A 55,718-nucleotide genomic window follows, 5' to 3' on the forward strand; every position below is an offset into this window, starting at 1 on the left:
TTCGCTTCATCGCCTCAGTCATTGAATAAGACCTGTTGTATGCCAACTGTTGTTCCGGCCGCACGGCCACCACGCAGCCTCCGCTTCATCGCCGCGCCTTCCCGCGGCACGGTGACGGCGGCCGGGTGAGCGCGTGAACTCCGCCGCACTGGGCGCCGACACGGCCCTGCCCAAAGCACCGCCATGGCTGGCGCAGCTGCGCGCCAACCCGCGCCTGCCGCTGATGCTGGGCGCGTCCGCCGCGGTGGCCGCCGTCGCCGCGCTGTGGCTGTGGAGCCGCGCGCCCGACTACGGCGTGCTCTACAGCAACCTGTCCGACCGCGACGGCGGCGCCATCATCGCGTCGCTGCAGCAGATGAACATCCCCTACAAGTTCACCGAGGGCGGCGGCGCGCTGCTGGTGGCGGCCAACAAGGTGCCCGAGGCACGCCTGCGCCTGGCCGCCCAGGGCCTGCCCAAGGGCGGCACCGTCGGCTTTGAACTGATGGACGCGCAGAAATTCGGCACCAGCCAGTTCGCCGAGCAGGTCAACTACCAGCGCGCCCTGGAAGGCGAGCTTGCGCGCTCCATCAATTCCATTTCCGCCGTCGAGTCGGCGCGCGTGCACCTGGCGCTGCCCAAGCCCTCGCTGTTCGTGCGCGACCAGAAAAAACCCAGCGCCTCCGTGGTGCTGAGCCTGCACCGCGGCCGCAGCATCGACGAAGGCCAGGTCAGCGCCATCGTGCACCTGATCTCCAGCAGCGTGCCCGAGCTCTCGGCCAAAAGCATCACCGTGGTCGACCAGGCCGGCAACCTGCTCTCGGCGGCCAACGCCGGCACGCGCGGCCTGGACGTGAGCCAGCTCAAGTACACCCAGGAAATCGAGCAGGGCTACATCCGCCGCATCGAAGCCATCCTGCAGCCCATCCTGGGCGCGGGCAATGTGCATGCGCAGGTGGCCGCCGACATCGACTTTTCAGTCGTCGAGAACACCGACGAAAAATTCCGCCCCAACCAGGAACCCGGCACCGCCGCCATACGCAGCCAGCAGTCCAGCGAGTCCGGCCAGGGGGGCGGCGGCCCGGCCACGGGCGTGCCCGGTGCATTGACCAACCAGCCGCCGCCGGACCCGGTCGCACCCATCACCGCGCCTTCGCAGATCAAGCCGGGCACACCCGCCGGCACACCACCCGGTACGGCCCCCGGGGCCCAGCTCAAGATGAGCGCCGAACTCGGCTCGGCCGGCGCGGCGCCGCGCGCCGCGGGCACGGGCGGCAACTCGCGCAGGGACGTCACCACCAATTACGAGGTGGACCGCTCCATACGCCACACGCAGCAGGGCGCGGGCGGCATCAAGCGCCTGTCGGTCGCGGTGGTGGTCAATGACCGCCGAAGCACGGGCGCCGGAAAGCGCGCGGCGCTGACGGCGGCCGAACTCGAGCAGATCCGCAACCTGGCGCGCCAGGCCATGGGTTTCAGCGCCGAGCGCGGCGACTCGCTCAACGTCGTCAACAGCCCCTTTGCCGCCGACACCGAAGCCCCCGAGCTGCCGCTGTGGCGCCAGCCCGAGACCATCGAGCTTGCCAAGTCCTCGGGCAAATACCTGCTGCTGGGCTTGCTGGCGCTTTATCTGTGGCTGGCCGTGCTGCGGCCGCTGCTGCGCAAACACCTGCAGCCCGCGCCGGCGGCAGCGTTCGCTGCGGACGCGGACATTGATGCCAAGCCGGGTGAAGCGGCCAGCGCGCAGGCGCAGGCCCTGGAGAAGGAACAGCGCGAACGCCGCGAGCAGCGGCACCAGGCCAACCTCCAGTATGCGCAGGACATGGCGGCCAAGGAGCCGGCCATGGTGGCCATGCTGATCAAACACTGGACGGAAAAAAATGGCGGATGAAGGCATGCGCAAAAGCGCCATCCTGTTGATGTCGCTGGGTGAGGCCGGCGCCGGCAGCGTGCTGCAGCACCTGCCCCAGCATGTGGTGCAAACCCTGGGCAAGGCCATGGCCGGCCTGGCCCAGGTCAGGCGCGACGAGGTCAGCGAGGTGCTGCGCGAGTTCCGCGAGGAAACCGAGCAGTACTCGGCCACGCATGTGGACGCCGGCAGCTACCTGCGCGCCGTGCTCAACAAGGCCCTGGGCAACACCCGCGCGGCCGACCTGCTCGAAAGCATTTCCCAACCCGACAGCGCGACCAGCGGCATAGAGCGCCTGAACCAGTTGGAGGCGACCGAGGTCGTCGAGCTGATACGCGACGAACACCCGCAGATCATCGCCACCCTGCTGGTGCACCTGGACCGCGACAAGGCCGCCGACGTGCTCGAGCAGCTGCCCGAGCGCGTGCGCCACGACGCCGTGCTGCGCGTGGCCACCTTCGGCGGCGTGCAGCCGGCCGCCCTCAAGGAGCTGACCGACGTGCTCACCGACATGCTGTCCGGCGAAGGCGTCAAGCGCAGCCGCCTGGGCGGCATACGCGCGGCCGCCGAGATCGTCAACATGATGAGCAGCGCCCAGGAGGAAAGCGTGATCAAGCATGTGCGCGAGCACGACGAGGCGCTGGCGCAGAAGATGATCGACGAGATGTTCCTGTTCGAGAACCTGCTCGAGCTCGAGGACCGCAGCGTGCAGCTGCTGCTCAAGGAGGTCGAGTCGGAGTCGCTGATCATCGCGCTCAAGGGCGCGCCGCTGGAGCTGCGCGACAAATTCCTCAAGAACATGTCGCAGCGCGCCGCCGAGATGCTGCGCGAGGACATCGAGATGCGCGGCCCGGTGCGCGTCTCGCAGGTCGAGGCCGAACAAAAGGGCATCCTGCAGATCGTGCGCCGCCTGGCCGATGCCGGCGAGATCGTGCTCGGCGGCCAGGGCAACGACTCCTATGTATAACAAGCCCGCCAACACACCGCGCGCCGGGCCGCCCTTCGCGCGCCGCGCCAACGGCGCCAAGGAAGCGCTCACCGCCTGGGAGCGCTGGGAAATGACGGCCATCGCGCAAGACCCCGCGCCCGACCTTCCCCCCGAGCCCAAACCGGTGCCGGTGGTCGCGCCGCTCAAGCCCGAGGTGCTGATCAACGACGTCGAGCTGGCCCAGCTGCGCCTGCAGGCCCTGCGCAGCGGCGAGGCCGAAGGCTTTCGCCAGGGCTTCGCCCAGGGCCAGGCGCAGGGCCGCGAGCAGGCCATCGCCGAAGTCCAGGCCGAGGCGCGGCAGCTGCGCGCGCTGGCGCAGACATTACCCGACGCGCTGCGCGGCGCCCAGGCCGAAATCGCCGACAACCTGCTGGCGCTGGCGCTGGACATCGCGCGCCAGGTGCTGGGCCAGGCCCTGGCACTCGACAGCGGCGCCATCCTGCCGGTGGTGCGCGAACTGCTGCAGGCCGAACCGGCGCTCAGCGGCTCGCCACAGCTGGTGCTGCACCCCGACGACGCGGCCCTGGTGCAGCAGCACCTGGCCGAAGATTTACAGGCCGCCGGCTGGCGCATCCGTAGCGACGTGAACTGCCAGCGCGGCGGCTGCCGCGTGCTGGCGGCCAGCGGCGAGCAGGACGCCAGCCTGCCGGGCCGCTGGGAGCGCGTCACCGCGGCCCTGGTCAGAACCGCCATGCACAGCCCGGCCGTGGTCCATGCCTGAACAAGCCGCCCCTGCCGATACTCCTGCCGCCAGCCCGCTGCGCGCCTGGCACGGTGCGCTGGATGAGGCGCGCAGCGCGGTCGCGCAAAGCGTGCCGGTACGCAGCTACGGCCGGCTCACGCGCGCCGTCGGGCTGGTGCTCGAAGCTGTCGGCCTGCGCCTGCCGGTCGGCAGCGACTGCCTGATCGAGCTGCCGCCCGGCTACCCGCAAAAGACCGCCGAGGCCGAGGTGGTGGGTTTTGCCGGCGACCGGATTTTCCTGATGCCGCAAAGCGAGGTCGACGGCCTGCTGCCCGGCGCGCGCGTCTACGCGCTGGATTCGCCCACCGGCCACGCCGGCGGACTCGGCCCGCGCACCAAACGGCTGCCGGTGGGCGCCGGCATGCTGGGCCGCGTGGTCGATGCCGCCGGCCGGCCGCTGGACGGGCGCGGCCCGCTGGATTTTTCGCGCGAGGTGCCGCTGGCCGCCAAGCCCATCAACCCGCTGACCCGCGCGCCCATCGACAGCGTGCTCGACGTCGGCGTGCGCGCCATCAACGCGCTGCTGACCGTGGGGCGCGGCCAGCGCATGGGCCTGTTCGCCGGCTCCGGCGTCGGCAAAAGCGTGCTGCTGGGCATGATGGCGCGCTACACCAGTGCCGACGTCATCGTCGTCGGCCTGATCGGCGAGCGCGGCCGCGAGGTCAAGGACTTCATCGAAAACACCCTGGGCGAGGAAGGCATGGCGCGCGCCGTGCTGGTCGCGGCGCCGGCCGACACCTCGCCGCTGCTGCGCCTGCAGGGCGCGGCCTATGCCACCTGCCTGGCCGAATATTTCCGCGACGAGGGCCAAAACGTGCTGCTCATCATGGACTCGCTGACGCGTTACGCGATGGCGCAGCGCGAGATCGCGCTGGCCGTGGGCGAACCGCCGGCCACCAAGGGCTACCCGCCCTCGGTCTTCGCCAAGCTGCCCGCGCTGGTGGAGCGCGCCGGCAACGGCGCGCGCGACGCCGAGGGCCGCGGCGGATCGATCACCGCCTTCTACACCGTGCTGGCCGAGGGCGACGACCAGCAGGACCCGATTGCCGACTCGGCGCGCGCCATCCTCGACGGCCATGTGGTGCTCTCGCGCAGCCTGGCCGAATCGGGCCACTACCCGGCGATAGACATCGAAGCTTCCATCAGCCGCGCCATGACGGCGCTGATCACGCCCACGCAGTTCCAGGCCGTGCGCAGCTTCAAGCAGGCCCTCTCGCGCTACCAGCGCAACCGCGACCTGATCAGCGTGGGCGCTTACGCTCCCGGCCACGACGCGCAGCTGGACCAGGCCATCGCGCTGTATCCGCGCATGGAAGCTTTTTTGCAGCAGACCATGGAAGAGCGCGTGGGCCACGACGAGGCCACCGACCAGCTCAACGCCATCTTCCAGGCTTGACCCCCTCTTCCCGCTCCCTCGTCTTTCTCCAGAACCCCAACCCCAGGAATCTCCCCATGGCCACCAGACTGCCGCTCGCCACGCTGATTGAACTGGCGCAGAACAAAACCGACGAAGCCACGCGCCGCCTCGGCCAGCTGCAGGCCGCGCGCACCAGCGCCGCCGAAAAACTCGAGATGCTGCAGCGCTACCGCCAGGAATACCTGGACCAGCTGCAGGCGCGCATGGGCGAGGGCGTGCCGGCGGCGCAAATGCGCAATTTCAACCACTTCATCAGCACGCTGGACAGCGCCATCGAGCAGCAGCGCGCCATCACCGCGCAGGCCGACACCCGGCTCGCGACCGGGCGCGGCGACTGGCAAAACAGCCAGCGCCGCCTCAACTCCTTCGACACCCTGGCCGGCCGCGTGCGCCTGCAGGAAATCGCCGTGCAGCACAAACGCGAGCAGCGCGACAGCGACGAACGCAGCGCGCGCCAGTTTTTCCACCTGCGCGCCGGCCTGCAGGGCCACTAGATTCAAGACTGGAAACCGCTATGTCCCTGCTAGCTCCTTCCCTCTCCAGCCCGGCGCCGGCGCCCAGCAACGGCGTTTCTTCCACGGCCTCCGCGCGCGTCGATGACAGCCCCCAGGGCGATAGCGAAAGTTTTGGCGAGGTGCTGTCGCGCTCGCTCGCGGCCTCGGGCGAAGCGCCCGCCAAACCCGGCGGCAAACCGGCAACGGCTATTCCCGCCAAACGCCTCGCCGAGGACAAAACCGAAGCGGCTGACATCGCCAGCACCGCGGCCCTGCTTTTTGTGCCGCTGGAAACGCGTATTGCCAAAGCGGCCGGTGCCGACAGCGCTACCGCCGCCCCCACAGCTTCGGCCCTTGGCGCCGTGCCTTCGACGCAACTGCCCGCGAACCCCGGTGCATCCACCGCGGTAGCGGCCACGGCCGCCAGCGCCGGCGATGAACCAACACCCACGCCGCAAACCCTGATCGCCTCCGGTGTGCCCGCCGCGCCCGCTATGCCCGCCGGACCCGCAAAAAGCCGGGAAGCCTCCGAACCCGCCGCGCCCCCGGCCGCAGGCGACAAGGCAGCCCTTGCCCTGCCCGCCGGGGCAATGACCATTCCGGCCGGTGCGACTCACGAGAACCCGTCGCAAACATCTTCAGGGCAAGGACAACGGCCCGGCGATGAAGCGCGCGAAGTCCTGGGCACGGACACGCGCGATGAACAAAAAACCGTAGCCGCCAAAGCGCCCGCCACCACAGCGGCCAAGGACGCTGCCGCTGAAGTCACCGGCAGCGCGACCCAGGCTTTAGCCCCCGGCGCAAGCCAGCCCGAAACCGGTACGCAGGCCGCCAGCCCCGGCATCAGCCTCAGCACCACAGCCCCCACGGCCCACACCCATGCCGTACCCACCAGCCCCGCCGCAGCGGCCGCCCCAAGCCAGGCAGTGCTCACACCCGAAGTCGGCAGCGGCGAATGGGGCCAGGCCCTGGGCCGGCAGATGCTGCACATGGGCAAGGCCGGCGAGCAGGTGGCCGAGCTGCAGCTCAACCCGCCCGGCCTGGGCCCGCTCAAGGTCACGCTCAGCATGAACGACAACCAGGTCCAGGCGTTTTTTGTGTCGGCGCATTCCTCGGTGCGCGCCGCCGTCGAAGCCGCCCTGCCGCAGCTGCGCAGCACACTGGCCGACAGCGGTATCAGTCTGGGCAATACCTCGGTGGATTCCGGCGGCCAGCAGCAGCCGGCCTTTGCGCAGGGCCACCAGGGCCAGGGCGGCCAACCCGGGCCGTCGGGCCAGCAAGGCCGGCCGGCTTACCCGGCCGCCGATGCGCAGGCCCAGTCCCCCGCAGCCACGGCGCCCACGCCCCGCCGCGGCAAGGTGGACACCTACGCCTGAGCGCGCGCAAGGCAGGCGGACGCGCCCGGCAAATGCCGAAGTTGAAGCGTTTTCCCCCTGCTGCTCCAGCGATGCCCTGCAGGCCTTTTCCCCAACAATCCATTGACCCATCCACTCCCCTACAGCCATGGCTACCAGCACACTCCCTGCGAAGACATTGAGCACGCGCCAGCCCTCACCCTCACCCCGGCTTATCGCCCTGTTGATCGCCCTGTCGGTCGTGGCCGCCGCCGCGGCCGCGGGCGCCACCTATTACCTGAGCAACCGCCGCAGTGCCGAAGCCGCGCCCGCCGCCAACCCCTTGCCGGCCGCCCCGCTGTTTGTGGCGCTGGAGCCCATGACCGTCAACCTGCAGCCCGGCGGCCGCAGCCGTTTTTTGCACGCGGCCGTCACGCTGAAAGTGCCTGACGCCAAATCCCAGGCCCTGGTCACCCAGTACCTGCCTGAAGTGCGCAGCCGGCTGCTCACGGTGCTGTCCAACCGTGCCTCCGACGCGCTGATCACGCCCGAGGAAAAAGCCAAGCTCGCCGCCGAAATCATGGCGGCGCTGAACCAGCCCCTGGTAGCCAACCTGCCCTCGCTGAAGATCTCCAGCGTGATGTTCACCACCTTCATGCTGCAGTAAAGCGGCCGATGCAACCCGAATCCGCCCATGGCTTATGAAGCACAGCTCTCGCAGGACGAGGTCGATGCGCTGCTGCAGGGCGTCACCGGCGACGCCGGCGCGGCGGCCCCGCGGCCGGCCGCGCCCGCCGGCCCGCCGACCTACAAGCTCGGCACGGACGAGCGCATCGTGCGCGGCCGCATGCACACGCTGGAGGTCATCAACGAGCGTTTCGCGCGCCATTTGCGCGGCGCGCTGCTGACCTTCATGCGGCGCAGCGCCGACATCTCGGTCGGCTCGGTGCAGATCCAGAAATACGGCGACTTCATACGCCACCTGCCGGTGCCGGCCAACATCAACCTGATGCACATGAAGCCGCTGCGCGGCACGGCCCTGTTCGTGTTCGACCCCAAGCTGGTCTTCCTGGTCGTGGACAACCTGTTCGGCAGCGACGGCCGCTACCACGTGCGCATCGAGGGGCGCGACTTCACGCAGACCGAGCAGCGCATCATCAAGCGCCTGCTCAACCTCACGCTGGAGAGCTACGGCGGCGCCTGGCAGCCGGTCTACCCGCTGGAGTTCGAATACGTGCGCGCCGAGATGCATGCCAAGCTGGCCAACATCGTCGCGCCCAACGAAGTGGTGGTCAACACCACCTTCCAGATCGAGTTCGGCCCCCTGGGCGGGGCGCTCAACGTCTGCATTCCCTATTCCATGATAGAGCCGATACGCGACCTGCTGGCCAACCCGCTGCAGGACGCGATCGAGATCGACAAGCGCTGGGTCAAGCAGCTGTCGCAGCAGGTGCAGAGCGCCGAGGTCGAGCTGCGCGCCCACTTCCTGACCCTGCAGTCCAGCATAGGCCAGCTGCTCAAGCTGCAGGCCGGCGACGTGCTGCCCGTCGAGATCCCGGACACCATCATCGGCAAGGTCAACGGCGTGCCCGTCATGGAATGCGGCTACGGCACCTCCAACAACCACTATGCCCTGCGCGTGGAAAAAATGATCCACCACCAGGACAGCGACTCCAGCAAGGGAAAAGACCATGAGTGAAGACAGCAAAGCGCAGCCCGCGGCCGAGCTCGACGACTGGGGCAGCGCGCTCGCCGAGCAGGCGCAGTCCAGCGCGCCGGCCGCCGCGCCGGCCCCGGCACCCGCGCCCGCGGCCCCCTCCACCGCGGCCGGCGACCGCGTGTTCCAGCCGCTGCAGGGCAACACCGGCTTCGAGATCGCGCGCGGCGACATAGACCGCGTGCTCGACGTGCCGGTGCAGCTGACCACCGAGCTGGGCCGCACCCGCATCACCATCAAAAGCCTGCTGCAGCTGTCCCAGGGCTCGGTCGTCGAACTCGACGGCCTGGCCGGCCAGCCCATGGACGTATTCATCAACGGCTATTTGATCGCGCAGGGCGAGGTGGTGGTCGTCAACGACAAGTTCGGCATACGCCTGACCGACATCATCACGCCCTCCGAACGCATGCAGAAGCTGAACCGATGAAGCGTGCCTTGTTTCGCGGGCTCACCGCCCTGCTGCTGGCCGGTATCTGCCTGTCGGCCGCCGCGGTGCTGCCCACCGTGCCCACGGCCACCGCCGAGCCGGTGCGCTCCTCTTTCGGCGCCGCCGGCCTGCTGCAGGCCGGCCTGGGCCTGGCTTTTGTCGTCGCGATGATTTTTGGCTGCGCCTGGCTGGCGCGGCGCTTCGGCCTGCAGCAAACCGGCAGCGGCCGCCTGCTGAAAGTCGTCTCCAGTGCCATGGTCGGCCAGCGCGAGCGTGTGGTCGTCGTCGAGGTCGGCGGCCAATGGCTGGTGCTGGGCGTGGCGGCCGGGCAGGTCCGCGCGCTGCACAACATGCCCGCGCAAACAATTCCCGAGGCCGATGCGGCGCCCACCCTGCCAGGCTTTGCCGGCGCCGGTGCATTTTCAAACAAGCTGCTCGAATCCCTGAACAAGCTCAAGAAGCGCGATTGATGAAGCCGAATTTTCCCGGCCTGCGCCGCCGCGCGGGCGCCCTGCTGCCGGCCCTGCTTGTGCTGGCCATCATGCTGCTGCCCGCGCTGGCCTCGGCCCAGGGCCTGCCCGGCATCACCAGCACCAAGGGCCCGGGCGGCAGCCAGACCTGGTCGCTCAGCGTGCAAACACTGGTGCTGCTGACCTCGCTGTCATTCTTGCCGGCGCTGCTGCTGTCCATGACCAGCTTCACCCGCATCCTCATCGTGCTGGGCCTGCTGCGCACGGCCATAGGCACACAGTCCTCGCCGCCCAACCAGGTGCTGGTCGGGCTTTCGCTGTTCCTGACCTTTTTTGTCATGTCGCCGGTCTTCGACAAGGTGCACAGCACCGCCTACAAACCTTTTTCTGAAAACAAGATCAGCGCCGAGCAGGCCCTGGAGCGCGGCGTCGAACCCTTCAAGCAGTTCATGCTCAAGCAGACCCGCGAAGCCGACCTGGCCCTGTTCGCCAGGCTGGCCCATATCGAAAAACTCGAAGGCCCCGAGCAGGTGACGCTGCGCATCCTGCTGCCGGCCTTTGTGATCAGCGAACTCAAGACCGCCTTCCAGATCGGCTTCACCATCTTTATCCCCTTCCTCATCGTCGACCTGGTCGTCGCGAGTGTGCTGATGTCCATGGGCATGATGATGGTGCCGCCGGCCACCATCTCGCTGCCCTTCAAGCTCATGCTGTTTGTGCTGGTCGACGGCTGGCAGCTGCTGATAGGCGCGCTGGCGCAAAGCTTCTACCTTTAGGGGGCACCGATGACACCCGAATCCGTCATGGCGCTGGGCTATGAGGCCATGAAGCTCTCCCTGCTGCTGGGCGCGCCGCTGCTGCTGGTGGCCCTGGTCACCGGCCTGCTGATCAGCCTGTTCCAGGCGGCCACCCAGATCAATGAAATGACGCTGTCCTTTATCCCCAAGCTGCTGGCCGTCTTTGCCACTCTGGTGATCGCCGGGCCCTGGATGCTGGGCCTGGTGCTGGATTACATGCGCAACCTGTTCTCCTCCATCCCGCAGCTGGTGGGCTGAGGCCGACACGCGTCGGACAAGAAGAGAACATGCAGCCGGTTTTTTCGGCCACCTCGGGCCAGCTCAATCTCTGGCTGGTGTTTTTTTTATGGCCTTTTGTGCGCATGCTGGCCCTGGTCAGCACCGCCCCCATCTTCAGCGAACACGCCGTACCGCGCCGCGCCAAGGTCGCCCTGGCCGCGCTGCTGGCCGTCGTCGTCGCGCCCACGCTGGACGCCATGCCGGCCGTGCCCCTGGTCTCCGCGGCCGGCTTCTGGATTTTGGTCCAGCAAATCCTGATAGGCGCGGCCATGGGTTTTTCCATGCGCATGGTCTTCGCGGCCGTGCAGGCCGCCGGTGAATACGCGGGCCTGCAAATGGGTTTGTCCTTCGCGTCCTTCTTCGACCCCACCAGCGGCGGCAACACCATGGTCGTCGCGCGCCTGCTCAACGTCATGGCCATGCTGATCTTTCTCGCGGTCGACGGCCATTTGATGCTGGTCATGGTGCTGGCCGAAAGCTTCCAGGCCTTGCCGATTTCCGACGCACCGCTGGCGGCCGGCGGCTGGTTTCTGCTGGCCAATGCCGGCGGCGAGATCTTCGCCGGTGGCCTGATGCTGGCCCTGCCGCTCATCGCCACCCTGCTGACCCTCAACCTCGCCATGGGCATCCTGAACCGTGTCTCACCGCAGTTCAGCATTTTTGCGGTCGGCTTCCCCATCACCCTGCTGGCCGGCATCGCCATGCTGCAGCTGCTGATGCAATACCTCGCGCCTTTCCTGGAGCCGCGCTTTGCGGCGGCGTTTGCGGGGACGCTGGGGGTTTTGCAGGGGTTGCGGCAGTAGGGCCATTACCGGCCCTCTCTTGCTGTCTTCCGTTTTTTTTCGAGAGACTTCCTTCTGGCCACGAGCCGTGTGAACCTCCTTTATGCTGAGAACCTGTGGAAACGCGGGAACGACACAGCCAAGGGGCTTACAGCATGAGTTTTCGAAACAAGATTTTTCTTACCAACGCCATCACTGCACTCCTGTTGCTTTCGCATGTCGAATCATCGATAGCGAAGCCAGCAACGGCAGACGCTACAGCCAAATCGGCTTGTGTTTTTTCAGACGATGCTCAGCAAAAAGCGCGAAGGCTTGTGGAGCGCACCGACGAGTACAGGACCGTTCAACGCGAGGCAAAGCAGGCAGATCCGGTGGGCCGCGTCGCCTACATCGACGGCATGGATCAACCGGTGTTATGGAAAGGCAGATGCCATCAGAGCGTGACGGTCTATGTCGACAGGCTGAACCGTTTTGAACGCCGATTCACCATGTTGGTAGACCTGGGAGCAGGCAAGCTGTTCCTGGAAGATATCAATGGCGAGTACCAGGCGCTGAAGAAGCCAGTGCCTGGCCGGGCCAAACCGGTTGCCCGCCCTACAGGTAGTTAAACAAGGCAATCTGCTGGATCCGCACAAAGGTCTGCTGGCTGGCCTGGAGCGCAGTCTGGCGCTGGTAGAACTCGGCGATCGCGCTGGCGTAGTCCAGGTCCTGCAGGTCTGACAAATAACTTTTGTCGTAGAGGGCGCGGCTGTCGCCGGTATCGCCCAGGGCGTCGAGTTCCTGCAGGCGGGTGCCGACAGAGGCGCGCACCGTGAGCACGTTGTCGTGGGCGTTGGTGATTTTGCGGTTGGCGGTGCTCAGGGCGTTGAGCAGCTTGGACTGCGCGGCCGGGCCGGCGCCGTTGACCGGGGCGCGCAGCGCGGTGATGGCGTCGCTGATGGCGGCGAAGACGTCGGTGCCGGCATTTTTGGCGGTGGCCACATGGAAGCTGTCGCCGGCCGCGGGCGCGCCGGTGATGCTGAGCTGCAGGCCGCCGAACTGGATGGGGCTGCCGGGCGTGAAGGTGGTGGAAGGCACGATGGCGACCGGCGGCAGCGTGTTGGTGTCGACCTGGTAGGTGGTCGGCGTGGTGAAGGTGATGACGAAGTCTTTTCCGTAGTTGGGGTCGGCGATATTGGTCACCGAGGTCGCGCCGAACACGCCGCTGCCGGTGTTGCCGGCCTGGGCCTGGGTGACATAACCCGCGCCGCCCTGCACGCTCTGGAAAATGCTGCGGCCGTCGTCACTGCCGGCCATCTGGCGCGACACGTCGACCTGCATCAGGCGCTGGCCCTGGTCGCCGGCATAAAGAATGCTGCCGTCGGGCTGTTTCACAAAAGGCGGGCTGCCCGTCTTGAAGCCGGCAAACAAGAACTGGCCGTTGCCGTCGTCGGTGTTGGCCAGGCCCTGCAACTGGTCAAACGCGCTTTGCAAGGTGGTGGCCAGGGTGGCGCGGTCGGCGTCGGTCATGGTGCCGTTGCCGGCCTCGACCAGCAGGCTTTTGACGTTCTGCAGCACGGTGGTCACGCTTTGCAGGGAGTTTTCTTCGAGCGAGAGCATCTGCCCGGCCTGCTTGCGGCTGGTGGCGTACTGCGAGTTCAGCGCGATGGACTGCGAGACCGCCAGCGCGCGCGTGGCGCCCAGCGGGTCGTCCGAGGGCGCGAGGATTTTGGTCATGGCGCCGATCTGCTGCTGCACGCGCAGCAGGCTGCTTTGCTGCGAGCCCATGGCGCTCTGGCTCTGTTCATAAAAAGACTGGGTGCTGATACGCATCATGGGCTCCTTAGTTGATCCCGAGGACCGCGTCAAACATGGTCGATGCCGTCTGTATGACCTTGGCATTGGCCTGGTACATCTGCTGGAACATCAGCAGGTTGGCGGTTTCCTCGTCCTGGTTGACGCCCGAGACCGACTGCTGGGCCGAGCGTATCTGCGTGGCCAGGCTGGTCTGCGCCGTGCCGGCGATCTGGATCTGCCTGGCCTTGTTGCCGACGCTGCTGACCAGCTGCGCGTAGGAATCGTTAAAGCTGGCCGTGCCGCCGCCCATGGTTTTTTTGTTCTGCAGCGCGCCCAGCAGCAGCGCGTTGCTGCCGTCGGAGATGCCGCCGGTGTTTTTGTCCACGGTAAAGCTGTCGCCGTTGGCCGGCGTGCCGCTGATCGTGACGCTGATGCCGTTAAAACTCAGGGTCGCGCCCGGTGTGTAGCTGACGGAGGCGCCGGGCGCATAGGGGCTGGCCGGGTCGGGCGTACCGTCGGCGCGCGTCACGGTCACGGCCGCGCCGGCCGGGAAGCCCGACAGCTGGTTGGTGGCCGCGTCGTAAGTGAGCGTCACCTTCGCGGCCAGCGGCGTGGCGGGGTAGGCCGCATCCACCTTGCCGGCGCTGATCTTGCCGCTGCCCTGGTTGGCGGCCGTGTTGCCGGTCACGATGGGCGAAGCCGCCGCGATCTTGGCCGGGTCGCTGACCAGCACCGTGAGGTCGCGCGCGCCGGTGCGCGTGGGCTGGATCAAAAACGAATCGCCGGGCGCGCCGGCGCCGCTGGCCAAGGTCAGCGTGACGCCGTCAAAGCTCGTGGTGTTGGCGGGCGCGGCGCCCGGGAAACCCGCGGTCATCGGTATCACCTGGTTGTCCGACAGGCGGGTCAGCGTGTAGCTGGGGCCGGCGCCCACGTCCAGGCGGTAGTCGCTGGTGCTCAGCTGGCTGGTGTTGGAAAACGAGGGCGTGAGCACCAGGTTGCCGGTGTTGCGGCTGTTGGCCAGCAGGCCGGGACTGGCCTGCGAGAAGAAGTCGCCGCCCAGCGCGCCGTTCAGGTCTATGCCCAGTTTGTGCTGGGCATTGAAGGCGTCCGACAGCGCGATCGCGATACGGCCCAGCGCGTTCTGCGCGGGGGCCAGGGTTTCGTTGCGGAACTGCATCAACCCACCCAGGGCGCCGCCGCTGAGCATGCTGTCCGGCATCTGCACCGCCATGCCGGCCGCATTGACCACCGCGACGGCCGTGCGGCTGGGGTCGGCCGCCGAGCGTACCGCCGCAAGCTTGTTGGCGCTGTCGCCCAGCACCAGGGACTGGCCGTTGCCAATGGTGATGTTGTACTGGCCGCCGTCCTGCACCACCAGCTTGGTGCCCACCAGCAGCCCGAGCTGGTTGACGAGCTGGTCGCGCTGGTCCAGCAGGTCGTTGGGGGCCTGGCCGCCCGAAGCATTGCTGAGCAGGGCCACCTGTTTGTTGAGGCTGGCGATCTGCTCGGCATAGCTGTTGATCTGGTCGACGGTGCCCGAGATCTGGTCGTTGGTCGTCTTGTTCAGGCCGCTCAGGTACTGGTCCATGGAGCGGAACTGGTTGGCCGCGGCCTGGGCGGAGCTGATCAGCTGCTGGCGCGCGGCCGGGTCGGCCGGCGTGTTGGCCACCGCCTGGATGTTGGTGAACAACGACTGCAGCTGGGGCGCCAGGCCGGCTTTCTGGTTGGCCAGCAGGTTGTCGATCTGGCTGATCTGCGTGTAGTAGGTCGTGAGCGACTGGTTCAGCGACTGCGCCTGGTTGAGCTGCGAGGCCAGGTAGGCGTCGTAGCTGCGGGTCACGTCGACCACCTTGGCGCCGCTGCCGAAGAAGCCGACGCTGGCACGGTACACGCCGCCGGCGGTTGCGACCTGCGCGGACTGGCGGCTGTAGCCGGGCGTGTTGACGTTGGCGGTGTTGTGGCCGGTGGTCACCAGCGCGGCCTGGGCAGCGTTAAGGCCGCTCAGCCCGGTGTAAAACATGCTATTGGACATAAATCGGGTCTTTCACGGGGCGCTCCCCTGGGGAGTGCCGGCACACACTAGATATATAGAGAGATAACGGCCTGGGCCTGGGGAACTTGAGAGTGAGCTCAAGCACATCCCGGTTTTCTGCGGGTACGGCCCGCGAACCGACTGTTCAGAGCTGTTCACAAAACCCAGCGAAGCGGTCCTGGCTAGGCGCGCCGCCGCAGACAGTGCACCAGCACGGCAAGGCGGCGCAACAACGCCAGGAGGGTTTTTGAACGGCTCCGGCTCAAGCCGTCAGCGAGCGCTGCCAGCGTTTCGCGCGTTCCTCAAACCGCTGCCGGCGCTCTTCCTCGGCCTGGCCGGCCTTGTAGACGGAGTCGCCAATCAGGCCCTTGATTTCCCGGACCGCCGCCGCGCTGCGCTGGGCCAGGCTTTTGACTTCGGCGGCCATCAAGGCAAAACCCCGGGCCTGCTCGCCGGCATGGGCCGCTTCGGCCGCGGCGTGGGCCAGGGAGCGGGTGCGCAGCGCGATGCCGTCGATCATGCCTATGATGTCGGCGACTTTTTCGGCCGGCAGCGGGCCGGCGGCCAGGCCCGGGCAGTCCAGGGTGGAGGCCGGCGATTTTTCTTCAATCGTCGATACAGGATGGCTGGTGGTCGTGTGCATGCGCACTCCTTGAAAATCAATGGTGTCGGCTTGCAAGGCCATGCCCGCGGCACGCCTCGCCCCTGCTTATCGGCCGGCTGCGGCAAAACTTGAGCAATTTGCCACGCCGCGCCGGCTCTTTTTCTTAGAAAGTCTCCCAGCTGCCGCCACCCGCGCCGGCCGCCAGCGGCGGCGCGATGGCCTGGCGGGCCTGGGGCGGCTGTTTCGGTGTCGCCACCGATCGAACCGGGCTGGCCGGGCGGCGCGGCGTGGGCTGCTGCTGTGGCATATCGCCCCCTTGCAGCTTGAACACGCTGACCGCGTCCGACAGGCCGCCGGCCTGCTCCTGCAGCGACGAAGCCGCGGCGGCCGCCTGCTCAACGAGGGCCGCATTCTGCTGCGTGACCTGGTCCATCTGGGTAATGGCCTGGTTGATCTGTTCGATGCCGGAGGTCTGCTCCTGGCTGGCCGCCGTGATCTCGGCCATGATGTCGGTCACCCTCTTCACGCTGTCAACGATCTCGTCCATGGTCTTGCCGGCCTCGGCCACCTGGCTGCTGCCCTCCTCGACCTTGCTCACCGAATCATCGATCAGGGTCTTGATTTCCTTGGCCGCTGCCGCGCTGCGCTGGGCCAGGTTGCGCACTTCGGCGGCCACGACCGCAAAGCCCCGGCCCTGCTCGCCGGCACGCGCCGCTTCCACCGCCGCGTTCAAGGCCAAGATATTGGTCTGGAAGGCGATGCCGTCGATCACACCGATGATGTCAACAATCTTGCGCGAAGAGGCATTGATCGCACCCATGGTGCCCACCACCTCGGCGACCACGCTGCCGCCCTTGACCGCGACGCTGGACGCGGAGACCGCCAGCTGGTTGGCCTGGCGCGCGTTGTCGGCATTCTGTTTGACGGTGCCCGTGAGCTCCTCCATCGAGGCCGCCGTCTCTTCGAGCGAGCTCGCCTGCTGTTCGGTGCGTGATGACAAATCATGGTTGCCGGCCGCGATCTCGCTGCTGGCCGTCGCGATGGTGCCGCTGGCCTGGCGGATCTGGCTGATCACACGCGCCAGCTCCTGCTGCATCTTGTGGATGGCATACAGCAGGCTGCGGCTGTCGCCCTTGCGCAGCGCCACATGCACCGTCAGGTCGCCCTGGGCCACGCGGTCCACAACGGTCGCGGCATAAGCCGGCTCGCCGCCTATCTGCTGGCCCAGCATGCGCGCCATCACCACGCCCAGGCCCACGCTGGCCGCGATGCCGCCCAGCACCAGCACCACCATGGCCAGGCGCGAGTTGCGGTAGGTGGCGGCCACATGCTCCATGCTGGCCTTGGCCTGCCCATCGCTGTAGGCCACCATCTGCTGCAGGATGTCCTCAACCACACGTGATTCCTTGAGCAGCACGGCGCTGTCCTCGGCCACCTTGCCGTCGTACTGCGAGGAGTCCAGCGACTGCTTCATCAGCAGGACCACAAAGTCGTTCATCCGCTGCTTGAGCTGCGGCATTTTGGCGGCGTACTGCTGGTACAGCGCCAGGCCCTTGGCTTCGTCTTCGAGCAGCGGCTTGACCTCGGCCATGCGGTCCTCAATGCCTTGCAGGGCCGCCCCTATGTCTTTTTTGCCGGTGTTGCGCTCGCCCATGGACGAGGCCGACAGCAAACCCAGCTGCGCCCGGCTGGCGTAGACCAGGTGGATATTCGCCTCCTGCACGCCCTTGAGCGCGAGCACCTCCTGGTTGTAGAGGTTCTCGGTGGCGGCGCTGATGCGGCCCATGTGGAAAATGCCCAGCCCGCCGATGATGGCGCCTATGGCCGCCACGATCAGAAAGCTGCCGACCAGTTTGGTCATGACACGAAGTTGATGAAACCATTGCATATTTTTATTCCTTGTAGGGTCGCGGATGCCCGCGCCGGATTAACTCAACTCAAAACTAAAGCGTCTCCCAGTCATCGCCTGCCAGGGCGATCTCCTTTTTCGTTGCGGGCTTGCGGCCGGGCGAGGCGATGGCCTGCCGGGCCGGGGGTGGTTGTCTGTGCGCCGCGGCCGGCCCCATGGCCTGGGCGGGCCGCTGCACGGCATAGTCGTCTTCAAGCTTGAACACGCTGACCGCGTCCGACAGGACATGGGCCTGCTCCTGTAGCGAAGAGGCCGCTGCGGCCGCCTGCTCAACGAGTGCCGCGTTCTGCTGCGTGACCTGGTCCATCTGCGTGATGGCCTGGTTGATCTGTTCTATGCCCGAGGTCTGTTCCTGGCTGGCCGCGGCGATCTCGGCCATGATGTCGGTCACCCTCTTCACGCTGTCAACGATCTCGTCCATGGTCTTGCCGGCTTCGGCCACCTGTTTGCTGCCTTCCTCGACCTTGTCGACCGAGTCGCCTATCAGCACCTTGATCTCCTTGGCGGCGCCGGCGCTGCGTTGCGCCAGGCTTCTGACCTCGGCCGCGACCACCGCAAAACCCCGGCCCTGTTCACCGGCACGCGCCGCTTCCACGGCAGCATTCAAGGCCAGGATATTGGTCTGGAAGGCGATCCCATCAATCACACCAATGATGTCGACAATCTTGCGCGAGGATGCATTGATCGCGCCCATGGTGTCCACCACCTCGGCCACCACGCTGCCGCCCTTGACGGCGACGCTGGAAGCCGACACGGCCAGCTGGTTGGCCTGGCGCGCGTTGTCGGCATTCTGTTTGACGGTGGAAGTCAGCTCTTCCATGGACGCTGCCGTCTCTTCGAGCGAACTCGCCTGCTGCTCGGTGCGTGATGAGAGGTCATGGTTGCCGGATGCGATCTGGCTGCTGGCCGTTGCAATCGTGTCCGTGCCGCTGCGCACATTGCCGACAATGCCCACCAGGCTGTCGTTCATGTTCTTGAGGGCCCGCATCAGCTGGCCGGTCTCGTCGCTGCTGTTCACCACGATGCGGCTGGTCAGGTCCCCGGCCGCCACGGTTTCGGCCACCTTGAGGGCCCGGCTCAAAGGCCGGGTGATGCCCAGCGTGAGCCACCAGGACAGCAGGCCGCCCAGCGCCAGGGCAACGGCGGCCATGGCGGCCAGGCTGAGCCGGCTGGAACGGTACAGCAGGTCTATGCCGCTGACGGTGCTGTCGATGTTGGCCTTCTGGAAAGACAGCATGGCGCGTATGCTCGCGTCGTAAGCGTCCAGCGCCGGCACCAGCTGCTTGTCGACCAGTTCCAGCGCCTGCTCCGCCCGGCCTTCGTCTTTCAGGTTGAGCGCCTGCGCGCGCAGGCCGACGTAGGCCGCGCGTTTGGCCAGGCTGTCTTCGTAAATCTTTTTTTCCTCTGGCGTGTCCAGCATGGCCAGCAGCTTTCCCGAGGTCTCGGTGATGGTGAGGCTGGTCCTGGCGATGGCCTTCTGGAAATATTGCTGGTCCTGCGCATCGGTGGTCTTGACCAACGCGAAAGTGCGCACGCTGTTGGTGCTGGTGGCCACCAGCCAGTCGGCCGCGAGCCGCTCCTTGACGAGGGCGCGCTCGGCCATGTCGCTGGTCGCATGGCCCACGCTTTGCAGCCGCCAGATGCCCAAGGCAGCGATGGCGGTCAGGAACAGCAGCACGAGCGCGAAGCCCAGGCCTAGGCGCGTGCCGATTTTGAAATTACGGATCATCATGAAAAAACTCTTGGATGTGGGGTGCTTGTTTTGATCGGCGGCCTGGTGCTGCTCAGGCGCTCATCTGCCGCATGATGCGCACCAGTTTTCCGCCGTACTCGGGATCGGTTGCGTAACCGGCGCGCTGCAGGCCGTGCGCGGCCTCGGCCGGGTCGCGTGCGGCCAGCACGCCGGAGTAGCGTGGGTTGTTCGCGAGGAATTTCGCGTAGTCGGCGAAGGCCTCGTCGTAAGAGCCATAGGCACGGAAGGCGGCCCGGGTTTTCTGCGGCACGCCGTTGAGGTATTCGGTGGTGGCGCTTTCGGCCACGGCGCCCTTCCAGCTTCGGTCGGCCTTGATGCCGAAGACGTTGAAGCTGCTGCTGCCGTCTTCCTTGCGGATTTCGCGTTTGCCCCAGCCGGACTCCAGCGCCGCCTGCGCCAGGATCAGCTGCGCGGGCACGCCGCTGGCTTCGCTGGCGCGCTGCGCGGCCGGCAGCAGGCGTGAGACAAAAGCCTCGACATGGGCCTGCGGCAATGCGCTTCGGCTCAGGGTTGCCTGCGCCGTGGCTTCTTCATACAACGACAGGTCGGGCGCGCGGCCCAGGGGAACAGCCGGCGTTGGAAGCGGCAGCGGAACAGCTTTGGGCTCCGCCACGGCGGCCTCGCCGCCCGCCATGCGGCTGAGCTGCGCATACATGGCATCGGCCAGGCCCAGGCCGCGGCCCGACAGGTTTTGCGCGAGCTGCTGGTCCAGCATGGAGGTGTACATTTTTTCGGACTGGCTGCCGAACAGGCCCTCCGAGGGTGTGGCTTCGCGCATGCTCTTGAGCACCATGCTCATGAACATCACTTCAAACTGTTTCGAGGCCTGCCGCATGCCTTCCTGCGGCGAACTGCGCGCCGTGCGGCGCAGCTCGTCCACGCCCTGCACGTCCAGCGACAGGCGCTGGTCGAGCACGCCGGCGGCCGGGGTGTTGAAACCGCTGGTACCGGAGACCGAGGTATTGCTCATGTGGCCTAGATGATTTCAAGTTCGGCGCGCAGCGCGCCCACAGCCTTCATGGCCTGCAGGATGGAGACCAGGTCCTGCGGATTCGCGCCCAGGGCATTGAGGCCCTTGATCACCTCGGCCAGCGAAGCCCCGCCCTTGACGACCTGCAGCGCGCCGCCGCCCTGGCTCAGCTCGATCTGCGAGCGCTGGGTGGCCACCGTGTTGCCGCCGGAGAACGCGCCGGGCTGGCTGATCACCGGGTCGGTATTGATCACCACCGACAGGCTGCCATGCGCCACCGCGCAGTCGTTGATGCGCACCGCCTGGTTCATCACCACCGAGCCGGTGCGCGCATTGATGACCACCCTGGCCACGGCCTGCGAGGGATTCACGTCGATGTCCTCGATGCGGGCCAGGAAACCGACACGCTCCTCGGGCCGGGCCGGCGCGTTGACCTGGATCACACGCGCGTCCAGCGCCTGCGCCGTGCCGGGGCCGAAGCTGCGGTTGATCGCATCCACGGCTTTTTGCGCGGTGCCGAAATCGGTCTTGTTGAGTTCAATCGTCAGCGTGCCGTCGCCGCCCAGCGGGGACTCCACCGCGCGCTCAACAATCGCGCCGGCCGGGATGCGGCCCGAACTGAGCTGGTTGACCTTGACCTGGGTGCCGCTGGCCGAGGCACCCGCGCCGCCCACCACCATATTGCCCTGCGCGAGCGCGTAGACCTGGCCGTCGGCGCCCTTGAGCGGCGTCATCAGCAAGGTGCCGCCGCGCAGGCTTTTGGCATTGCCCAGCGACGAGACCGTGACATCTATGGCCTGGCCGGGCCGCGCAAACGGCGGCAGCACGGCGGTCACCATCACGGCCGCCACGTTCTTGAGCTGCATATTGGTGCCGGGCGGCACCGTCACGCCGAGCTGGCCCAGCATGTTGTTGAGGCTTTGTGTGGTGAAAGGCGTCTGCATGGTCTGGTCGCCGCTGCCGTCCAGGCCCACCATGAGGCCGTAGCCGATCAGCGGGTTGTCGCGCACGCCCTGGATGCTGGCCAGGTCCTTGATGCGCTCGGCTTGCACCGGCAGCACCGGCAAGGCGATCAGGGCCGGCAGCAGCAGGCACAGCCTGAGCGCCCGGGCGCCCGCAAAGGTGAAATGAGGCAGGGAGTGCGGCATGGTCAGAACGGCAAGACGTTGAGGAAGACGCGCTGCAGCCAGCCCATGGTCTGCGCTTCGTCGATATAACCCTTGGCGCTGTATTCGATGCGTGCGTCGGCCACTTGGGTTGAGGGCACGGCGTTGTTGGCGCCCACGGTGCGCGGGTTGACCACGCCGGAAAAGCGTATGTATTCCGTGCCCTGGTTGATCAGCATCTGTTTCTCGCCGCTGACCAGCAGGTTGCCGTTGGCCAGCAGCTCCACCACGGTGACCGTGATCACGCCGTTAAAGGTGTTTTTGGAATTGGCGCCGCCCTTGGCGCTCATGGTGTTCTTGCCGTTCGCGTCGGCGTCCTGGTCGCTGGAGACCAGGCCGCTGAGCAGCTTGGGCACCAGGCCCAGGGCCGAGGTGGCGCTGCTGGTCCGGCTGGCGTCGGCGGCCGAATTTTTGCTGGCGTTGATGTTCTCGTTGATGACGATGGTCAGGATGTCGCCCACCTGGCGCGGCCGCCTGTCCTCGAACAGCGCCTGCGCGCCAAAACTGGTGCGGTAGATCGAGCCATAGGCCGGCACGGCTGGCCGCGGCTGCGCGTCGTAGCGCGCCGTCATGGGCTGGTGCACGATGGGCTCGCGCGGCAGCTGGGCGCAGCCGCCCAGCAATAGCCCGGCGGCGGCCGCCATCCAGCCGCCGGCACGGTGGGCGCACGCCAGCGGGCCGTTCATCACAGCTGCGCCAGGCGCGCGAGCATCTGGTCGGATGTCTGCACCGCTTTGCTATTGATCTCGTAGGCGCGCTGGGTCTGGATCATGTTGACCAGTTCCTCCACCACGTTCACGTTCGACGACTCGACGTAACCCTGGTTCAGCACGCCCGCGCCGTTCTGGCCGGGCGCGGTCTGGTTGGCGCCGCCCGAGGCGTCGGTTTCCACATAGAGGTTCTCGCCCTTGCTCTCCAGGCCCGCGGGGTTCATAAAGGTCGCGAGCTGGATCTGGCCTATCTGCACGCTGGCGCTGGAGCCGCCCTGGGTGATGGAAACCGTGCCGTCGCGGCCAATGGTCATACCGGTGGTGTCCTGCGGCAGCGTGATGGCCGGCTGCAGCGGGTAACCGTTGGCCGTCACCAGCTGGCCGTTCTGGTCGGGCTGGAAGGAGCCGTCGCGCGTGTAGGCATTGGTGCCGTCGGGCATCAGCACCTGGAAAAACCCGCTGCCGTTGATGGACACGTCGCGCGGGTTGTCGGTCTTGGTCGGATTGCCCTGGGTGTGTATGCGCTCGGTCGCCACCACGCGCGCGCCCGTGCCGATTTGCAGGCCGGACGGCATGCGGGTCTGGTCCGAGGTCTGGCCGCCGCTTTGGCGCAGGTTCTGGTACAGCAGGTCCTCGAACACCGCGCGGCTGCGCTTGAAGCCCGTGGTGCCCACGTTGGCCAGGTTGTTGGAGACCACGTCGAGCTGGGTCTGCTGCGCATCCAGGCCGGTCTTGGCGATCCAGAGGGAACGAATCATGGGAAAACTCCTGCGGGGGAAGTGTCAATAAAGGGTGTCGACAAAAGGCGCCAAGGCGTCAAAGGCCGGCTCAGCTCGACAGCAGCTTGTTGGCCTGCTGCTCGTTGCTCTCGGCGGTCTGCAGGGTCTTCATCTGCATCTCGAAACGCCGCGCATTGGAAATCATCTGCACCATGGCCTCGACCGGGTTGACGTTGCTGCCTTCCAGCGCGCCGGTCTGCAGGCGCACATCCGGGTCGGCCTGCGGCGCGGGCCGGCCGGCCTGCACGCGGAACAGGCCGTCGTCACCGCGCACCAGGTCGGCCGCGGCCGGGTTGACCAGCTTGAGGCGGCCGACTTCAGCCGCGCCCACGGCCGGGTCGCCCGCGCCTATGGCGGTGAGCACACCGTCGCCGCCCACCACCAGCGCGGAGCCCGGCGGCACCACCAGCGGGCCGGCGTCACCCATCAGGGGGCGGCCGCCCTGCGTGCTGACCTGGCCCTCGGCGCCCACCTGCAGGTTGCCCAGGCGCGTGTAGGCTTCGCTGCCGTCGGGCATCTGCACCGTGAGCCAGCCCTCGCCGCGCACCGCGACGTCCAGCGGCCGGCCGGTCTGCATCAAGGGGCCGGCGCTCATGTCGGCGCCCGGCGTGGTCGCCACCACCAGCGCGCGCGTGCCCATTTCCTCGCCGACCACGGGCACGGCGCGAAAGCTGTTGATCTGCGCGCGAAAGCCCGGCGTGGACACATTGGCCATGTTGTGGGCCACCGAAGCCTGCTGCTCCAGCGCCTGCTTGGCACCGCCCAGGCCTATGTAAATCATCCGGTCCATGCTGTTCCTTGCTTCTTACGTCCGATGCATCAATGCGCCGACATCAGCGCATGTTCACCAGGGTCTGCATCACCTGGTCCTGCGTCTTGACGGTCTGCGCATTGGCCTGGTAGGTGCGCTGCGCGATGATCAGGTTGACGAGCTCGCCGGTCAGGTCCACGTTGGAGGCCTCGACCGCGCCCGAGGCCAGCGCGCCCAGCTTGGTGCCGCTGCCCGGCGAGCCGGTCAGGGGCTGGCCCGATTCGGCGGTCTCGGCCCAGACGTTGTCGCCCTTGGGCTGCAGGCCGTTGGGGTTCACAAAGGAAGACAGCACGACCTGGCCCAGGGTCTGGGTCTGCTCGTTGGAGTACTTGCCGGTGATGGTGCCGTCCTCGTTGATCGCGAAGGCCGTGAGCTGGCCCGAGGTGAAGCCGTCCTGCGTGAGCTTTTTCGGGTCGTTGACGTTGCCGAACTGGGTGGAGCTGGTCAGGTCCATGGTGAACGTCATCGCGTTCGCGCCGTTGGCGAAGTTCAGGCCCGCGAAGTTGATCTTGCCGCCCACCAGCGTGGTGGGCGCGCCGGGGATCAGGTTGCCGTTGCCGTCAAAACCCAGGGTGCCGGTGGCCAGCGGCGCGCTGTTGGCGACCACGGGCGGGCCGGCCGGCGTGGGCGCGGCGATCATGCCGCCGGTCGCGTTGAGCGGGTAGCCGTCGGCCGTGGCGTAGACGCTCCAGGCGTTGGGGCCGGTCTTCACGAAGAAGGTGTTGATCTCGTGCGAGTTGCCCAGCGAGTCGTAGACCTTGACCGGGTTGGAATAGCTGTAGGTGGCCGAGTTGTTGGCGTCGAACGGCGTGGCGGCGGGCACCGTGCTGCGCGAATCGAGGTTGTACTGCGAGACGATGCTTTGGGTGGCCTTGGGCGCCATGGCCGCGGTGGGCAGCTGCAGCGGGCCGGGCGTGCCGCCGGCCACCGTGCCGTTGGCCGAGCGCTGGTAGCCGGTCAGGCGCAGGCCGCCCGCATTGACGATAAAACCGTCGGCATCCTGGTCGAACTGGCCGTTGCGCGAATACATGATCTCGCCGCTGGGGCTGGCCATGCGAAAGAAGCCGTCACCGTTGACGATGGCGACGTCCAGCCCGCGCGTGCTGCTTTGCACCGCGCCGGCGCTGAAGTTCTGCACCACGGCCGCAACCCGCGTGCCCAGGCCGACGCGCGAGCCCGCATAGACGTCGGAGAACAGCGTGTTGCCCGACTTGAAGCCCACCGTGCCCGAGTTGGCGATGTTGTTGCCGATGACGTCGAGATTGCTGGCGGAGGCGTTCAGGCCACTCACCCCTTGTGCGAAACCCATGGTGTTTCCTTTTTATTCAGTTGATTGCTTGCGGTTACAGGGAAATGGGGCGGCTGCCCCGGGGCCGTCAGGCCGCGACCTCACAAAAAAATCAGAGCACCTGCCGGACTTCGTCGAGCCCGGCCTTGCGGCCGCCGCCCAGGTCCAGCGAGGCGCCGCCGTAGACCTGCGCCACGCTGGCGACCTTGGCATAGGTCAGCGCCAGGGACTGCACGTCTTCCTTGCCGGCCTTGGCCGTCACGCTGAGGCTGTAGTTGCCGTCGGGCACGGCGGCGCCGGTGTCGCTCTTGCCGTCCCAGTCGACCATCTTCACGCCGGCCGGCAGCGCGCCCAAATCGAAAGTGCGCACCACCTCGCCGGCCGCGTTCTTCACGCTGACCTTCACCGCGTCGGCGGCGCCGGCCAGGTCTATGCCGAATTTGTCCGGCACGCCGTCCTTGACCACCGCCTCCTTGCCCGGCACCAGCACGGTGCGGCCTATCAGCGCGGCCGACTGCAGCACCTGGCTGGCACCGCTCTGGGCCAGCAGCGACTGCACCGCGCCGTTGAGTTTTTCAATACCGCTCACGGTGCTCATCTGCGCGAGCTGCGAGGTCAGCTGCGCGTTGTCCAGCGGGTTCAGCGGGTCCTGGTTGTTCAGCTGCGTGACCAGCAGCTTGAGGAAACGCTGCTCGCTGTCGGCGGCGGAACCCTGCTTCGAGGCCAGGGCGTTCAGCGTGCTCGCGGGATCGGATGCGGCGGGGGCGTTCACGGCCATGAAAATTCTCCTGTGGGGGCAAAGGGATGGCGCGGCGTTTACTGGCCGACGGTCAGGGTCTTGAGCATCAGCGTCTTGGCGGTGTTGAGCACCTCGACGTTGGCCTGGTAGGAGCGCGAGGCCGAGATCATGTTGACCATCTCCTCCACCGGGCTGACGTTGGGCATGGCCACATAACCCTCGGCATTGGCGGCCGGGTTCTTGGGGTCGTGCACCAGGCGAAACGGGGAGGCGTCCTCAACGACACGCGAGACGCGCACCCCGCCTATGGCGTCACCGGGCACGGGTGCGGTTTCAAACACCACCTGGCGCGCGCGGTAGGGCAGGCCGTCGGGGCCGGCCACGCTGTCGGCATTGGCCATATTGCTGGCCGCCACGTTCATGCGCTGGGACTGCGCCGTCAGGGCGGAACCGGCAATCGCGAAGATGCCGCTGGAGCTGTTGAAATCCGGCATGGGTGCAAACCTGGTTTGTGTGGGGTGTAAGGGGATTACTGGGCCGCCGCCAGCAGCGACTTGATCTTGGCGCCCAGCAAGGTCAGGTTGGCTTCGTAGCGCATAGCGTTGTCGGCGAAGTTGACGCGTTCCATGTCCATCTCCACCGTGTTGCCGTCTATGCTGGACTGCGCGGGCGTGCGGTAGAGCAGCTCGTCCGCGCCCGAAGCGCGCGCCTCGCCGGGCAGGTGGCGCGCCGACGTGGTCGACATGGTCATGGACATGGACTGGCGGCCGCGCTCCATCGCTTCGGTGAGCCGGCTGCTGAAGTCGAAGTCGCGCGCCTTGTAGTGCGGCGTGTCCGCGTTCGCGATATTGGCCGACAGCACTTCCTGCCGCCGCGCCCTGAGGCTGAGCGCCTCCTGGTGGAAGCGCAGCGCTGAATCCAGTTTGTCCATCATTGCCTTTTCTCCGTGCTTGGGCACCGCGCCCGCGCAGTGCCGCCTTTGAAAAATTGTAGGAATTGCCTGCTTTTTTAATCAGCGGAACAGACGGTGTTTAGCCGGCCAATTCAGGCCTTGCCGGCGGCGCCGCAGGCTTTGTCGCAGCTACGCATTGCACTACCGGCGGACGTTTTTCAATCGGACGAACAGCAGGCCGATTGCTGCGCACTTCAGGCCTTGGCCGCGCCGGGGGCTGCCTAGAATTCCATTCATCCTCAAGGCCTGCCCATTGAATAAGTACCTCACGATGACCGCGTCCGGAACCCAGCGCTCACGGCTTGCACGCAGCCTCGCGCTGCTGCTCGCCGGCCTGGCCGTTTCCAGCCTGCCGGCGCGTGCCGCGGGACCGCAAGCCGCGCCGCTGGCCGGCAGCGCGCGCCCCGTGATAGAGCGCTTTTTGCAGGAGCAGGCTGCGGGCCTGCCCGGCCAGGTGTTGATCACGATAGACACGCCCCTGTCGGGCGCGCTGCCGCCCTGCGATGCCCTTGAGCCTTTTTTGCCGGGCGGCGCGCGGCTCTGGGGCCGCGTGTCGGTCGGCGTACGCTGCAACTCGGCCCAGCCCTGGACACGTTATGTGCCGGCCTATGTGGCCGTGCGCGGCAACTACTACGTCGCGGCCAGGCCCATCAGCGCCGGGCAAGTGCTCACTGCGGCCGATGCCGCTGTGCGTGAAGGCGACCTCGCGGCCTTGCCGCGCGGCGTGGTCACGGACCCGGCGCAGTTTGACGGCGTGACCGCCCTGAACACCATTGCCTCCGGCGCGCCGCTCAGGCGCGAATCGCTGCGCGCCGCCATCGCGGTGCAGCAGGGCCAGGCCATACGCCTGCGTACCCGCGGCCCGGGTTTTACCGTCAGCACCGAAGGCAAGGCCATGAGCAGCGCCGCGGTGGGCGCCCTGGTCCAGGTCAGGACGGCCGGCGGCCAGCTGCTCAGCGGCATTGCCCTGGCGGACGGCACGGTGGAGCGGGTTCACTGAATTTTTTGGAATGAACCCTAAAGTTTTCATCCAGGCGGCCGTTAGAACGATCAGATCCCCCTGAGGAATACCCCATGAATATCCAGAAAACCTTCACATTCCTCAAGAATGTGGCCGACAGCGTGGCGCCCGCCGCCACCCGCGAGGGCCGGCCCGCATCGGCCGCGCCTGCCCCCACAGCCCTGGCGCGCCCGGTCTCGCCCGCGCCGCTGCTGTCCAGCCAGTCGGACTTCGACGCCGCGCGCGTGGCCCGCATCCGCGAAGAAATCAGCGCCGGCCGCTACCAGGTCAATACCACCAAGATCGCCGACGGCCTGCTGGCCACGGTGCGCGACCTGCTGGGCGAAGAGCCCCAAAAATGAGCAGCGCGCTGGCCGGACTGCTGCACCGCGAACATGCGGCGACAGGCCTGTTCCTGGAACTGCTGGGCCTGGAAGCCCAGGCCATGACCGAGGGGCTGTTCACCGAACTGCCCGGCCTGGCCGAACGCAAGTCCCAGCTGGCCGAACAGATCAGCGCCATCAGCCGCCAGCGCGAGGCGCTGCAGCAAAGCCTGGGTTACGGCCCCGGCCGCAGCGGCGCCGATGCCGCGGCCGCCGCGGGCGACGCCGTGCTCAAGACCGCCTGGCAACAGCTGCTGGCCCGCGCGGCCGAAGCCCAGGCCATGAACCACCGCAACGGCGTGATGGTCCACACCCACCTGGACTTCACACGCCAGACCCTGAATTTCCTCAAGGCCGGCGGCCAGCCGCTCTACGGGCCGGATGGGACGCACCAGTCGGGGGGCAGCGGGAATCGGCTGGGGGTTGGCTGACCCCCTCTCCATCCCCCGCTGAGGGAAGGCCGGGTCTTGCTCCAGCGGGGCGCTCCCCTCTGACTCCTGCTGGCCGGGAGTGGCCCGGCGGCCAGTAACTTTGGCGAAACCCGCAAAGCGGGTTTTCTTTTGTTCGCCAAAAGGCGCGCTGCGCGCGCGGGGTTCGCTCACTTCGCGTAGCGAAGTTACGCGAACACCAAAGTCACCAAAGAAAAGGCGACCCTACTTGCTGCGTCCCTCCGCTTCGCTGCGGGCAACCTGTGGTGCTCGGTCCAGCCGGGGTCTCGCTAAACTCGCTACGCTGCGCTTCGCTCAAACAACGCGATCCCTGATCCGTCTGGCCCTGCGCTCCTCGGCGCATCCAGAAGGGATGGGGACAGGAATACCAAACAGCCGAATACTTGAAGAAACAAGGACTCGCCATGGCGAGTCCTTGTTTGTATTTGTCTTCTTTCCCCGTTCCCGATTGCCCCGTCCTGGCTGGGCCGAGGAGCGCAGAGACAAGCGGATCAGGGCCGGCGTTGTCTGAGCCGAAGGCGAGTTTAGCCGGACCCCGCTTGGCTCGAGCACCGCAGGTTGCCCCGTAGCGCAGCGGAGGGGACCCAGACTGCGGGTCGCCTTTCTTTTGCTTACTTTTCTTTGGCGAAGCAAAGAAAAGTGAGTCGCCGCCGGGCGACCCCGGCCAGCAACTCCATGCAGAGGGCGGGGGCGCGCAAGCCGGCGCAAGACCCGAGCTTAGAACGTTTCCCAGCTGCCGCCGGCCATGGCCAGGTCACCATTTGCCGGTTTGCGAGGCGCGGCAATCGCCTCGCGCACTTGCGGTGGCTGTTTGGGCGTTGCGGACGGCCTGGCCACATGGGCGCGCTGGTGATGCGCAGCCGGCGCATGCCCGCCGCTCACCTTGAACACGCTGACCACCTGCGACAGGCTGCTGGCCTGCTCCTGCAAGGAGGACGCCGCGGCGGCCGCTTGTTCAACGAGTGCCGCGTTCTGCTGCGTGACCTGGTCCATCTGGGTGATCGCCTGGTTGATCTGCTCTATGCCTGAGGTCTGCTCCTGGCTGGCGGCGGTGATCTCGGCCATGATGTCGGTCACCCTCTTCACGCTGTCAACGATCTCGTCCATGGTCTTGCCGGCTTCGGCCACCTGCTTGCTGCCCTCTTCAACCTTGTCGACCGAGTCGCCTATCAGGGCCTTGATCTCCTTGGCGGCGCTGGCGCTGCGTTGCGCGAGGCTTCTGACCTCGGCCGCGACCACGGCAAAGCCCCTGCCCTGCTCGCCGGCACGGGCGGCTTCCACGGCGGCATTGAGCGCCAGGATATTGGTCTGGAAGGCAATACCGTCAATCACACCAATGATGTCGACGATTTTTCTGGACGATGCATTGATCGCGCCCATGGTTCCCACCACTTCGGCCACCACGCTGCCGCCCTTGACGGCCACACTGGACGCGGAGACCGCCAGCTGGTTGGCCTGGCGTGCGTTATCGGCATTCTGTTTGACGGTGGAGGTCAGCTCTTCCATGGACGCCGCCGTCTCTTCGAGCGAGCTGGCCTGCTGTTCGGTGCGTGATGACAAGTCATGGTTGCCGGCCGCGATCTCACTTGATGCGGTGGCAATCGTGTCCGTGCCGCTGCGCACATTACCGACGATGCCGAGCAAGTTGTCCTGCATGGTCTTCAAGGCTTGCAGCAGTTCGGCGGCCTCGTCGCGGCCCGTGCTGTGCACCGGCTGGGTCAGGTCGCCGTCGGCGATAAAACGCGCGCTGCGGGCCGCCTGGCGCAAAGGCCCGGTGATGGAACGGGTCAGCACAACGGCCGACGCAGCCCCCAGCAGCAAGGCCAGCACCGCGCCCACGACCAGGATCAGCCGGCCCTGGGCCGCGTTCTCTTCGGCGCGCACCAGCGCGGCGTCGTACAGCGTTTGCTGCTGCTCCTCGAGTTTGTGGATGCTCTCGCTGTAGGCCTCGGCCAAGGGCTTGAGCTCTCGCTCCAGCACGGCGGTGACGTCTTCCCCGGCCTGGCGCCGCTTGAGCACGGCGGCGCGCGGCGTGCGGTAGGCCTCGCGCGCGGCGTCGATGCTGGCCAGGAGCTTCTTGCCCTCTTCCGTATCGACCAGTTCGACCAGGCGCTTGCGCGAGGCATTCGAGATTTCCGAGGTCTTGTCCATGTCGGCCTGCCACATCGGGATGCGGCTGGTGTCGGCGTCCATGATGGAGGCGCGTGTGCGTATCCAGTTCAGGTCTATGGTCTGGCGCCATTGCACCGCCATCTTGAGCTTTTCGTTGTCGATGGTGCCCAGCTGGTGGGTGGTCTCGGCCAGGCCCTGCAGGCGCCAGACGCCGGTGGCGGAAATCGCCGCCATGATAAAAAGAAGCAGGCCGAAAGCCAGCGCCAGGCGGCTGCCGACCTTGATGTTGTTGAGTGACATGGGTGCGAACTTTCAGGGTTTGAAGGGCTTAAAGCGTGGCGCGCTCTATCAGCGCCATGTCGCTGCTGGACATGAGCTTGTCGATGTCGACCAGGATGAGCATGCGGTCGTCCAGCGTGCCCAGGCCTATCAGGTATTCGGTGTCCAGCAGCGCGCCCATCTCCGGCGCGGGCCTGACCTGGTCGGCGTCCAGCGTGATCACGTCCGAAACGCTGTCCACCACCATGCCCATCACCCGGTTGGCGATGTTCAAAATGATCACCACGGTGAACTGGTCATAGCTGGGCGTTCCCAGATTGAACTTGATGCGCATGTCCACAATCGGCACGATGATGCCGCGCAGGTTGACCACGCCCTTGATGTGCTCGGGCGCATTCGCGATGCGCGTCACCGTGTCGTAGCCGCGCAGCTCCTGCACTTTCTGGATGTCCACGCCGTACTCTTCCTGGCCCAGCCTGAAGGCCAGGAATTCGAGGGCCTTGCCGGCCGCCGCGGAGCTGTTGTTTGTCTCGTGCATACGCACTCCTTTAGAAATCAATGGCTGTCTGTGCTTATCGGCCGGCTGCGATGAAAACTTAAGAGCTACTCACCGGGCCTTGCAGCTTAAAAAGTTTCCCAGCTGCCGCCGCCAGCCACGGCCAGCTCGCCACTGGCGGGCGCGGCCTTGCGCGAGGCCGCAATCGCCTGGCGCGCTTGGGGCGGCTGTTTGGGTGTGGCGGCCGGCCTGCTGGCGACCGGGCGGCGCGCCGGAGTGACGTGCCCGCCCTCGACCTTGAACACGCTGACCGCTTGCGACAGGCCGCTGGCCTGCTCTTGCAAGGAAGACGCCGCGGCGGCCGCCTGCTCGACCAGGGCCGCATTCTGCTGCGTGACCTGGTCCATCTGGGTAATGGCCTGGTTGATCTGTTCAATGCCGGAGGTCTGCTCCTGGCTGGCCGCCGTGATCTCGGCCATGATGTCGGTCACCCTCTTCACGCTGTCAACGATCTCGTCCATGGTCTTGCCGGCCTCGGCCACCTGGCTGCTGCCCTCCTCGACCTTGCTCACCGAATCATCGATCAGGGTCTTGATTTCCTTGGCCGCTGCCGCGCTACGCTGGGCCAGGTTGCGCACTTCGGCGGCCACGACCGCAAAGCCCCGGCCCTGTTCGCCGGCACGGGCCGCTTCCACCGCCGCATTCAAGGCCAAGATATTGGTCTGGAAAGCAATGCCGTCGATCACACCGATGATGTCGACAATCTTGCGCGAAGAGGCATTGATCGCACCCATGGTGCCTACGACCTCAGCGACCACCGTGCCGCCCTTGACGGCAACACTCGAAGCAGAGACCGCCAGCTGGTTGGCCTGGCGCGCGTTGTCGGCATTCTGTTTGACGGTGGAAGTCAGCTCTTCCATCGAAGCCGCCGTCTCTTCGAGCGAACTGGCCTGCTGCTCTGTGCGTGATGACAAATCATGGTTGCCGGCTGCGATCTCGCTGCTGGCCGTCGCAATCGTGTCGGTGCCGCTGCGCACATTGCCGACTATGCCCACCAGGGCATCATTCATGTCCTTGAGCGCCTGCATGAGCTGGCCGGTCTCGTCCTTGCTTTCGACGTCGATCCGGCTGGTCAGGTCGCCGGCGGCCACCGCGCGCGCCACCTGCACCGCATGCGACAGCGGCCGGGTGATGCTGCGCACCAGCAGCCAGGCCAGCAGGGCGCCCAGGCCCAGCGAGACCACGCTGCAGACCACCAGCAGCAGGCTGATCCTGGCGCGCAATGCCTCGCCGCGCTGCGCCGCGTCGTCCAGCAGTTCGCGTTCGGTGTCCACCATCTTCTGCACGCCGGCCAGGTAGTCGCGCGAAGTCGGCTCAAAACGTTCGTTGAAGATGCGGTTCGCGCCTTCCATGTCGCCCGCCTGCTTGGCCTTGCTGACGTCCTCGCGCGCGGCCAGGTAGACCTTGCGCAGCTCGCCGACCTTGTCGAAGAGCTGTTTTTTCTCGGGCGTATCCATTTGCTGCTCGAGGAATTTCTGCAGCTCGTTGGTGTTTTTGATCGAGGTTGCCGATGCCGGCGCGAAATACGCGACCAGGCCGACATCGCTGCTCTTGGCGATGGCCGCGGCGCGCTGTATGCCCGCGGTGGTGTGGCGCAGCCAGTCGGAGCCGGCCCGCTCGGTCTTGATGTTCTTCTCAACCATGGCCTTGATTTCCTCGCCCAGCTGGCTGAGCTTGAGGACGGCGAGCACGCTGCTGGTCACAAACAGCGCAAGAATAAGGCCGACCACGACGGCCAGGCGCTTGCCGATGGAGAGATTGCCTAAAAACATGATGGGAACTCCAAAAACAAAAAGGGGTGGCCGCTCAGGATGCGGCGGCGTTGATCAGCGCCATGTCGCTGCTGGACATGAGCTTGTCGATGTCGACCAGGATCAGCATGCGGTCGTCCAGCGTGCCCAGGCCTATCAGGTATTCGGTGTCCAGCAGCGCGCCCATCTCGGGCGCGGGCCTGACCTGGTCGGCGTCCAGCGTGATCACGTCCGAGACACTGTCCACCACCATGCCCATCACGCGGCTGGCGATGTTCAGGATAATCACCACGGTGAACTGGTCATAGCTGGGCGTTCCCAGATTGAACTTGATGCGCATGTCCACAATCGGCACGATGATGCCGCGCAGGTTGACCACACCCTTGATGTGCTCAGGCGCATTCGCGATGCGCGTCACCGTGTCATAGCCGCGCAGCTCCTGCACCTTCTGGATGTCCACGCCGTACTCTTCATGGCCCAGCCTGAAAGCCAGGAATTCGAGGGCCTTGCCGGCTGATGCGGGGCTGTTGTGTGTCTCGTGCATACGCACTCCTTTGGAATCAATGGACATCTGTCTCTACCGTGTATCTATCGTGTATCTATCGGCCGGCCTGATAAAAACTCAAGAGCTACTCACCAGGCCGCCCTGGCGTTTGGATGAATTCATCTCAGCGGATGGCATGGCCTTCGCGGCCCGGGGCCGTGCGGCCGCGGCCGGCTTGCGCGGCGCCTCTTGCAGGCCCAGCGCTTCGGCCAGGCCGGCGCGCAGCCGGCTGATGGCCTGGCTGTGCAGCTGGCAGACACGCGACTGGGTCACGTCCAGCACCGCGCCAATCTCGCGCAGGTTCAGCTCTTCCTCGTAATAAAGGCTGAGCAGCAACTGCTCGCGCTCGGGCAGCTGGCCTATGGCGGCGATCAGCTGGCGCCGGAAGTCGCCTTGCAGCAGCTGCGTGAGCGGCTCGTCGGCCAGCACCTTGTCACCATGGTCCTGCCGGTCCAGAAAGCTGCTCTCGCCGGCCTCACCGTCGCCGCGCTCAAAATCCTCGTAGTAGACAAGCTGGCAGCCGTGTATCTCATGCAGCAGCTGCTGATAGGCCGCCAGCGGCAGCTCCATGGCCTGGGCGATCTCGCTTTCACTGGGTGCGCGGCCCAGCTTTTGCTCCTGCGCGCGCACCGCCATGGACACGCTGCGCGAGGACCTGCGCAGGCCGCGCGACACCCAGTCGTTGGCGCGCAGCTCGTCGAGCATGGCGCCGCGTATGCGCTGGCTCGCGTAGGTCTCGAACTTCGCGCCCTGGTCGTCCTGGTATTTTTCGGCGGCGTCCAGCAAGCCCATCATGCCGACCTGTATCAGGTCGTCCAGCTCCACGCTGGCCGGCAGCCTGGCGATCAGCTGCAGCGCCAGCCTGCGCACCAGCGGCGCGTGCTGCGCCAGCAGCTCCGACGGGGCGGACTGGGCCATCTTTCCCTGGGGGGTGTACATGGAAGGATTCCTCCTGCTTCTTGAACGGTCGGGATCAGGCAGCGGCCGCGTGCAGGCTGTGCACGCGCGGCGCGCTGTCTGCTTCGGCGGCGGGCTGCACCGGCCAGCGCAGCAGCGCCGAGGCCAGCCGGTAAAAATCCGCCGCGGCCGGGCTGCCCGGAAAGGCCTCGACCACGCTGAGGTTGAGCCCGCTCGCCTCGGCGAGCTGCGGGTCGGCGCTGATGCAGCCGGCCGGCTCCAGCGCCAGGCCCAGGTAGCGGCCCGCGGCGCCGGCCAGGTTGGCCAGGATGCGCTGGGCCTCGGCCTCGTCGGCCGCGTGGTTGACCAGCACACGCACGCGCCGCAGCCCATGGGCCTGCTGCAGCCGCTTGATGCGGGCATAGGCGGTGGTGATGGCTTGGGCCTCCGGCCGCAGCAGCACCACCATCTCGTCGGCCCGGGCCGCGAGCGGCGACAAGGTGCCCTCTTCGCCCAGCACCGCGTCGAGCAGCACCAGCCGGCCGCGGCGCCGCGACGGCCCCGAAGGCGCATCACCGCGCTCATCGACCAGGCGCACGTCCTGACCCAGGCGCGCCAGTGCCGCCGCGAGATTCAGCGTGACGCTGCTCACACCCGCGGCCGGCGCGCCGGCGACAAAGGCCAGCAGCCGGCCCGGGCTGTTCGCCATGAGGCGCCTGAGCCCGTCGGCCTGGTCGCTGCCCGGTGTCTTCACGCGTCCATCCTCAGCCGCGCGCGGCGGGCATGTGTGCCGGCAAGGGCGAGTCCACGCCCTCGGTCTCCAGCGCGTCCAGCAGCACCAGCAGCTTGCCCAGGCCTTCGAGCAGCACGGCGGCCGGCACGGGCCGGCCCGCTTTGGGCGCGCGCCCGGCCAGCTGCGCGAGCGCGGCGCGTGCCGTCTCGGCCCAGCCGTCCTGCAGGCCTTGCAACAAGAACACCGTGGCGCAGGCCTGGCCGGCAATCAGCCGGCGCGCGGGCCCATCGGCCGCGTCGAGCTGGCCAATGCCCTGGCCCAGCAATTTGAAATAGGGTTCAGCGGCGCTGCGCCAGGCCGGCCACTGCGCCATGCGCTGCGCCGGCACCCGCACGGCTTCGCCGGCCAGCACATAGCTGTGGGCCAGCAGCTTGCCGCTTGCGGCATCCACCATGCGCCTGACCACGCAGCGCAGCACCGGCAGGGGCGGCTGCGTGCCCGGCGCCATCTCACCCAGCTCGGGCCGCAGGCTGATGCGCGCCTCGGCCACCGACATCAGCGCCGCCTTCTTGCGGTAGAGCACAGGCTGGGCCGTGCCGAAGTCCAGGCCCGCGGCCAGCTTGCCCAGCGTGCCGCGCGCGCCGGTGTCCGCATCGACCATGCGCATGGCCGAGCTGCCGGCCGCCGCCCAGGCGCGGCCTTCAAGCTGCCACTGGCGGATCAAGCCGGCCTCGGGCACTTGCGCGAACAAATGAACCACCGTCATGCCCAGCGCGGGCTGCAGCGCCCACCCTGCCGGCCGTGCCGGGTCCGCATGGCCTTGCAGCGGCGCCGCAAACACCTGGCCCGTGCGGTCCGACAGCAGCAGCGTGCCGCCCGGCGCTGGGGCCGCATCGCTGCCGCGCGCTTCACCGGCCACGGCCAGCACATGGCCGTCGCACAGCGCGGCGCTGTCTTCCACGGCCCGGGACAGCAGCGCCCTCGACACACGCTGCGCGTCGTCGGCATCCGCAGGAGCGGAAAGCCGGCGCCACAGCGCGCGCGTTTCCTCAAACCCTATGCCGCCCTGCGACAGCGCGGCCGCGTTGGCGGCCAGCTCCTGCGCGTTGTGGGTCAGGGCATTGATCAGTTGCCGGCATTGCGCGCGCAGGCGTTCGCTGGCGGCTTGCGCCTCTTGGCCAGCGGCCGCGGGTTTGTCCTCCAGCCCGGACTCGCCGGGCACAAACAGCGCGCTGCGGCTTTTCGCCTGGAACACGCTGTCGACCAGGGCCCGGCCGTCGGCCGGCGCCAGGTGCTCGGGCACTTGCTGGCCGCTGGAGATGTAATGCACCGGCAGCTGGTGGCGTATCGCCATGTCGATCAGCGCGCCCGGGTGCGTGGCCTCATCGACCTTGGTGAAGATGCAGCCGGCCAGGTCCCATTCGCTGTCGGTGCCGCCGGCCTTCTCGCCATGGCGGTAGGCCTGCACCACTTCATTCAGGGTGTCGCCGTGGCTGGAGGCATTGAGCAGCAGCAGGCGCTTGACCGGCCGGCTCGCGCCGCAGAGCATGGCGATCTGGCCGGCGACGGCGCGGTCGCGCTGGCTCATGCCCACGGTGTCTATCAGCACCATGTGTTTGTCGCGCAGGCCCGCCAGCACCCGGTCCAGGTCGGCCGCGTCCTTCACCGCATGCACCGACACGCCCAGGATCTGGCCGTAAATGCGCAACTGCTCGTAAGCGCCTATGCGGTAGCTGTCGGTGGTGACCAGGGCCAGCTTGTCGGCACCAAAGCGCATCACGCAGCGCGCCGCGAGCTTGGCCGTGGTGGTGGTCTTGCCCACGCCGGTCGGGCCCATCAGCGCATACACGCCGCCCTCGTCCAGCAGCGCGCCTTCGTCTTCGAGCAGCGGCATGCGGCGCGCGAGCTCGGCCTTCGCATAGTCCATGCCCTGCGCATGGCCCTGGCCCGTGGGCAGGTCCTGCAGGATGTCCTTGGCCAGGCGCGCGCTGAAACCCGCGCCCAGCAGGGTGCGCAGCAAATGGCCGCGCACCGGGTCGCGCCGCTGCTGCTCGTTCCAGGCCATGCCGGCGAGCTGCTCTTCAATCATGCCGCGCATGGAATGGATTTCGCGCAGCACGGCATCGCTTTCGGCCGGCGGACTCACGGGAGCGACGGGCACGGCCTCGGGTGCGGGCACCGCAACAAACTCATCGAGCGCCGCGAGCACTTCCACGCCTTCAGCCGTCACGCGATTCGACAGCACCACGGCATCGGGGCCCAGTTTTTCGCGCACCAGGCGCAAGGCCTCGCGGCTCGAAGGCGCGACGACCCGGCAGGTCTCACCGATGTTGATGCTGCGGCTGTTCACGTCGTGGCTCCAATCGTGGCGGTCACCTGGATGGTGCGGGTGTCGGGTATCTCAGCGTGCGACAGCACCTTGAGCTGCGGCAGGCTGCGGCGCAGGAAGCGCGCCAGCAGCACGCGCAGCGGGTGCTGCACCACCAGCACAGGCGCCAGGCCCAGCCCGGCCTGGCGGTCCATGGCCTGCTGGGCTTCGCGCAGCAGCCTGTCGGCCAGGCCCGGCTCCAGGCCGGCGCTGTTGGCCAGGGCCTGCAGCAGCACACGGTCCAGCGCGCTGTCCAGGCCTATGACCTGCAGGGCGTCGTTGCCCGGGAAAATCTGCTGCACGATGGCGCGCGACAGCGCCAGCCGTATCAGCGAGCTCAGCTCGGTGGTGTCGCTCACGGTGGGCGCATGCTCGGCCAGCACGTCGAGGATGGTGCGCATGTCGCGTATCGGCACGTTTTCCTCGAGCAGGTTCTGCAGCACTTTCTGCAGCGTGGTGAGCGACAGCGTCTTGGGCACCAGGTCCTGCACCAGCATGGGCGATTCCTTGCCTATGCGGTCCAGCAGCTGCTGCACTTCCTGGCGGCCCAGCAGCTCGGCCGCATGCGCGTGGATCAAATGGTTGAGGTGCGTGGCCACCACGGTGCTGGCGTCGACCACGGTGTAGCCGTAGATCTGCGCCTGCTCGCGCAGGCCGCTGTCTATCCAGGTCGCGGGCAGGCCGAAGGCCGGGTCCCTGGTCTGCGTGCCCGGCAGGGGGGCGCTGACCTGGCCCGGGTTGATGGCCATCCACTGGCCGGGGAAGGCCTCGCCCTCGCCGATCTGCACGCCCTTGAGCTTGAGCACATAGGCGTTGGGCTTGATTTCCAGGTTGTCGCGGATATGCACCACGGGCACCAGGAAACCGATGTCCTGCGCGAACTTCTTGCGTATGCTTTTGATGCGGCCCAGCAGCTCGCCGTTCTGGCTTTTGTCCACCAGCGAGATCAGCCGGTAGCCGACCTCCAGCCCCAGCGGGTCCACCAGGGCCACATCGTCCCAGCTGGCCTCCTGCGATTCGGCCGGGGCCGGCGGCGGCGGTGCTTCCGCCGCGGCGGCCGCGCCCACGGCGCCGCGCTGCAAAATGCGCCGGCCCAGCCAGACCAGGCCGCCCGCGATGATCAGAAACGCGATGTTGGGCATGCCGGGGATCAAACCCATGAGGCCTATGACGCCGGCCGTCAGGAACAGCACCTGCGGATTCGCAAACAGTTGGCCCGTGAGCTGGCCGCCCACGTCCTCGTCGGTGGTGACGCGCGAGACGATGACACCGGCCGCCGTGGAGATCACCAGCGCCGGGATTTGCGCGACCAGGCCGTCGCCAATGGCCAGCAGGGTGTAGCTCGTGGCCGCCTGCGAAAAATCCAGCCCGTGCTGGGCCATGCCGACGATCAGCCCGCCGATGATGTTGATCACCAGGATCAGCAGGCCGGCCACGGCATCGCCGCGCACAAACTTGCTGGCACCGTCCATGGAGCCGTAGAAGTCGGCCTCCTGCGCCACTTCGGCGCGGCGCTTGCGCGCCACGTCCTCGCCGATCAGGCCGGCGTTGAGGTCGGCGTCGATGGCCATCTGCTTGCCCGGCATCGCGTCCAGCGTGAAGCGCGCGCCCACCTCGGCGATGCGGCCCGCGCCCTTGGTGATGACCATGAAGTTGATCACCACCAGGATGATGAACACCATCACGCCGACCGCGAAGTTGCCGCCCACCAGGAAGTGGCCGAAAGCCTCTATCACCTTGCCGGCCGCGTCGGGCCCGGTGTGGCCTTCCATCAGCACCACGCGCGTGGAGGCGACGTTGAGCGACAGGCGCAGCAGCGTGGTGAACAGCAGCACGGCCGGGAAGGCCGCGAAGTCCAGCGCCTTCATGGTGTACATGCTGACCAGCAGCACCATGATGGACAGCGCGATGTTGAAGGTGAACAGCAGGTCCAGCAAAAACGGCGGCAGCGGCAGCACCATCATGCTGAGGATCAGGATGATGAGCACCGGGCCGGCCAGGCCCTTGCCTTTGCCGCCGGCCATCATCTGGCGCGGCAGGCGCATCAGGTCGTCGACCAGCGTCATGCGGCGGCTCCTGCCGGGGCAAGGGAGGCAAGGGGATCGAGCGACTCAGGCACCGGCAGGTCGCGCGGTGCGCGCGGGGGCGCCACGCCGCCCTCGGCCGCGCGACGCAGCTGGTAGGCCCAGGCCAGCACCTCGGCCACGGCCGAATACAGCGCCGCCGGGACTTCATCGCCGAGCTTGGTGTGGCGGTACAGCGCGCGCGTCAGCGGCGGCGCTTCCAGTACCGGTATCTTGTGCTCCTCGGCCATGGCGCGTATGCGCAGGGCCACCAGGTCGGTGCCCTTGGCGATCACGCGCGGCGCGCGCATGTCCTTGTCGATGTACTTGAGGGCGACGGCGAAGTGCGTGGGGTTGGTGACGATGATGTCGGCCTTGGGCACCTCGGCCATCATGCGGCGCTTGGCCATCTGTTGCTGCTGCCGGCGTATCTGCGCCTTGATGTGCGGGTCGCCCTCGCTTTCCTTGTTCTCCTGGCGCAGGTCTTCGCGCGACATGCGCAGCTTGCGCGCATGGCTCCAGAGCTGGTAGGGCACGTCGATGCCGGCCACCAGCAGCAGCGAGGCGATGATCAGCGCGCAGCTGCCCGCCACCAGGTGCAGGGTGTGCGGCAGCGCGGCATGCGCGGGCTCGCGCATCAAGCCCATGATGGCGCCCAGGTCGTCCGCGATCACCCACCAGGCGACGCCGCCCACCAGCGCCGACTTGAGCAGGGTCTTGACGAGTTCGGCCAGCGACTCGACCGAGAACATGCGGCCTATGCCGGCAACCGGGTTGAGCTTGGAAAAATTCGGCGCCAGCGACTGGGCCGACAGCAGCCAGCCGCCCAGCAGCATGGGCGCGACCAGCGCGGCCACCAGCATCATCAGCAGCACCGGCAGCAGCGCCTGCATGGCGTGCAGCACGGCCGTGCCGGCCTGGTTCATCATGTGCGAGGCATCAAAGGCCGAGGCGCGCTCGAACTGCAGGCCGCCGCGCAGCGCGCTGTTGAAATGCCCGCCCATCATCTCGCCCAGCATCCACAGGCCAGCCACGCCGGTGGCCAGCATGACAAAGGTGACCAGCTCGCGCGACCGCGCCACCTGGCCTTCTTCGCGCGCCTTTTCCAGGCGGCGCGGCGAGGCCGGTTCGGTCTTTTCGAGCTCACTTTCTTCCGCCATCAATACTCCGCAGAGCGAGGCACAGGAGGCACCTCGTCATCAGAATTATTGGAGTGGAGAGCTGAAACCGATCTGCGAAACAGGCCCTGTATCGGGCTGTTCTTCAGGCAATAAGGGGGTGGTGTGTGCGGGGAAAGGCGAGGGTGCTTTGGGGCCGCCGGCCCCCACCCCTGCCCTCCCCCAGCGGGGGAGGGAGCTGTACTTGCTCCTTCCCCCTCTGGGGGAAGGTTGGGATGGGGGCCAGCGCCGCCTGACTAAAACCCCAGGCTGGCGAGCAAGTCATCAACCTGCCCTTGCCCATCCACCGCATCCGCATTGCCGATCTTGATCTGCGGCCCATTGAGCAAACCCTGGCCGGCTTCCTGGCGCTTGTCGGGCGGTGCGTTGTCAATCAAGAGCTGCAGCAGCTGCGTCTCCATGTCCTTGATCACGTCCATCATCTTCTTGATGACCTGGCCGGTCAGGTCCTGGAAGTCCTGGGCCATCATGATTTCCATGAGCTGGGCATTGGTGGCGCCGGCCTGCTGCGGCGCCTCGGCCAGGTAGCTGCGTGTGTCTTTCACCAGCTCGCGCGCATCGGACAGCTCGACCGGGCTGGCGAACCAGCCGTCCCAGCGCTTGCCGAGCTCCACCGCCTGCTTGGCCAGGCTGTCCTGTATGGGCTGGGCCACGTCGATGGCGTTGAGCGCCCTTTCGGCCGCGCGTTCGGTCATCTGGGCCACATAGCTCAGGCGGTCGCGCGCATCGGGAATCGCCTCGGCCGCGCGCGCGATGCTTTTGTCCAGGCCCAGTTCGCGCATGCCCTCGCGCATCTGGCGCGTCAGATGGCCTATGCGGTTGACCAGCTGTTCGGCCGAATCGCCGGCGGCCGCGGGCTGCAGTGCTACGGCTTGGTGTGCGTCCATGTCAGGCACCCTCCTTCTCGATCTTTTCGAAGATCTTGTTGATCTTTTCCTCCAGCGTCACGGCGGTGAAGGGCTTGACCACATAACCGTTGGCGCCGGCCTGCGCGGCCGCGATGATGTTCTCCTTTTTCGCCTCGGCCGTCACCATCAGCACCGGCAGCTTGGCGAACTGCGGGTCGGCGCGTATGGCCTGCAGCATGGCCAGGCCGTCCATGTTCGGCATGTTCCAGTCCGAGACCACAAAGCCGTAGCTGCCGGCCTTGACCTTTTCCAGGCCCGCCGCGCCGTCCTCGGCCTCGTCGACGTTGACGAACTCCAGCTCCTTGAGCAGGTTGCGCACAATCCGGCGCATGGTCGGGAAGTCGTCCACGACCAGGATCTTGATGTTTTTATCAACCACACTTCACTCCAGTTTTTTCATTCAGTTTGATGATTGGTTTACGGCCGGTGTGGCCTTCAGCTTGAGCTCCTACACCCGGTTGGCGCGCTCCCCGAAAGAGCGCAGGTGCGCCAGCACGCGCTGGCTGATCTCGCGCAGCGGCGCCACCTCGGTGACCGCACCCAATGCCACGGCCTCGCGCGGCATGCCGTAGACCACGCAGCTGGCCTCGTCCTGCGCGATGGTGTGGGCGCCGGCCTGGCGCATGCGCTGCAGGCCTTCGGCGCCGTCGCGCCCCATGCCGGTCAGGATCACGCCGATGGCGTTCTTGCCCGCATGGCGCGCGGCCGAGTCGAACAGCACGTCCACCGAGGGCCGATGCCGGTTCACGGGCGGCGCCTGGTCGACCTGGGCCACATAGTTGGCGCCGCTGCGCGTGAGCGACAGATGAAAACCGCCCGGCGCGATATAGGCATGGCCGGGCAGCACACGCTCGCCGTGCACCGCCTCCGAGACCGCGATGCGGCACAGGCCGTTGAGGCGCTGCGCGAAGGAATTGGTAAAACCCGCCGGCATGTGCTGGGCGACCAGGATGGCCGGGCTGTCGGGCGGCAGCGGCTGCAGCACCTCGCGTATGGCCTCGGTGCCGCCCGTGGAGGCGCCGATGATGATGAGTTTTTCGGTGCTCAGCAGCGGGCTGTGCAGCAGGGGCACTTCAGCGCCAGCCGCGCCGCCCGCCGGCGCCACGCGCCGCACCGGCAGCAGCCTGGCGCTGGCCGCGATGCGTATCTTGCCGGCGATCAAATCGGTGTACGACAGCAGGCCGTCGCGTATGCCCAGGCGCGGCTTGGTCACAAAGTCAATCGCGCCCAGTTCGAGTGCACGCAGCGCGGCCTCGGAGCCGCGCTCGGTCAGCGAGGACACCATGAGCACCGGCATGGGCCGCAGGCGCATGAGTTTTTCCAGGAACTCCAGGCCGTCCATGCGCGGCATTTCCACGTCCAGCGTCATCACGTCGGGGTTGTGCTGCTTGACCAGGTCGCGCGCCACCAGCGGGTCCGAAGCCGTGGCCACCACCACCATGTCGGGCTGGCTGTTGATGATCTCGGTCATCAGGCTGCGTATCAGCGCCGAGTCGTCGACGCACAGCACCTTGATCTTGTTCACGCTCACGTTACCGTTCATAGGGCCCACGCATTCCTGGCGGCCGCGCCCGCGGCCTGGCTGTTGCTGAAGATCTCGACAGGGGCTGGCCGCGCCGGCCTGCGCAAGGTGGCGGCCAGCGCCTGCTCCTCGTCGCGCACCAGCGCCACGTCGGCCTGCTGGCGCAGCTTGCGCATGGTGACCCGGCCCGTCACCGGGAAGTAGTTGATGCGCCGCGGGTAGTTGCCGCGCAAATCCTGGGCGGCCACCCGCACCTGCTCCATCTGCAAATAACGCAGCACAAAGTCGGCATTGCGCTCGCCGATGTTGAGCAAGGTCATATTGGCCAGCACCGCGCCGCCGCCAAAGACCTTGGCCTCAAGCCGCTCGCGCCGCGCGCCGGCCTTGAGCAGCTCGTTGAGCAGCATCTCCATCGCATAGGCGCCGTAGCGCATGGAGGCCGCCGCACCGCGCGTGCCCGGCTCGGCGTCCTCGGGCAGCATGAAATGGTTCATGCCGCCTATGCCGGCCACGGTGTCGCGCACACAGGCCGAGACGCAGGAGCCCAGCACCGTGGTGAGCACCATGTCGCTGGAGGTCACAAAATATTCCCCGGGCAGCAGCTTGACCGCCGCGATGCCGAACTCGCGGTCGAAATAATGGTGGGTGGCCAGGGTCTCCCGGTGCGCCGTGGTCATGGGCCGGCCACGAGTTCATACACCGTCTGGCCCTTGAGCCGGAAGGTGTCGCTGGCAAAGGAGAAGTTTTCCGAATGCCCGGCAAACAGCAGGCCGTGCGGCTTCATCAGCGGCGCGAAACGATGCAGGATGCGGCCCTGCGTGGGCTTGTCGAAATAAATCATCACATTGCGGCAGAAGATCGCGTCAAAGGGCTCGCGCAACGCCCATTTCGCGTCCAGCAGGTTGAGCTGCTCGAACTTCACCATGGCCGCGACCTCGGGCCGTATGCGCACCTTGCCGGCCTGCGCGCCCGCGCCCTTGAGGAAAAATCGCTTGAGCCGCGCCGGCGAGAGCTTGCTGACCTGCTCCATCGTGAAGATGCCGGCCTGGGCCTTGGCCAGCACCTGGGTGTCTATGTCGGTGGCCATCACGCTGGCCGCCGCGCCCGCGCGCTCGCCCAGTGCCTCGATCAAGGTCATGGCGATGGAATAGGGCTCCTCGCCCGTGGAGGCGGCCGAGCACCAGACACTCATGGGCTGGGCGCATTTTTTGGCATGCTCGGCCAGCAGCGGGAAATGGTGGGCCTCACGGAAGAAGGCCGTGAGGTTGGTGGTCAGCGCATTGGTGAACTGCTGCCACTCGTCGCCATGCGGGTCGGCTTCGAGGAAGCGCAGATAGCTCGCGAACTCGGTCAGGCGCAGCTCGCGCAGGCGCCGCGCCAGCCGGCTGTAGACCATCTGCCGTTTCTGCGTGCTCAGGGCAATGCCCGCCCGCTGGTGGATCAGCGTGCGTATTTTTGAAAAATCATGGTCCGTCAGGAGGAAATCCGGACCGGCCGACGAGGCCGTGGCGCCATGCAGGGGTGTGTTCATAGGTTTTTTGGCCATCGCGCGCGGGGCACGCGCCTTGTGCACAGTGCAAACGGCGATGCTTCAATGTACAAAGCCTGCGCCGCCCGCCATGGCCTGAAAAGCGCGCGAAAAGCCCCGCTTCTTTGGCGATCGATTCGGGCAAGAGTTCTTGCCCCCTCCCCCGCTGGGGGAGGGAGGGGTGGGGGCCAGCGGCCTTTAAAACACCTCCAGCGACATATCCAACGCCGCGAGCCCCCATCCCAGCCTTCCCCCAGCGGGGGAAGGAGCAAATCCACCAGCGCCATTGCAAGGCGCAAGGAAACCTAAATCGTGACCGTATGCGCCCAGGCCAGCGCCGCCAGGTGCGCCTGGTTGACGCGCGTGGAGGTCACAAACAGCGCGTCGGCCAGCGCCGGCACGCGGCCGTCTCTTTGTTCACAGGCCTCGACCAGCGACAGAAAGGGGCCGTACACGCCCTCGCGGCCCAGCAAGGCCTGCACCACGGGCTCGGGCAGCAGGATCTGGCTCACCACCTTCTCAAGCGGGATGCCCAGCAGCTGGTCCAGCAGCGAGAACATGCCGACAAAAAACAGGTGCTCGGCCTCGCCGCGCGGCAGCAAGTCCTTGCCCAGCAGCTCGGCAAAACGCCCGCGCACAATCGCCGCCTGCAGCAGCGCGTGTGAATACCCGGCCGTGTTGGTGGTGGCCAGCAGCACCGACAGCCAGCGGAACAGCGGGGTGTAACCCAGCATGGTCACCGCATGGCGCAGCGATTCGATCTCGACCTCGATGCCGAAGCCCGGCGAGTTGATATAGCGAAACAGCTTGTACGACAGCGCCGCGTCGCGCTTGAGCACACCCTCGATGTGCCGCACATCGGCGTTTTCCTGCACCATCTGCATCAGCTGCAGGATAAAGATGGCCTGCGGGCTCAGCGCGCCGGCATTGTTGAGCGGGCGCGGCGTGGTGCACAGCTGCCCAAAAAAACCGCCCACGCCATGCGCGGCCGACTTGTCAAACTCCGCCCAGCCCGGGAAATCCTGCACCACCACGGCCAGCGGCGGCTCGGCCTGTTTCGCCAGGTTGCTGAGCGCCGCAAAATCCGGATGGCCCCAAGACAGCTCGATATGCGTGGCCAGCGGCAGCAGGGTCTCGGCATGCGCTTCCATAAACGCGAGGCTGGCACCGCGCAGCGCCAGCTGCAAACCTTGTTCACGCATGGAAGCCATGCCCGCCACACAATCCTCGGCCAGGTCGCCGCAGTCCAGCATCAGCACCGTGTTTTTGGGAACCTCCGCAGCCAGGATGCCGCCAGGCGGCACGCCGCGCTCGGCATCGAGGAACAGCAAACCCAGCTCGGCATCGTGGGCCCGCTCACCCACAAAGTCCAGCAACTGCCGCACATCTTCCCGCGCATCCGTAGGCACCGGACTCTGCCAGGCCAGCCTGTAGCCGACCACCTGTTGTTTGGGGTCCAGCAGAGGGGCTCGTACAAGGAATTTGTTGTCTGGCATGGGATTGATTTAGTTTTTTGGCCTGGCGGCCGGCCGGCGGAGATGGGCTTTTAGCGGACTGTAAGGAAAAAGCTCGCAATTGATTGCAGTGAATAAGAAGGGGTTTATGAGTCTGTTTTCGGATTTGAGTTTTTGAGCAGGTCTTGTCCTGACGGGTGCTCCCTCTGCTGAGGGTGGCTGGCCGGGGTTGCCCGGCGGCAACTCACTTTTCTTTGCTTCGCCAAAGAAAAGTAAGCAAAAGAAAGGCGACCCTGGTGTCTGCGTCCCTCCGCTTCGCTACGGGCAACCTGCGGTGCTCGGTTCAGGCGGGGTCTCGCTAAACTCGCTCCGTTTCACTCCGCTCAAACAACGCGATCCCTTATCCGCCTGAACCTCCGCTCCTCGGCGCATACACAAGGGGGTGGGGAAAAAATACCAATACAGAAAACCACAAGGACACGCCATGGCGTGTCCTTGTTTGCATTTGGGGTTCGGTATTTGGTATTTCGGACTTCCCCGTCCTGGCTGGGCCGAGCAGCGCAGACGGAGGAGGGATAAGGGCTGGCGTTGTTTGAGCGAAGCGCAGCGTAGCGAGTTTAGCCAGACCCCCTCCGTAGTCGAGCAGCGCAGGTTGCCCGTAGCGCAGCGGAGGGACCCAGACTGCGGGTCGCCTTTTCTTTGCTTACGTTCTTTTGGCGAAGCAAAAGAAAGTAAGTCGCCCGCCGGGGCGAGACCCGGCCAGCAGGAGTCAGAGGGAAGCGCCCCGCCGGAGCAAGACCCGGCTTATAAGCCCTCGGGTAGCAAACCCGATAAAGCCTCCCTCATCCATCGAACAATCAACTGCTGCCGAGCGCGAGGCATCCGCTCCATAGTCGACGCCACACTGATGGCCGCAGCAGGCGAGCCATCACGCCCCGCCACGGCCATGCCAACGGCCAGAACGCCTTCAGTCGCGTGGTTGCCAATCACAGCCCACCCCCTCTCGCGCGTGGCCCGCACCAGAATCTCCATCCGCTCCGGCGTCATGCCGCCATACCGCGCCAGGCTGGGTGCGTTGGCGGCAATCACGGCAGCCGCATCTTCCTCGGGCAGCGCGGCCAGCAAAGCCAGGCCGGCTGCCCCCACGCCCAGGGGCTGGCGCGTCCCGACCTGGATCACCAGCATCTGCACCGGGTGCGTCCCCACCTGGCGTGCGATGCAGTGTGAGGCGGCGCCTTCGCGCACGATGGCAAAGGCTGCGTCGCCGCAGGCCTTGCTCACGCGGGCCAGCACCGGTTGCAAACGGGCGGCGAAGTCAGAGGGCGATGGCGCTGGCGTTTGCAGCTGGACCAGGCGCGGCCCGGCCACATACCTGAAGCGGCCGCGCGGCGCGACGTAACCGGACTCCAGCAGCGTGGCCAGCAGGCGATACACCGTGGCGCGTTCCAGGCCGGCTGTGCGGCACAGGTCGACCACGCGCAAACCTTCGCGGCCGCTTTGCAGCACGGCGTCCAGCAGCTGCAGGCCGCGCCTCAGGGTGCGGCTGCCGCCCTCATCCGATTCGATCAGGGGTGCCGGGGGTTTGGAAGCGGAAGAACGCGGGGCCATGGCACTGGACTATAAAACGTCCGCTGGCCGGACGTTTGAATTTGTTGCCCTGCCGGCCCTGGTCAAGAATTTCCCCCTGCCGCCGCTACCGCCACCGGGCCGGCACATGCACCGCATACCGACAACAGAGACAACAGGAGACACTGCTTTATGAGTTTGTTCAAGACCCCATCGCGCCGGGCGGCCCTGGCCACGCTGTTCACCGCCTTCGCCGCTACCACCCTGCCCGCCCAGGCCCAGCCTGCCACCACCTGGCCGACCAAGCCCATCAAGCTGGTGGTCGGTTATGCGGCCGGCGGCGCGACCGATGTGATTGCGCGCATTGTCGCGGTCGAGCTTGGCAAGCAGCTGGGCCAGCCGGTGCTGGTGGACAACCGCGCGGGCGCCAACAGCAATGTGGGCGCCGAGATCGTCGCGCGTGCGCCGGCCGACGGCTACACGCTGTATGTCTACACCATCGCCAACACCATCAATGCCTCGCTCTACGACAAGCTGGGCTACGACCCGCTCAAGGACTTCGAGCCCATGGGCCTGATTGCCAAGGTGCCCAACATCCTGGTGGTGAACCCGCAGCTGCCCGTCAAGACCCTGGCCGACTATGTGGCCTTCGCCAAAACTTCGCCCAACGGCATCACCTTTGCCTCGTCGGGCAGCGGCTCGTCGATTCACCTCTCGGGCGAGATCTTCAAGATCGCGGCCAAGGCGCCCATGTTGCATGTGCCCTACCGCGGCAGCGCGCCGGCCGTGACCGACCTGCTGGGCGGCCAGGTGCAGTCCATGTTTGACAACGCGCCCTCGGTGCTGCCGCATGTGCGCGGCGGCAAGCTGCATGCGGTCGCCATCACCAGTGCCCAGCGCTCGCCGCTGCTGCCCGATGTGCCCACGGTGGCCGAGTCGGGCTTTCCGGGCTTTGACGTGCAGTCCTGGTTCGGCATCGCCGGGCCGGCCGGCACGCCGCAGGCCGTGGTGCAGCGCGTGAACAGCGAGCTCGTCAAGCTGCTGGCCCTGCCCGAGGTGCGCCAGCGCCTGCTCAACCTCGCGGCCACGCCCGAGCCCGGCACGCCCGCGCAGATGCGCAGCTGGACGCTGTCTGAAGCCAAACGCTGGCGCGAGGTGGTGAAACAGTCCGGCGCGCGCGCTGAATAAAAACCGAGAAAAAGAGAGAACCGCCACATGAACCCGATTGATTTTTTCTGGCGCGCCGCCCAGCGCTGGCCCGAGCGCACCGCGATCGACGCGCCCGAAGGCACGCTGCGCTACGACGCGCTGGCCGCATGGGTATCCGCCTTTGCCGCCGCGCTGATGGAGATAGACCCTGAACCGCAAAGCCGCGTCGCGATCTGCGCCGGCAACAGCAGCGAACACATTGCCGCGCTGCTGGCCGTGCTGGCCTGCGGCAAGACCTGGGTGCCGCTCAATCCCAAAAGCACAGCCCCAGAAATCCGCCGCATCATTGACGCGACCGAGCCCAGCATCCTGATCCTGGACGCCGACTGCGCGCCCCTGCTGGCAGGCGCGCCGGGCCGACGTATTTACTGCGGCGTGGCCGGCAATGACGGCGCGCCCAGCATGGCGGCCCTGAGCGCGCGGCACGCGGGCGCGGCACGCCCCAGCTTCACGCTGTCGCCCGAGGCGACGCAGGCCATCAAGTTCACGGGCGGCACCACGGGCCTGCCCAAGGGCGTGATGCAAACCTACCGCGCCTGGATGGCCACCATCAGCAACCAGGTCCAGGCCTGGGGCTTTGACGAGAACGAACGTTATGTGGTGGCCGCGCCCATCACCCACGGCACCTCGACTTACTTGCTGCCCATACTGGCCCAGGGCGGCTGCCATGTGCTGCTGGCCGGCGCGGGCGCCGAGGCCGTGCGCGCGGCCTTCCAGCACAAGGGCGGCACCGTGAGTTTTATGCCGCCCACCCTGGTGTACATGCTGATGGCCTTGCCCGGCGCATCGCGCGCCGACTTCCCCAACTTGCGCCGCCTGATCTACGGCGGCGCCCCCATGCCGCCCGAAAAAATCCGCGAAGTGCGCAGCTTCTTCGGCCCGGTGCTGGGCACCACCTACGGCCAGACCGAAGCGCCGCAAATTTTGACGGTGATGCGGCCCGAAGATTTTGAGGACGAACGCAACTGGGCCTCCGTGGGCCGCACCGCCTGGTTTAGCGACGTGGCCATCATGGCGCCCGGCGGCCAGCTGCTGCCCTCGGGTGAGGTCGGCGAGGTCGTGGCGCGCGGCGATCTGCTGATGTCGGGCTACTGGCGCCTGCCCGGCCTGACGGCTGAAACCATTGTGGACGGCTGGCTGCACACCGGCGACCGCGGCCTCATCGATGAGCGCGGCTACCTCTACCTCAAGGACAGGCTCAAGGACCTGGTCATCACCGGCGGCTTTAACGTCTACCCCGTCGATGTCGAGAACGCCTTGGGCCAGCACCCGGCCGTGCATGAATGCGCGGTCTTCGGCCTGCCCGACGACAAATGGGGCGAAGCCGTGCAGGCGGCCGTGCAGCTGCGCCCCGGCTGGCAGGCCACCCAGGCCGAGCTGATTGCCTTTGTGCGCGAACGCCTGGGCCCGGTGCAAACACCCAAGCTGATCCACTTCCACGACAGCCTGCCGCGCTCACCAGTCGGCAAGGTGTTGAAAAGCGCCGTGCGTGCCCAGGCCCTTGCCGCTGCCGATGCCGCCACAACTTCATGATGATGAAAGACCCCTTCCCATGAGCAGCACCAAACCCCAGGCCAAGCCCGCCACCAGCCTGTGCACCCACACCCTCACCAGCCTGCACTACCGCAATGCCGACCTGGTGCAAGACCTGATGGGTAAAAAGACCTTTACCGAAGTCATGCTCATGCAGATCCTGAACCGCACACCCCGCGGCGTGGACCTGCGCATCACCGACGCGGTACTCATTGTGTTGATGGAACACGGCCTCACGCCCAGCGCCATCTCCACCCGCCTGGTCTATATGAGCGCCCCCGAAAACCTGCAAGGCGCAGTCGCCGCCGGCCTGCTGGCCGTGGGTAGCTCTTTTGTAGGCACCATGGAAAACTGCTCAGGCCTGCTGGACCGCATTGCATCAGCAGCCGACCCCGAAGCCGAAGCCATGGCCATTGCCCAGCATTACAAAACCCTCAAAAGCCCTATCCCCGGCTTCGGCCACCATTTGCACAAGCCAGTAGACCCCCGCGCCTACAAGCTGTTGGACCTGGCCCGCGCCGAACCCGAACTGGCTGGGGACAAGATACGTGCGCTGGAGAAACTCTCAGCGGCCGTCGATGAAGTCGCGGGCCGACCCATCACCATCAACGCCACCGGCGCCGTCGCGGCGCTGCTCGGGGAAATCGGCGTGCCCACCGCCGTGATGCGCGGCTTTGCCGTCATTTCACGCGCGGCCGGGCTGGTGGCACACATTGTCGAAGAGCAGAACAGCCCCTCGGGGCGGTTTATTTGGGAGACTGTGGAGGGGGCTGTGCCGTTTGTGGGGGCAGCCTCAACTTAGGGATCAGGATCGCCTAGTTCTCTCTTCAAAAGATCTTGATACGTTTCACTTAGAAGAGTAGAGCCACGCTCAGCGTAGGCATTGCATATATATTGGGCATCTTCATTGTGTCCTGCGTCTGCAATACTCAGAACACAACGAATAACATCTTCGGCTCGATAGTCTGGCAAAAAACCCGTAAGAGCAGACTTGAAGATTCTTGTTACTTGATCAGGATAGCTCGAAGCCAGTCTGGCAAGGTGCTCCATGAGTATGTAACCGTGATGCCCAACCTGGGCGTATGGCGCAGCCTCAGTCCAAATTTCTTCAATATCCGCTGGCAATCCGTCAATGTATGCTGCTAAGGGATTGAGCGCAGATTGGATTGCTTCATGTTCTCCACCTGACGCTCTAATCGAGAAGGAAATCTTCTTCCAAAAATCGAGTATTCGGAGCACATATTTTGGACTTTTTTTCTGCGTACCGCGCATAGTCCAGAAGAACCAACACAACTGCGAAAGTTCCTTTTCCCTAAACTCTGATACGAGTTCGTGAAGTAGGCCACCTGGTAGCAAGTCTTCCTGTTCCTCGAGATAAGCCAAGCCCAAAAACTGCAACGCCTTTCGCGCAACAGCATCGGGCAATTCGGAGTCGAAGATCATTCGGCGAATATGCCCGCCGGTACTTAAGCGCTCATACAACCACTTGTAATGATGATTGACGTACGCGAATCCTTGAGCAGCACTACGCCATGAAGTCGTATTCTCAATTGTGAATATGCGATTGAAATTTTCCTCTACCCACTTCGAGTTTAAGTAGTGCAGATTCACGCAGTAAATTACTGCGAGTGCAGAGAATTCGACGTTCTCCCCGATCTCTGCCGATAGCAATTCATTGTTCAGGACGGGTTCCAATTTCCTCCAAACACTCCTCGCATTTGAAGTTCTACCATTCTCAATTTTCCGGATTGCTAGAGATACATGGATCAATGCTTCGATAACTCTCCCCTTGTGAGAGTTAATTGCATGGGACACAGCATCGTTTTGAGGATGAAAACTGCGTCCCGGCACTAGAGCAACAATTTTCACAAGCAATTCAAAACTGCCTCGAAGTATCGCGGGGCCTATCGGGAGGGAGTCTCCTGCCGCCGTGACCTTAAGAAGATCAGCTATATCGGTAACCACCCAGAAAATTGTTGGCTCCCAATTCTCTTCATGAGACGCAAGCAAATCTAATTGAAATGACTTAGTACTCACAATTTTTTTGATGAGCGCTAAAACCGCGATCCAGTCGACAGAGTTCTTGTCTATGGCCCAGCGGTCTTTCAATCCACTTAATAGTCCATGCTGGTATGGTCTCTTAGCATCAAGAAATAGCGAAATTCGACTCGAAAACCCATCATCGCTTGAACGAACAGCAGCAGCGATAGTTTCAGCGAAGCCTCGATACGTTGTGCCATTCCATGCATTGCTTTCTGGAACAAAGTCGCGCATGCACACTTCAAACTCCGTATCTGACATGGCAACCACTTGATCGACGGTCACATGGCTTTTCTCACCGATCGATTCAGCACCGCTTGAGTAAGAGTGAAAGTCCGGATATTCACGAACGGCTCCATGCCGCGCGACTAGTTCACTGTAAAGACGATCAACTTCAGCATCCCCTAAACCAACAGCGGGATGCAACACGTCGCGACGCTGCTTTTCATCCCATTCGTCTTTTTTCTTATCGCCCTGCCAGTCGCCTTTGAGTTCGACAACGCTCGCGATAAATTTCCGACGCTCTTCGGGGTTAAAGCGAGCGAAATTCTTCTTCACCAGCCAGAAAAATTCATGCCAATAAGACAACTCATACAACCATCGCCGATTGAAGCACTTCCAAAACGTGTCCCCCAGGATCCCATAATGTTCGGCACATAAAAAGAGCCCCACCCTTACGAGCATGGGATATTGAGATTTCAAGAGGTAACTGGCGGTAGCAGCACCGTCCTCAGTTGTATTTTTGGTGACGGCTAGCGAAGCATCTCGAATGGTTGTTACAAGAACTGACCGAAAATCATCGTGGTGCTCGTCCTGATCATGTTCTTCGACTGCTGACCTCCAGATATAGCAATAGCGATCCTCCTCTGGCGATCCAATGGTCTCTTCATAACGACGGGCGAGTAGCTGGACGGCGGGCAATCCACCTCTCTCACCAAGCCGTCTCGCGGACTTTTTGAATGCTTGTTTCAGCTCATAAGTTCCCAGAATTCCTTCGCGCCCAGTCATTGCGAGGCCTCCTTAGGCTTAAGAGTGAACAAAATGTCCACTAGCTCGAGAGCTTTCCCCCAGTCGACCTGCAATTCACTGTCAAGTAGTCGAGGAAGAAGCTTTGAGCCGAGGTCTGCACCCACTAACCTAGCATCGAAATTGGTTTTTAGCCATGTTCGCGCCAGAGCGATGTCGCTCACATCAATAGCATCTAAAGGCAGTTGAGAAAATATGGTTGATAACGACCACCATGTGCGAAAGTTGTCGATACCTTTTTCCTCAGCGTCCTTAGTGATCTCTCGAATGATTTCGACGATACGCCGTGCGTCATCACCAATAACGTCACTAGAAATAGACTCCAGGAAGCGTAGCGCAGGCCATCCCTCCGCTTGATATAACGTCCGCCCCTGTTCTTCTGCTAGGGTCACCGGGGGATTAAATTTGGAATCAAAAAATCCGGCCTTATCAACATCCGAGAACCAAATCGGATGCTTTATTGAGTTTAGAAAATAGGCCGTTAACTCCGGATGCTGTTGAACCATACGTATAGCCGACTCCCTCTGGGTCGATATATATTCATCTTTGATATAAGCGTCTAGATGCGCATGCAGATCCAGCAAGGTCGGGTCACGTACATCTAATTCTGGTCCCCACGCCTTAAATACCTCAACCAGCTCGGCATATCCATTTTTGTCAATGCAGTATGGAATTAGTTGAACGCCACATTGCTCCTCGAAGAAACGTGACAAGAAAGCGGTCTGAGTTACCTCGCTTGATCTATGCCCATAAAGCAAAAAATGGCTGGGCTTTGATTTACCAGGCGATGTGATTTTTTCGTTCGAACGGATAATGTGATCAAGAACTTCAAGCTCAGCGAGTCCATAGCCTACAAACAGAACGGTATGACTACGAAACATTTCCTTTAAGAAGTTTCGCACTCGATCATCTGCGTAATGGGTTATGTAGTCTTTCAGAGAGACAACCATGGACTTCGCATCCGCATAAGACCCATGAAGATGGATCACAGCACCTCTCTCCACGAATAGGTCTGTTGTTAGATGCTCAGGCAGGTAGTAAGAAGTTCTTTTATCAGGTCTCTTGGCGGGAATCGAATCGTCGGGTGCTTCAGTGTCGACGGGAGAATCCGGCACGTCAGCGTCAAGCCATTTGTCATAGTTGGTTGTTACAAAAACCGGGCGCAGATCTGCCAATAATTTGTACAGCTCAATTCCGATAGCCTTGGATTGTGGGTGCAGGATTTTTTCAAAGTCGATCTGCATTTCCTTTTCTCTAGCCAATGCCATAGCTATTGATAGAGTTCGTCGCGGATCTCCGATTCCTTTGAGCTGCTCGGCCTCAAGGAAATTTAAATGTTTCCCGTCCTCCAATGCAGCGACAACCTGACTCGCGAACCCCTTCCAATCAGGGCTACCGCATAGCATCGATGCACCTGCACCAAGAAATACAACCAACTGACCATGCTTTGCAGCACGTTTGATTGCCTGAGGGAGCTGGTATGTGGGATCGCTCATCTTTTAGTTAAATTGATTCGCCTCTAGCTCCCATCACCAAATCTGGTTTGGGCACCCCTTCACCGAAGTCACGCTAGCCTACTACACGTCAGATTCGCTGGGAACCACGAAGAGGCCGCTGCGTCAACCGCCACACCCCTACGCCCTCTTCTTAAACATCCCAGAAGCCCCACTAGCCGCCCGAATCTCATCAGCCGTCGCCTTCAAGGCTTCAGCCAATTCCTCCATACGCGCCTCCGTCAACCGCACCAGCGGCCCCGCGATCGTGACCACGCCTATCGCGCCCGTGGGTGACAACA

Annotated in this window: 52 protein-coding genes and 1 pseudogene (1 of these 53 running past the window's edge); 20 read left to right on the forward strand and 33 right to left on the reverse strand. The window is 65.5% G+C overall.

The genetic code is table 11. From position 1 onward, the window contains the following. Positions 1 to 133: 133 nt before the first annotated feature. The 14 genes from fliF to ACEN9P_RS06895 all read left to right on the forward strand — a co-directional run bounded on the left by fliF (position 134) and on the right by ACEN9P_RS06895 (position 11,943). On the forward strand, positions 134 to 1,870 hold the full coding sequence (gene fliF / locus ACEN9P_RS06830; RefSeq protein WP_495621471.1) for a flagellar basal-body MS-ring/collar protein FliF: 1,737 nt from the start codon (positions 134 to 136) through the stop codon (positions 1,868 to 1,870). Further along, positions 1,860 to 2,855 carry a flagellar motor switch protein FliG gene (fliG, locus tag ACEN9P_RS06835; RefSeq protein WP_495621472.1) on the forward strand — a complete coding sequence of 332 codons (996 nt, stop codon included), beginning with the start codon at positions 1,860 to 1,862 and terminating at the stop codon, positions 2,853 to 2,855. Before fliF ends, fliG begins: the two co-directional genes overlap by 11 nt. Further along, the gene (locus ACEN9P_RS06840; protein WP_495621473.1) at positions 2,848 to 3,597 is read left to right on the forward strand and encodes a flagellar assembly protein FliH; all 750 of its coding nucleotides are present in this window, start codon (positions 2,848 to 2,850) and stop codon (positions 3,595 to 3,597) included. Before fliG ends, ACEN9P_RS06840 begins: the two co-directional genes overlap by 8 nt. After that, a complete protein-coding gene (fliI, locus tag ACEN9P_RS06845) occupies positions 3,590 to 5,014 on the forward strand; it encodes a flagellar protein export ATPase FliI (protein WP_495621474.1) in 1,425 nt (474 codons plus the stop codon). The genes ACEN9P_RS06840 and fliI overlap by 8 nt, the downstream gene beginning before the upstream one ends. Before the next feature lie 56 nt (positions 5,015 to 5,070). Next, positions 5,071 to 5,529 (forward strand): flagellar export protein FliJ, encoded by a 459-nt coding sequence (gene fliJ, locus ACEN9P_RS06850; RefSeq protein ID WP_495621475.1) that lies wholly within the window; start codon positions 5,071 to 5,073, stop codon positions 5,527 to 5,529. A 20-nt stretch (positions 5,530 to 5,549) separates the two neighbouring features. Beyond that, positions 5,550 to 6,905 (forward strand): flagellar hook-length control protein FliK, encoded by a 1,356-nt coding sequence (locus ACEN9P_RS06855; protein WP_495621476.1) that lies wholly within the window; start codon positions 5,550 to 5,552, stop codon positions 6,903 to 6,905. Between the two features lie 127 nt (positions 6,906 to 7,032). Then, positions 7,033 to 7,530 carry a flagellar basal body-associated protein FliL gene (fliL, locus tag ACEN9P_RS06860; protein WP_495621477.1) on the forward strand — a complete coding sequence of 166 codons (498 nt, stop codon included), beginning with the start codon at positions 7,033 to 7,035 and terminating at the stop codon, positions 7,528 to 7,530. A gap of 27 nt (positions 7,531 to 7,557) precedes the next feature. Then, positions 7,558 to 8,562 carry a flagellar motor switch protein FliM gene (fliM, locus tag ACEN9P_RS06865; RefSeq protein WP_477701129.1) on the forward strand — a complete coding sequence of 335 codons (1,005 nt, stop codon included), beginning with the start codon at positions 7,558 to 7,560 and terminating at the stop codon, positions 8,560 to 8,562. Beyond that, positions 8,555 to 9,007, forward strand: a complete 453-nt coding sequence (gene fliN / locus ACEN9P_RS06870) for a flagellar motor switch protein FliN (RefSeq protein ID WP_477714130.1) — start codon at positions 8,555 to 8,557, stop codon at positions 9,005 to 9,007. Before fliM ends, fliN begins: the two co-directional genes overlap by 8 nt. After that, positions 9,004 to 9,477: a flagellar biosynthetic protein FliO gene (fliO, locus tag ACEN9P_RS06875; RefSeq protein ID WP_495621478.1), complete on the forward strand. Its 474-nt coding sequence runs from the start codon at positions 9,004 to 9,006 to the stop codon at positions 9,475 to 9,477. Before fliN ends, fliO begins: the two co-directional genes overlap by 4 nt. Beyond that, positions 9,477 to 10,253 carry a flagellar type III secretion system pore protein FliP gene (fliP, locus tag ACEN9P_RS06880; RefSeq protein WP_477660929.1) on the forward strand — a complete coding sequence of 259 codons (777 nt, stop codon included), beginning with the start codon at positions 9,477 to 9,479 and terminating at the stop codon, positions 10,251 to 10,253. The genes fliO and fliP overlap by 1 nt, the downstream gene beginning before the upstream one ends. 9 nt (positions 10,254 to 10,262) lie before the next feature. Then, positions 10,263 to 10,532, forward strand: a complete 270-nt coding sequence (fliQ, locus tag ACEN9P_RS06885) for a flagellar biosynthesis protein FliQ (protein ID WP_074577803.1) — start codon at positions 10,263 to 10,265, stop codon at positions 10,530 to 10,532. Positions 10,533 to 10,561: 29 nt separating this feature from the next. Further along, positions 10,562 to 11,356: a flagellar biosynthetic protein FliR gene (fliR, locus tag ACEN9P_RS06890; RefSeq protein WP_495621479.1), complete on the forward strand. Its 795-nt coding sequence runs from the start codon at positions 10,562 to 10,564 to the stop codon at positions 11,354 to 11,356. A gap of 134 nt (positions 11,357 to 11,490) precedes the next feature. Further along, a complete protein-coding gene (locus ACEN9P_RS06895; protein ID WP_495621480.1) occupies positions 11,491 to 11,943 on the forward strand; it encodes a hypothetical protein in 453 nt (150 codons plus the stop codon). Here the strand turns inward: ACEN9P_RS06895 and flgL are convergent. From flgL to flgB, 14 genes and pseudogenes are all read right to left on the reverse strand, one after another. Next, positions 11,930 to 13,147 carry a flagellar hook-associated protein FlgL gene (flgL, locus tag ACEN9P_RS06900; RefSeq protein ID WP_495621481.1) on the reverse strand — a complete coding sequence of 406 codons (1,218 nt, stop codon included), beginning with the start codon at positions 13,145 to 13,147 and terminating at the stop codon, positions 11,930 to 11,932. The two genes, ACEN9P_RS06895 and flgL, sit on opposite strands and share 14 nt — an antisense overlap. A 10-nt stretch (positions 13,148 to 13,157) precedes the next feature. After that, entirely contained in the window at positions 13,158 to 15,143 is a 1,986-nt protein-coding gene (flgK, locus tag ACEN9P_RS06905; RefSeq protein WP_495621482.1) for a flagellar hook-associated protein FlgK, read from the reverse strand. Positions 15,144 to 15,489: 346 nt separating this feature from the next. Then, positions 15,490 to 15,828, reverse strand: a pseudogene (locus ACEN9P_RS06910) (methyl-accepting chemotaxis protein); the annotation flags it as partial. Between the two features lie 82 nt (positions 15,829 to 15,910). Next, complete coding sequence (locus ACEN9P_RS06915; RefSeq protein ID WP_495621483.1) at positions 15,911 to 17,635, reverse strand: methyl-accepting chemotaxis protein; 1,725 nt, start codon at positions 17,633 to 17,635, stop codon at positions 15,911 to 15,913. A gap of 55 nt (positions 17,636 to 17,690) precedes the next feature. Beyond that, positions 17,691 to 19,388, reverse strand: coding sequence for a methyl-accepting chemotaxis protein (locus tag ACEN9P_RS06920; protein ID WP_495621484.1), 1,698 nt, complete (start codon positions 19,386 to 19,388; stop codon positions 17,691 to 17,693). 52 nt (positions 19,389 to 19,440) lie between these two features. Continuing rightward, positions 19,441 to 20,379 carry a flagellar assembly peptidoglycan hydrolase FlgJ gene (gene flgJ, locus ACEN9P_RS06925; protein WP_495621485.1) on the reverse strand — a complete coding sequence of 313 codons (939 nt, stop codon included), beginning with the start codon at positions 20,377 to 20,379 and terminating at the stop codon, positions 19,441 to 19,443. Between the two features lie 5 nt (positions 20,380 to 20,384). Then, positions 20,385 to 21,527, reverse strand: coding sequence for a flagellar basal body P-ring protein FlgI (locus ACEN9P_RS06930; RefSeq protein ID WP_477660920.1), 1,143 nt, complete (start codon positions 21,525 to 21,527; stop codon positions 20,385 to 20,387). 2 nt (positions 21,528 to 21,529) lie between these two features. Further along, on the reverse strand, positions 21,530 to 22,231 hold the full coding sequence (locus tag ACEN9P_RS06935) for a flagellar basal body L-ring protein FlgH (protein WP_495621486.1): 702 nt from the start codon (positions 22,229 to 22,231) through the stop codon (positions 21,530 to 21,532). Further along, positions 22,231 to 23,013: a flagellar basal-body rod protein FlgG gene (flgG, locus tag ACEN9P_RS06940; protein WP_477660918.1), complete on the reverse strand. Its 783-nt coding sequence runs from the start codon at positions 23,011 to 23,013 to the stop codon at positions 22,231 to 22,233. The genes ACEN9P_RS06935 and flgG overlap by 1 nt, the downstream gene beginning before the upstream one ends. Before the next feature lie 70 nt (positions 23,014 to 23,083). Continuing rightward, the gene (locus ACEN9P_RS06945) at positions 23,084 to 23,824 is read right to left on the reverse strand and encodes a flagellar basal body rod protein FlgF (protein WP_495621487.1); all 741 of its coding nucleotides are present in this window, start codon (positions 23,822 to 23,824) and stop codon (positions 23,084 to 23,086) included. Between the two features lie 43 nt (positions 23,825 to 23,867). Continuing rightward, a complete protein-coding gene (gene flgE, locus ACEN9P_RS06950) occupies positions 23,868 to 25,154 on the reverse strand; it encodes a flagellar hook protein FlgE (RefSeq protein WP_477714118.1) in 1,287 nt (428 codons plus the stop codon). Between the two features lie 91 nt (positions 25,155 to 25,245). Further along, entirely contained in the window at positions 25,246 to 25,911 is a 666-nt protein-coding gene (locus ACEN9P_RS06955) for a flagellar hook assembly protein FlgD (protein WP_477660915.1), read from the reverse strand. Between the two features lie 38 nt (positions 25,912 to 25,949). Beyond that, positions 25,950 to 26,366 carry a flagellar basal body rod protein FlgC gene (gene flgC, locus ACEN9P_RS06960; protein WP_495621488.1) on the reverse strand — a complete coding sequence of 139 codons (417 nt, stop codon included), beginning with the start codon at positions 26,364 to 26,366 and terminating at the stop codon, positions 25,950 to 25,952. A 35-nt stretch (positions 26,367 to 26,401) separates the two neighbouring features. Further along, positions 26,402 to 26,806: a flagellar basal body rod protein FlgB gene (gene flgB / locus ACEN9P_RS06965; RefSeq protein ID WP_495621489.1), complete on the reverse strand. Its 405-nt coding sequence runs from the start codon at positions 26,804 to 26,806 to the stop codon at positions 26,402 to 26,404. Positions 26,807 to 27,095: 289 nt separating this feature from the next. Between flgB and flgA the strand changes: the two genes are divergently transcribed. From flgA to ACEN9P_RS06980, 3 genes are all read left to right on the forward strand, one after another. Beyond that, positions 27,096 to 27,824, forward strand: coding sequence for a flagellar basal body P-ring formation chaperone FlgA (gene flgA / locus ACEN9P_RS06970; protein ID WP_495621490.1), 729 nt, complete (start codon positions 27,096 to 27,098; stop codon positions 27,822 to 27,824). A gap of 74 nt (positions 27,825 to 27,898) precedes the next feature. Then, positions 27,899 to 28,186, forward strand: a complete 288-nt coding sequence (gene flgM, locus ACEN9P_RS06975) for a flagellar biosynthesis anti-sigma factor FlgM (RefSeq protein WP_477660911.1) — start codon at positions 27,899 to 27,901, stop codon at positions 28,184 to 28,186. Continuing rightward, entirely contained in the window at positions 28,183 to 28,638 is a 456-nt protein-coding gene (locus ACEN9P_RS06980; protein WP_495621491.1) for a flagella synthesis protein FlgN, read from the forward strand. Before flgM ends, ACEN9P_RS06980 begins: the two co-directional genes overlap by 4 nt. 735 nt (positions 28,639 to 29,373) lie before the next feature. Here ACEN9P_RS06980 and ACEN9P_RS06985 read toward each other — a convergent pair. The 16 genes from ACEN9P_RS06985 to ACEN9P_RS07060 all read right to left on the reverse strand — a co-directional run bounded on the left by ACEN9P_RS06985 (position 29,374) and on the right by ACEN9P_RS07060 (position 48,157). After that, positions 29,374 to 31,068 carry a methyl-accepting chemotaxis protein gene (locus tag ACEN9P_RS06985; protein WP_495621492.1) on the reverse strand — a complete coding sequence of 565 codons (1,695 nt, stop codon included), beginning with the start codon at positions 31,066 to 31,068 and terminating at the stop codon, positions 29,374 to 29,376. 28 nt (positions 31,069 to 31,096) lie between these two features. Next, positions 31,097 to 31,585 (reverse strand): chemotaxis protein CheW, encoded by a 489-nt coding sequence (locus tag ACEN9P_RS06990; RefSeq protein ID WP_495621493.1) that lies wholly within the window; start codon positions 31,583 to 31,585, stop codon positions 31,097 to 31,099. A gap of 86 nt (positions 31,586 to 31,671) precedes the next feature. Beyond that, positions 31,672 to 33,375, reverse strand: a complete 1,704-nt coding sequence (locus tag ACEN9P_RS06995) for a methyl-accepting chemotaxis protein (protein ID WP_495621494.1) — start codon at positions 33,373 to 33,375, stop codon at positions 31,672 to 31,674. Between the two features lie 34 nt (positions 33,376 to 33,409). Beyond that, on the reverse strand, positions 33,410 to 33,898 hold the full coding sequence (locus tag ACEN9P_RS07000; RefSeq protein WP_477701222.1) for a chemotaxis protein CheW: 489 nt from the start codon (positions 33,896 to 33,898) through the stop codon (positions 33,410 to 33,412). 78 nt (positions 33,899 to 33,976) lie between these two features. After that, complete coding sequence (locus ACEN9P_RS07005; protein ID WP_495621495.1) at positions 33,977 to 34,837, reverse strand: RNA polymerase sigma factor FliA; 861 nt, start codon at positions 34,835 to 34,837, stop codon at positions 33,977 to 33,979. Positions 34,838 to 34,871: 34 nt separating this feature from the next. Then, complete coding sequence (locus ACEN9P_RS07010; RefSeq protein WP_495621496.1) at positions 34,872 to 35,549, reverse strand: MinD/ParA family ATP-binding protein; 678 nt, start codon at positions 35,547 to 35,549, stop codon at positions 34,872 to 34,874. Between the two features lie 10 nt (positions 35,550 to 35,559). Continuing rightward, a complete protein-coding gene (gene flhF / locus ACEN9P_RS07015) occupies positions 35,560 to 37,878 on the reverse strand; it encodes a flagellar biosynthesis GTPase FlhF (protein ID WP_495621497.1) in 2,319 nt (772 codons plus the stop codon). Further along, positions 37,875 to 39,941, reverse strand: coding sequence for a flagellar biosynthesis protein FlhA (gene flhA, locus ACEN9P_RS07020; RefSeq protein ID WP_495622148.1), 2,067 nt, complete (start codon positions 39,939 to 39,941; stop codon positions 37,875 to 37,877). Before flhA ends, flhF begins: the two co-directional genes overlap by 4 nt. A gap of 17 nt (positions 39,942 to 39,958) precedes the next feature. Then, positions 39,959 to 41,119: a flagellar biosynthesis protein FlhB gene (gene flhB, locus ACEN9P_RS07025; protein ID WP_495621498.1), complete on the reverse strand. Its 1,161-nt coding sequence runs from the start codon at positions 41,117 to 41,119 to the stop codon at positions 39,959 to 39,961. A gap of 254 nt (positions 41,120 to 41,373) precedes the next feature. Then, complete coding sequence (gene cheZ, locus ACEN9P_RS07030) at positions 41,374 to 42,024, reverse strand: protein phosphatase CheZ (protein WP_495621499.1); 651 nt, start codon at positions 42,022 to 42,024, stop codon at positions 41,374 to 41,376. 1 nt (position 42,025) lies between these two features. Beyond that, positions 42,026 to 42,424: a chemotaxis response regulator CheY gene (gene cheY / locus ACEN9P_RS07035; RefSeq protein WP_477664007.1), complete on the reverse strand. Its 399-nt coding sequence runs from the start codon at positions 42,422 to 42,424 to the stop codon at positions 42,026 to 42,028. A 69-nt stretch (positions 42,425 to 42,493) separates the two neighbouring features. Further along, entirely contained in the window at positions 42,494 to 43,588 is a 1,095-nt protein-coding gene (locus ACEN9P_RS07040; protein WP_495621500.1) for a protein-glutamate methylesterase/protein-glutamine glutaminase, read from the reverse strand. Beyond that, positions 43,585 to 44,244 carry a chemoreceptor glutamine deamidase CheD gene (gene cheD, locus ACEN9P_RS07045; protein ID WP_495621501.1) on the reverse strand — a complete coding sequence of 220 codons (660 nt, stop codon included), beginning with the start codon at positions 44,242 to 44,244 and terminating at the stop codon, positions 43,585 to 43,587. The genes ACEN9P_RS07040 and cheD overlap by 4 nt, the downstream gene beginning before the upstream one ends. Further along, complete coding sequence (locus tag ACEN9P_RS07050; protein WP_495621502.1) at positions 44,241 to 45,098, reverse strand: CheR family methyltransferase; 858 nt, start codon at positions 45,096 to 45,098, stop codon at positions 44,241 to 44,243. The genes cheD and ACEN9P_RS07050 overlap by 4 nt, the downstream gene beginning before the upstream one ends. Before the next feature lie 302 nt (positions 45,099 to 45,400). Continuing rightward, entirely contained in the window at positions 45,401 to 46,591 is a 1,191-nt protein-coding gene (locus ACEN9P_RS07055; protein WP_495621503.1) for an EAL and HDOD domain-containing protein, read from the reverse strand. 762 nt (positions 46,592 to 47,353) lie between these two features. Beyond that, complete coding sequence (locus ACEN9P_RS07060) at positions 47,354 to 48,157, reverse strand: IclR family transcriptional regulator (protein WP_495621504.1); 804 nt, start codon at positions 48,155 to 48,157, stop codon at positions 47,354 to 47,356. A 150-nt stretch (positions 48,158 to 48,307) separates the two neighbouring features. Here ACEN9P_RS07060 and ACEN9P_RS07065 point away from each other — a divergent pair, with 150 nt between their 5' ends. The 3 genes from ACEN9P_RS07065 to ACEN9P_RS07075 are packed head-to-tail and all read left to right on the forward strand — an operon-like array spanning position 48,308 to position 51,659. Beyond that, the gene (locus ACEN9P_RS07065) at positions 48,308 to 49,303 is read left to right on the forward strand and encodes a Bug family tripartite tricarboxylate transporter substrate binding protein (RefSeq protein WP_495621505.1); all 996 of its coding nucleotides are present in this window, start codon (positions 48,308 to 48,310) and stop codon (positions 49,301 to 49,303) included. Between the two features lie 27 nt (positions 49,304 to 49,330). After that, positions 49,331 to 50,857, forward strand: a complete 1,527-nt coding sequence (locus tag ACEN9P_RS07070; protein ID WP_495621506.1) for a class I adenylate-forming enzyme family protein — start codon at positions 49,331 to 49,333, stop codon at positions 50,855 to 50,857. Between the two features lie 19 nt (positions 50,858 to 50,876). Further along, the gene (locus ACEN9P_RS07075) at positions 50,877 to 51,659 is read left to right on the forward strand and encodes a citryl-CoA lyase (RefSeq protein WP_495621507.1); all 783 of its coding nucleotides are present in this window, start codon (positions 50,877 to 50,879) and stop codon (positions 51,657 to 51,659) included. On the opposite strand, the gene ACEN9P_RS07080 is transcribed toward ACEN9P_RS07075, so the two are convergent. The 3 genes from ACEN9P_RS07080 to ACEN9P_RS07090 form a co-directional block, all read right to left on the reverse strand. Further along, positions 51,656 to 53,905, reverse strand: coding sequence for a hypothetical protein (locus ACEN9P_RS07080; protein WP_495621508.1), 2,250 nt, complete (start codon positions 53,903 to 53,905; stop codon positions 51,656 to 51,658). The genes ACEN9P_RS07075 and ACEN9P_RS07080 overlap by 4 nt on opposite strands. Beyond that, positions 53,902 to 55,419 carry an SIR2 family protein gene (locus tag ACEN9P_RS07085; RefSeq protein ID WP_495621509.1) on the reverse strand — a complete coding sequence of 506 codons (1,518 nt, stop codon included), beginning with the start codon at positions 55,417 to 55,419 and terminating at the stop codon, positions 53,902 to 53,904. Before ACEN9P_RS07085 ends, ACEN9P_RS07080 begins: the two co-directional genes overlap by 4 nt. 138 nt (positions 55,420 to 55,557) lie before the next feature. Further along, positions 55,558 to 55,718, reverse strand: partial view of an IclR family transcriptional regulator gene (locus tag ACEN9P_RS07090; RefSeq protein ID WP_074580329.1) — the 3' portion only. Its footprint extends 619 nt past the window's final position; only the last 161 of its 780 coding nucleotides appear in the window; its start codon lies off the right edge, out of view — the gene reads right to left on this strand; it ends in the stop codon at positions 55,558 to 55,560.

The sequence above is a fragment of the Polaromonas sp. Polasp52 genome (assembly GCF_059491565.1).

What these genes read in the sequence shown, in the direction of transcription:
- fliG (WP_495621472.1), top strand. Translation starts at nt 1,860, where the DNA reads ATGGCGGATGAAGGCATGCGCAAAAGCGCCATCCTGTTGATGTCGCTG.
- ACEN9P_RS06840 (WP_495621473.1), top strand. Translation starts at nt 2,848, where the DNA reads ATGTATAACAAGCCCGCCAACACACCGCGCGCCGGGCCGCCCTTCGCG.
- fliI (WP_495621474.1), top strand. Translation starts at nt 3,590, where the DNA reads ATGCCTGAACAAGCCGCCCCTGCCGATACTCCTGCCGCCAGCCCGCTG.
- fliJ (WP_495621475.1), top strand. Translation starts at nt 5,071, where the DNA reads ATGGCCACCAGACTGCCGCTCGCCACGCTGATTGAACTGGCGCAGAAC.
- ACEN9P_RS06855 (WP_495621476.1), top strand. Translation starts at nt 5,550, where the DNA reads ATGTCCCTGCTAGCTCCTTCCCTCTCCAGCCCGGCGCCGGCGCCCAGC.
- fliL (WP_495621477.1), top strand. Translation starts at nt 7,033, where the DNA reads ATGGCTACCAGCACACTCCCTGCGAAGACATTGAGCACGCGCCAGCCC.
- fliM (WP_477701129.1), top strand. Translation starts at nt 7,558, where the DNA reads ATGGCTTATGAAGCACAGCTCTCGCAGGACGAGGTCGATGCGCTGCTG.
- fliN (WP_477714130.1), top strand. Translation starts at nt 8,555, where the DNA reads ATGAGTGAAGACAGCAAAGCGCAGCCCGCGGCCGAGCTCGACGACTGG.
- fliO (WP_495621478.1), top strand. Translation starts at nt 9,004, where the DNA reads ATGAAGCGTGCCTTGTTTCGCGGGCTCACCGCCCTGCTGCTGGCCGGT.
- fliP (WP_477660929.1), top strand. Translation starts at nt 9,477, where the DNA reads ATGAAGCCGAATTTTCCCGGCCTGCGCCGCCGCGCGGGCGCCCTGCTG.
- fliQ (WP_074577803.1), top strand. Translation starts at nt 10,263, where the DNA reads ATGACACCCGAATCCGTCATGGCGCTGGGCTATGAGGCCATGAAGCTC.
- fliR (WP_495621479.1), top strand. Translation starts at nt 10,562, where the DNA reads ATGCAGCCGGTTTTTTCGGCCACCTCGGGCCAGCTCAATCTCTGGCTG.
- ACEN9P_RS06895 (WP_495621480.1), top strand. Translation starts at nt 11,491, where the DNA reads ATGAGTTTTCGAAACAAGATTTTTCTTACCAACGCCATCACTGCACTC.
- flgL (WP_495621481.1), bottom strand. Translation starts at nt 13,147, where the DNA reads ATGCGTATCAGCACCCAGTCTTTTTATGAACAGAGCCAGAGCGCCATG.
- flgK (WP_495621482.1), bottom strand. Translation starts at nt 15,143, where the DNA reads ATGTCCAATAGCATGTTTTACACCGGGCTGAGCGGCCTTAACGCTGCC.
- ACEN9P_RS06915 (WP_495621483.1), bottom strand. Translation starts at nt 17,635, where the DNA reads ATGCAATGGTTTCATCAACTTCGTGTCATGACCAAACTGGTCGGCAGC.
- ACEN9P_RS06920 (WP_495621484.1), bottom strand. Translation starts at nt 19,388, where the DNA reads ATGATGATCCGTAATTTCAAAATCGGCACGCGCCTAGGCCTGGGCTTC.
- flgJ (WP_495621485.1), bottom strand. Translation starts at nt 20,379, where the DNA reads ATGAGCAATACCTCGGTCTCCGGTACCAGCGGTTTCAACACCCCGGCC.
- ACEN9P_RS06930 (WP_477660920.1), bottom strand. Translation starts at nt 21,527, where the DNA reads ATGCCGCACTCCCTGCCTCATTTCACCTTTGCGGGCGCCCGGGCGCTC.
- ACEN9P_RS06935 (WP_495621486.1), bottom strand. Translation starts at nt 22,231, where the DNA reads ATGAACGGCCCGCTGGCGTGCGCCCACCGTGCCGGCGGCTGGATGGCG.
- flgG (WP_477660918.1), bottom strand. Translation starts at nt 23,013, where the DNA reads ATGATTCGTTCCCTCTGGATCGCCAAGACCGGCCTGGATGCGCAGCAG.
- ACEN9P_RS06945 (WP_495621487.1), bottom strand. Translation starts at nt 23,824, where the DNA reads ATGGACCGGATGATTTACATAGGCCTGGGCGGTGCCAAGCAGGCGCTG.
- flgE (WP_477714118.1), bottom strand. Translation starts at nt 25,154, where the DNA reads ATGGGTTTCGCACAAGGGGTGAGTGGCCTGAACGCCTCCGCCAGCAAT.
- ACEN9P_RS06955 (WP_477660915.1), bottom strand. Translation starts at nt 25,911, where the DNA reads ATGGCCGTGAACGCCCCCGCCGCATCCGATCCCGCGAGCACGCTGAAC.
- flgC (WP_495621488.1), bottom strand. Translation starts at nt 26,366, where the DNA reads ATGCCGGATTTCAACAGCTCCAGCGGCATCTTCGCGATTGCCGGTTCC.
- flgB (WP_495621489.1), bottom strand. Translation starts at nt 26,806, where the DNA reads ATGATGGACAAACTGGATTCAGCGCTGCGCTTCCACCAGGAGGCGCTC.
- flgA (WP_495621490.1), top strand. Translation starts at nt 27,096, where the DNA reads ATGACCGCGTCCGGAACCCAGCGCTCACGGCTTGCACGCAGCCTCGCG.
- flgM (WP_477660911.1), top strand. Translation starts at nt 27,899, where the DNA reads ATGAATATCCAGAAAACCTTCACATTCCTCAAGAATGTGGCCGACAGC.
- ACEN9P_RS06980 (WP_495621491.1), top strand. Translation starts at nt 28,183, where the DNA reads ATGAGCAGCGCGCTGGCCGGACTGCTGCACCGCGAACATGCGGCGACA.
- ACEN9P_RS06985 (WP_495621492.1), bottom strand. Translation starts at nt 31,068, where the DNA reads ATGTCACTCAACAACATCAAGGTCGGCAGCCGCCTGGCGCTGGCTTTC.
- ACEN9P_RS06990 (WP_495621493.1), bottom strand. Translation starts at nt 31,585, where the DNA reads ATGCACGAGACAAACAACAGCTCCGCGGCGGCCGGCAAGGCCCTCGAA.
- ACEN9P_RS06995 (WP_495621494.1), bottom strand. Translation starts at nt 33,375, where the DNA reads ATGTTTTTAGGCAATCTCTCCATCGGCAAGCGCCTGGCCGTCGTGGTC.
- ACEN9P_RS07000 (WP_477701222.1), bottom strand. Translation starts at nt 33,898, where the DNA reads ATGCACGAGACACACAACAGCCCCGCATCAGCCGGCAAGGCCCTCGAA.
- ACEN9P_RS07005 (WP_495621495.1), bottom strand. Translation starts at nt 34,837, where the DNA reads ATGTACACCCCCCAGGGAAAGATGGCCCAGTCCGCCCCGTCGGAGCTG.
- flhA (WP_495622148.1), bottom strand. Translation starts at nt 39,941, where the DNA reads ATGCGCCTGCCGCGCCAGATGATGGCCGGCGGCAAAGGCAAGGGCCTG.
- flhB (WP_495621498.1), bottom strand. Translation starts at nt 41,119, where the DNA reads ATGGCGGAAGAAAGTGAGCTCGAAAAGACCGAACCGGCCTCGCCGCGC.
- cheZ (WP_495621499.1), bottom strand. Translation starts at nt 42,024, where the DNA reads ATGGACGCACACCAAGCCGTAGCACTGCAGCCCGCGGCCGCCGGCGAT.
- ACEN9P_RS07040 (WP_495621500.1), bottom strand. Translation starts at nt 43,588, where the DNA reads ATGAACGGTAACGTGAGCGTGAACAAGATCAAGGTGCTGTGCGTCGAC.
- cheD (WP_495621501.1), bottom strand. Translation starts at nt 44,244, where the DNA reads ATGACCACGGCGCACCGGGAGACCCTGGCCACCCACCATTATTTCGAC.
- ACEN9P_RS07050 (WP_495621502.1), bottom strand. Translation starts at nt 45,098, where the DNA reads ATGAACACACCCCTGCATGGCGCCACGGCCTCGTCGGCCGGTCCGGAT.
- ACEN9P_RS07055 (WP_495621503.1), bottom strand. Translation starts at nt 46,591, where the DNA reads ATGCCAGACAACAAATTCCTTGTACGAGCCCCTCTGCTGGACCCCAAA.
- ACEN9P_RS07060 (WP_495621504.1), bottom strand. Translation starts at nt 48,157, where the DNA reads ATGGCCCCGCGTTCTTCCGCTTCCAAACCCCCGGCACCCCTGATCGAA.
- ACEN9P_RS07065 (WP_495621505.1), top strand. Translation starts at nt 48,308, where the DNA reads ATGAGTTTGTTCAAGACCCCATCGCGCCGGGCGGCCCTGGCCACGCTG.
- ACEN9P_RS07070 (WP_495621506.1), top strand. Translation starts at nt 49,331, where the DNA reads ATGAACCCGATTGATTTTTTCTGGCGCGCCGCCCAGCGCTGGCCCGAG.
- ACEN9P_RS07075 (WP_495621507.1), top strand. Translation starts at nt 50,877, where the DNA reads ATGAGCAGCACCAAACCCCAGGCCAAGCCCGCCACCAGCCTGTGCACC.
- ACEN9P_RS07080 (WP_495621508.1), bottom strand. Translation starts at nt 53,905, where the DNA reads ATGACTGGGCGCGAAGGAATTCTGGGAACTTATGAGCTGAAACAAGCA.
- ACEN9P_RS07085 (WP_495621509.1), bottom strand. Translation starts at nt 55,419, where the DNA reads ATGAGCGATCCCACATACCAGCTCCCTCAGGCAATCAAACGTGCTGCA.